Annotated in this window: 64 protein-coding genes and 1 pseudogene (1 of these 65 cut by a window edge); 19 read left to right on the top strand and 46 right to left on the bottom strand. The window is 41.5% G+C overall.

The annotated features are described in order from the left end of the window. The 15 genes from ABD006_RS13535 to ABD006_RS13465 form a co-directional block, all read right to left on the bottom strand. Positions 1-1,040: the 5' portion of an ABC transporter permease gene (locus ABD006_RS13535; protein ID WP_343842065.1), read on the bottom strand. The gene continues 40 nt to the left of window position 1, outside the view; 1,040 of the gene's 1,080 nt are visible here — the first part of the coding sequence; its start codon is at positions 1,038-1,040; its stop codon lies off the left edge, out of view. After that, positions 1,037-2,293, bottom strand: coding sequence for an ABC transporter permease (locus ABD006_RS13530; protein WP_343842062.1), 1,257 nt, complete (start codon positions 2,291-2,293; stop codon positions 1,037-1,039). The genes ABD006_RS13535 and ABD006_RS13530 overlap by 4 nt, the downstream gene beginning before the upstream one ends. Before the next feature lie 11 nt (positions 2,294-2,304). Then, on the bottom strand, positions 2,305-3,237 hold the full coding sequence (locus ABD006_RS13525) for an ABC transporter ATP-binding protein (RefSeq protein ID WP_343842060.1): 933 nt from the start codon (positions 3,235-3,237) through the stop codon (positions 2,305-2,307). 367 nt (positions 3,238-3,604) lie between these two features. Further along, positions 3,605-3,796, bottom strand: coding sequence for a hypothetical protein (locus ABD006_RS13520; RefSeq protein WP_343842058.1), 192 nt, complete (start codon positions 3,794-3,796; stop codon positions 3,605-3,607). A gap of 12 nt (positions 3,797-3,808) precedes the next feature. Continuing rightward, positions 3,809-4,189 (bottom strand): YbaN family protein, encoded by a 381-nt coding sequence (locus tag ABD006_RS13515; protein ID WP_343842055.1) that lies wholly within the window; start codon positions 4,187-4,189, stop codon positions 3,809-3,811. An 87-nt stretch (positions 4,190-4,276) separates the two neighbouring features. Continuing rightward, positions 4,277-4,912 (bottom strand): response regulator transcription factor, encoded by a 636-nt coding sequence (locus ABD006_RS13510; protein ID WP_343842052.1) that lies wholly within the window; start codon positions 4,910-4,912, stop codon positions 4,277-4,279. Then, positions 4,902-5,921, bottom strand: coding sequence for a sensor histidine kinase (locus tag ABD006_RS13505; protein WP_343842049.1), 1,020 nt, complete (start codon positions 5,919-5,921; stop codon positions 4,902-4,904). The genes ABD006_RS13510 and ABD006_RS13505 overlap by 11 nt, the downstream gene beginning before the upstream one ends. Before the next feature lie 409 nt (positions 5,922-6,330). After that, positions 6,331-6,960, bottom strand: coding sequence for a hypothetical protein (locus ABD006_RS13500; RefSeq protein ID WP_343842046.1), 630 nt, complete (start codon positions 6,958-6,960; stop codon positions 6,331-6,333). Continuing rightward, positions 6,957-7,544, bottom strand: a complete 588-nt coding sequence (locus ABD006_RS13495) for a PilN domain-containing protein (RefSeq protein WP_343842043.1) — start codon at positions 7,542-7,544, stop codon at positions 6,957-6,959. Before ABD006_RS13495 ends, ABD006_RS13500 begins: the two co-directional genes overlap by 4 nt. Beyond that, complete coding sequence (gene pilM / locus ABD006_RS13490; RefSeq protein WP_343842040.1) at positions 7,544-8,527, bottom strand: type IV pilus biogenesis protein PilM; 984 nt, start codon at positions 8,525-8,527, stop codon at positions 7,544-7,546. Before pilM ends, ABD006_RS13495 begins: the two co-directional genes overlap by 1 nt. Positions 8,528-8,548: 21 nt before the next feature. Next, positions 8,549-9,307 (bottom strand): prepilin peptidase, encoded by a 759-nt coding sequence (locus ABD006_RS13485; protein WP_343842037.1) that lies wholly within the window; start codon positions 9,305-9,307, stop codon positions 8,549-8,551. 69 nt (positions 9,308-9,376) lie between these two features. Continuing rightward, a complete protein-coding gene (locus tag ABD006_RS13480) occupies positions 9,377-9,826 on the bottom strand; it encodes a prepilin-type N-terminal cleavage/methylation domain-containing protein (protein ID WP_343842035.1) in 450 nt (149 codons plus the stop codon). A gap of 63 nt (positions 9,827-9,889) precedes the next feature. Then, positions 9,890-11,101 (bottom strand): type II secretion system F family protein, encoded by a 1,212-nt coding sequence (locus tag ABD006_RS13475; RefSeq protein ID WP_343842032.1) that lies wholly within the window; start codon positions 11,099-11,101, stop codon positions 9,890-9,892. Next, entirely contained in the window at positions 11,085-12,137 is a 1,053-nt protein-coding gene (locus ABD006_RS13470) for a type IV pilus twitching motility protein PilT (protein WP_343842030.1), read from the bottom strand. The genes ABD006_RS13475 and ABD006_RS13470 overlap by 17 nt, the downstream gene beginning before the upstream one ends. Positions 12,138-12,147: 10 nt before the next feature. Next, on the bottom strand, positions 12,148-13,785 hold the full coding sequence (locus tag ABD006_RS13465) for a GspE/PulE family protein (RefSeq protein ID WP_343842216.1): 1,638 nt from the start codon (positions 13,783-13,785) through the stop codon (positions 12,148-12,150). 546 nt (positions 13,786-14,331) lie between these two features. On the opposite strand from ABD006_RS13465, the gene ABD006_RS13460 reads away from it, so the two are divergent. From ABD006_RS13460 to ABD006_RS13415, 10 genes are all read left to right on the top strand, one after another. Then, on the top strand, positions 14,332-14,787 hold the full coding sequence (locus ABD006_RS13460; protein ID WP_343842027.1) for a type IV pilus modification PilV family protein: 456 nt from the start codon (positions 14,332-14,334) through the stop codon (positions 14,785-14,787). Then, the gene (locus tag ABD006_RS13455) at positions 14,784-15,272 is read left to right on the top strand and encodes a PulJ/GspJ family protein (RefSeq protein ID WP_343842025.1); all 489 of its coding nucleotides are present in this window, start codon (positions 14,784-14,786) and stop codon (positions 15,270-15,272) included. The genes ABD006_RS13460 and ABD006_RS13455 overlap by 4 nt, the downstream gene beginning before the upstream one ends. Next, positions 15,272-17,035, top strand: a complete 1,764-nt coding sequence (locus ABD006_RS13450; RefSeq protein ID WP_343842023.1) for a hypothetical protein — start codon at positions 15,272-15,274, stop codon at positions 17,033-17,035. The genes ABD006_RS13455 and ABD006_RS13450 overlap by 1 nt, the downstream gene beginning before the upstream one ends. A 142-nt stretch (positions 17,036-17,177) precedes the next feature. After that, on the top strand, positions 17,178-17,609 hold the full coding sequence (locus ABD006_RS13445; protein ID WP_343842022.1) for a type IV pilus modification PilV family protein: 432 nt from the start codon (positions 17,178-17,180) through the stop codon (positions 17,607-17,609). Continuing rightward, on the top strand, positions 17,610-18,041 hold the full coding sequence (locus tag ABD006_RS13440) for a prepilin-type N-terminal cleavage/methylation domain-containing protein (RefSeq protein ID WP_343842020.1): 432 nt from the start codon (positions 17,610-17,612) through the stop codon (positions 18,039-18,041). Between the two features lie 9 nt (positions 18,042-18,050). Next, positions 18,051-19,460 (top strand): DUF7305 domain-containing protein, encoded by a 1,410-nt coding sequence (locus tag ABD006_RS13435; protein WP_343842017.1) that lies wholly within the window; start codon positions 18,051-18,053, stop codon positions 19,458-19,460. Positions 19,461-19,600: 140 nt separating this feature from the next. Continuing rightward, positions 19,601-20,734, top strand: coding sequence for a zinc-dependent alcohol dehydrogenase (locus tag ABD006_RS13430; protein WP_343842014.1), 1,134 nt, complete (start codon positions 19,601-19,603; stop codon positions 20,732-20,734). A gap of 756 nt (positions 20,735-21,490) precedes the next feature. Continuing rightward, positions 21,491-21,754, top strand: coding sequence for a hypothetical protein (locus ABD006_RS13425; RefSeq protein ID WP_343842012.1), 264 nt, complete (start codon positions 21,491-21,493; stop codon positions 21,752-21,754). 68 nt (positions 21,755-21,822) lie between these two features. Then, complete coding sequence (locus ABD006_RS13420; RefSeq protein WP_343842009.1) at positions 21,823-22,296, top strand: hypothetical protein; 474 nt, start codon at positions 21,823-21,825, stop codon at positions 22,294-22,296. 185 nt (positions 22,297-22,481) lie between these two features. Continuing rightward, complete coding sequence (locus ABD006_RS13415; RefSeq protein ID WP_343842007.1) at positions 22,482-23,129, top strand: glycoside hydrolase domain-containing protein; 648 nt, start codon at positions 22,482-22,484, stop codon at positions 23,127-23,129. Positions 23,130-23,176: 47 nt separating this feature from the next. On the opposite strand, the gene pepV is transcribed toward ABD006_RS13415, so the two are convergent. From pepV to ABD006_RS13370, 9 genes and pseudogenes are all read right to left on the bottom strand, one after another. Continuing rightward, positions 23,177-24,580 carry a dipeptidase PepV gene (gene pepV, locus ABD006_RS13410; protein ID WP_343842005.1) on the bottom strand — a complete coding sequence of 468 codons (1,404 nt, stop codon included), beginning with the start codon at positions 24,578-24,580 and terminating at the stop codon, positions 23,177-23,179. A gap of 34 nt (positions 24,581-24,614) precedes the next feature. Further along, positions 24,615-25,427: a hypothetical protein gene (locus ABD006_RS13405; protein WP_343842002.1), complete on the bottom strand. Its 813-nt coding sequence runs from the start codon at positions 25,425-25,427 to the stop codon at positions 24,615-24,617. 150 nt (positions 25,428-25,577) lie between these two features. Next, positions 25,578-26,096, bottom strand: a complete 519-nt coding sequence (locus ABD006_RS13400; protein ID WP_343842000.1) for a TlpA family protein disulfide reductase — start codon at positions 26,094-26,096, stop codon at positions 25,578-25,580. 18 nt (positions 26,097-26,114) lie between these two features. After that, positions 26,115-26,852 (bottom strand): cytochrome c biogenesis CcdA family protein, encoded by a 738-nt coding sequence (locus ABD006_RS13395; protein ID WP_343841997.1) that lies wholly within the window; start codon positions 26,850-26,852, stop codon positions 26,115-26,117. After that, on the bottom strand, positions 26,849-27,499 hold the full coding sequence (locus ABD006_RS13390) for a hypothetical protein (protein WP_343841995.1): 651 nt from the start codon (positions 27,497-27,499) through the stop codon (positions 26,849-26,851). The genes ABD006_RS13395 and ABD006_RS13390 overlap by 4 nt, the downstream gene beginning before the upstream one ends. Positions 27,500-27,701: 202 nt before the next feature. After that, positions 27,702-28,055 (bottom strand): annotated as a pseudogene (locus tag ABD006_RS13385) (MMPL family transporter); the annotation flags it as partial. After that, positions 28,048-28,362: a hypothetical protein gene (locus tag ABD006_RS13380; RefSeq protein WP_343841993.1), complete on the bottom strand. Its 315-nt coding sequence runs from the start codon at positions 28,360-28,362 to the stop codon at positions 28,048-28,050. The gene ABD006_RS13380 and the pseudogene ABD006_RS13385, both read right to left, overlap by 8 nt. Before the next feature lie 59 nt (positions 28,363-28,421). Beyond that, a complete protein-coding gene (locus ABD006_RS13375) occupies positions 28,422-29,027 on the bottom strand; it encodes a transporter (protein ID WP_343841990.1) in 606 nt (201 codons plus the stop codon). Positions 29,028-29,082: 55 nt separating this feature from the next. Then, positions 29,083-30,201: an NAD(P)/FAD-dependent oxidoreductase gene (locus tag ABD006_RS13370; RefSeq protein ID WP_343841988.1), complete on the bottom strand. Its 1,119-nt coding sequence runs from the start codon at positions 30,199-30,201 to the stop codon at positions 29,083-29,085. A gap of 268 nt (positions 30,202-30,469) precedes the next feature. Here ABD006_RS13370 and ABD006_RS13365 point away from each other — a divergent pair, with 268 nt between their 5' ends. Beyond that, positions 30,470-30,832: a DoxX family protein gene (locus ABD006_RS13365; protein WP_343841985.1), complete on the top strand. Its 363-nt coding sequence runs from the start codon at positions 30,470-30,472 to the stop codon at positions 30,830-30,832. Positions 30,833-30,954: 122 nt separating this feature from the next. On the opposite strand, the gene ABD006_RS13360 is transcribed toward ABD006_RS13365, so the two are convergent. The 4 genes from ABD006_RS13360 to ABD006_RS13345 form a co-directional block, all read right to left on the bottom strand. Next, positions 30,955-31,104 carry a hypothetical protein gene (locus ABD006_RS13360; RefSeq protein ID WP_343841983.1) on the bottom strand — a complete coding sequence of 50 codons (150 nt, stop codon included), beginning with the start codon at positions 31,102-31,104 and terminating at the stop codon, positions 30,955-30,957. Next, positions 31,097-31,276 carry a hypothetical protein gene (locus ABD006_RS13355; RefSeq protein ID WP_343841980.1) on the bottom strand — a complete coding sequence of 60 codons (180 nt, stop codon included), beginning with the start codon at positions 31,274-31,276 and terminating at the stop codon, positions 31,097-31,099. Before ABD006_RS13355 ends, ABD006_RS13360 begins: the two co-directional genes overlap by 8 nt. Before the next feature lie 114 nt (positions 31,277-31,390). After that, on the bottom strand, positions 31,391-32,311 hold the full coding sequence (gene cyoE, locus ABD006_RS13350) for a heme o synthase (protein ID WP_343841977.1): 921 nt from the start codon (positions 32,309-32,311) through the stop codon (positions 31,391-31,393). Positions 32,312-32,324: 13 nt separating this feature from the next. Continuing rightward, positions 32,325-33,092, bottom strand: a complete 768-nt coding sequence (locus tag ABD006_RS13345; protein WP_343841974.1) for an SDR family NAD(P)-dependent oxidoreductase — start codon at positions 33,090-33,092, stop codon at positions 32,325-32,327. Positions 33,093-33,300: 208 nt separating this feature from the next. Between ABD006_RS13345 and ABD006_RS13340 the strand changes: the two genes are divergently transcribed. After that, the gene (locus ABD006_RS13340) at positions 33,301-34,194 is read left to right on the top strand and encodes a Cof-type HAD-IIB family hydrolase (protein ID WP_343841971.1); all 894 of its coding nucleotides are present in this window, start codon (positions 33,301-33,303) and stop codon (positions 34,192-34,194) included. A 111-nt stretch (positions 34,195-34,305) separates the two neighbouring features. Here the strand turns inward: ABD006_RS13340 and ABD006_RS13335 are convergent, their stop codons facing one another. From ABD006_RS13335 to ABD006_RS13305, 7 genes are all read right to left on the bottom strand, one after another. Continuing rightward, on the bottom strand, positions 34,306-35,211 hold the full coding sequence (locus ABD006_RS13335; RefSeq protein WP_343841968.1) for a ferritin family protein: 906 nt from the start codon (positions 35,209-35,211) through the stop codon (positions 34,306-34,308). A gap of 184 nt (positions 35,212-35,395) precedes the next feature. After that, entirely contained in the window at positions 35,396-36,151 is a 756-nt protein-coding gene (locus ABD006_RS13330) for a GNAT family N-acetyltransferase (protein ID WP_343841965.1), read from the bottom strand. Positions 36,152-36,222: 71 nt separating this feature from the next. After that, positions 36,223-37,092, bottom strand: coding sequence for a DNA-3-methyladenine glycosylase family protein (locus tag ABD006_RS13325; protein ID WP_343841962.1), 870 nt, complete (start codon positions 37,090-37,092; stop codon positions 36,223-36,225). A gap of 571 nt (positions 37,093-37,663) precedes the next feature. After that, positions 37,664-38,461 (bottom strand): delta-lactam-biosynthetic de-N-acetylase, encoded by a 798-nt coding sequence (pdaA, locus tag ABD006_RS13320; protein WP_238389606.1) that lies wholly within the window; start codon positions 38,459-38,461, stop codon positions 37,664-37,666. Positions 38,462-38,522: 61 nt separating this feature from the next. Beyond that, positions 38,523-39,791 carry a histidinol dehydrogenase gene (gene hisD, locus ABD006_RS13315; RefSeq protein WP_343841955.1) on the bottom strand — a complete coding sequence of 423 codons (1,269 nt, stop codon included), beginning with the start codon at positions 39,789-39,791 and terminating at the stop codon, positions 38,523-38,525. Positions 39,792-39,845: 54 nt separating this feature from the next. Then, the gene (locus ABD006_RS13310) at positions 39,846-41,150 is read right to left on the bottom strand and encodes a Na+/H+ antiporter family protein (RefSeq protein ID WP_343841952.1); all 1,305 of its coding nucleotides are present in this window, start codon (positions 41,148-41,150) and stop codon (positions 39,846-39,848) included. Positions 41,151-41,291: 141 nt separating this feature from the next. Further along, on the bottom strand, positions 41,292-41,444 hold the full coding sequence (locus tag ABD006_RS13305) for an SE1561 family protein (RefSeq protein ID WP_202925668.1): 153 nt from the start codon (positions 41,442-41,444) through the stop codon (positions 41,292-41,294). A gap of 90 nt (positions 41,445-41,534) precedes the next feature. Between ABD006_RS13305 and ABD006_RS13300 the strand changes: the two genes are divergently transcribed. After that, the gene (locus ABD006_RS13300; protein ID WP_343841948.1) at positions 41,535-42,395 is read left to right on the top strand and encodes a mechanosensitive ion channel family protein; all 861 of its coding nucleotides are present in this window, start codon (positions 41,535-41,537) and stop codon (positions 42,393-42,395) included. 40 nt (positions 42,396-42,435) lie between these two features. On the opposite strand, the gene ABD006_RS13295 is transcribed toward ABD006_RS13300, so the two are convergent. After that, positions 42,436-43,251: a YfkD family protein gene (locus tag ABD006_RS13295; protein ID WP_425542228.1), complete on the bottom strand. Its 816-nt coding sequence runs from the start codon at positions 43,249-43,251 to the stop codon at positions 42,436-42,438. A gap of 179 nt (positions 43,252-43,430) precedes the next feature. On the opposite strand from ABD006_RS13295, the gene ABD006_RS13290 reads away from it, so the two are divergent. Next, a complete protein-coding gene (locus ABD006_RS13290) occupies positions 43,431-44,621 on the top strand; it encodes an MFS transporter (protein ID WP_343841942.1) in 1,191 nt (396 codons plus the stop codon). 411 nt (positions 44,622-45,032) lie between these two features. Next, the gene (locus ABD006_RS13285) at positions 45,033-46,967 is read left to right on the top strand and encodes a heavy metal translocating P-type ATPase (protein WP_343841940.1); all 1,935 of its coding nucleotides are present in this window, start codon (positions 45,033-45,035) and stop codon (positions 46,965-46,967) included. 136 nt (positions 46,968-47,103) lie between these two features. Here the strand turns inward: ABD006_RS13285 and ABD006_RS13280 are convergent, their stop codons facing one another. From ABD006_RS13280 to ABD006_RS13270, 3 genes are all read right to left on the bottom strand, one after another. After that, a complete protein-coding gene (locus ABD006_RS13280) occupies positions 47,104-47,901 on the bottom strand; it encodes a YihY/virulence factor BrkB family protein (RefSeq protein ID WP_343841938.1) in 798 nt (265 codons plus the stop codon). Positions 47,902-47,970: 69 nt separating this feature from the next. Next, on the bottom strand, positions 47,971-48,237 hold the full coding sequence (locus ABD006_RS13275; RefSeq protein ID WP_343841936.1) for a YtxH domain-containing protein: 267 nt from the start codon (positions 48,235-48,237) through the stop codon (positions 47,971-47,973). A gap of 16 nt (positions 48,238-48,253) precedes the next feature. Next, entirely contained in the window at positions 48,254-48,727 is a 474-nt protein-coding gene (locus ABD006_RS13270) for a low molecular weight protein-tyrosine-phosphatase (RefSeq protein ID WP_343841934.1), read from the bottom strand. A 178-nt stretch (positions 48,728-48,905) separates the two neighbouring features. Between ABD006_RS13270 and ABD006_RS13265 the strand changes: the two genes are divergently transcribed. After that, positions 48,906-50,297 carry an alanine/glycine:cation symporter family protein gene (locus tag ABD006_RS13265; RefSeq protein ID WP_464758759.1) on the top strand — a complete coding sequence of 464 codons (1,392 nt, stop codon included), beginning with the start codon at positions 48,906-48,908 and terminating at the stop codon, positions 50,295-50,297. Between the two features lie 120 nt (positions 50,298-50,417). Here ABD006_RS13265 and ABD006_RS13260 read toward each other — a convergent pair whose 3' ends face one another. From ABD006_RS13260 to ABD006_RS13240, 5 genes are all read right to left on the bottom strand, one after another. After that, complete coding sequence (locus ABD006_RS13260; RefSeq protein WP_343841928.1) at positions 50,418-51,095, bottom strand: LiaF transmembrane domain-containing protein; 678 nt, start codon at positions 51,093-51,095, stop codon at positions 50,418-50,420. Then, positions 51,092-52,201, bottom strand: a complete 1,110-nt coding sequence (locus ABD006_RS13255) for a hypothetical protein (RefSeq protein WP_343841925.1) — start codon at positions 52,199-52,201, stop codon at positions 51,092-51,094. The genes ABD006_RS13260 and ABD006_RS13255 overlap by 4 nt, the downstream gene beginning before the upstream one ends. After that, on the bottom strand, positions 52,194-52,637 hold the full coding sequence (locus tag ABD006_RS13250; protein WP_343841922.1) for a hypothetical protein: 444 nt from the start codon (positions 52,635-52,637) through the stop codon (positions 52,194-52,196). Before ABD006_RS13250 ends, ABD006_RS13255 begins: the two co-directional genes overlap by 8 nt. Next, positions 52,634-53,152, bottom strand: coding sequence for an RNA polymerase sigma factor (locus ABD006_RS13245; RefSeq protein ID WP_343841920.1), 519 nt, complete (start codon positions 53,150-53,152; stop codon positions 52,634-52,636). The genes ABD006_RS13250 and ABD006_RS13245 overlap by 4 nt, the downstream gene beginning before the upstream one ends. A gap of 162 nt (positions 53,153-53,314) precedes the next feature. After that, positions 53,315-53,986 (bottom strand): SOS response-associated peptidase, encoded by a 672-nt coding sequence (locus tag ABD006_RS13240; protein ID WP_343841918.1) that lies wholly within the window; start codon positions 53,984-53,986, stop codon positions 53,315-53,317. A 95-nt stretch (positions 53,987-54,081) separates the two neighbouring features. Here ABD006_RS13240 and ABD006_RS13235 point away from each other — a divergent pair, with 95 nt between their 5' ends. Then, a complete protein-coding gene (locus tag ABD006_RS13235) occupies positions 54,082-54,909 on the top strand; it encodes an HAD family hydrolase (protein WP_343841915.1) in 828 nt (275 codons plus the stop codon). 162 nt (positions 54,910-55,071) lie between these two features. Here ABD006_RS13235 and ABD006_RS13230 read toward each other — a convergent pair whose 3' ends face one another. Next, a complete protein-coding gene (locus ABD006_RS13230) occupies positions 55,072-55,452 on the bottom strand; it encodes a DnaJ family domain-containing protein (RefSeq protein ID WP_343841912.1) in 381 nt (126 codons plus the stop codon). Positions 55,453-55,467: 15 nt separating this feature from the next. Continuing rightward, a complete protein-coding gene (locus ABD006_RS13225; protein ID WP_343841911.1) occupies positions 55,468-56,211 on the bottom strand; it encodes a YkgJ family cysteine cluster protein in 744 nt (247 codons plus the stop codon). A gap of 168 nt (positions 56,212-56,379) precedes the next feature. Between ABD006_RS13225 and ABD006_RS13220 the strand changes: the two genes are divergently transcribed. Beyond that, positions 56,380-56,511, top strand: coding sequence for a YflJ family protein (locus tag ABD006_RS13220; protein WP_044163932.1), 132 nt, complete (start codon positions 56,380-56,382; stop codon positions 56,509-56,511). Positions 56,512-56,639: 128 nt separating this feature from the next. Continuing rightward, positions 56,640-57,647 (top strand): rod-share determining protein MreBH, encoded by a 1,008-nt coding sequence (gene mreBH, locus ABD006_RS13215; protein WP_343841907.1) that lies wholly within the window; start codon positions 56,640-56,642, stop codon positions 57,645-57,647. Positions 57,648-57,671 lie beyond the last annotated feature (24 nt).

Raw genomic sequence — 57,671 nt, 5'->3', positions numbered from 1 at the left:
ATGACGGTCATCAGTAGGAGGATGCTTACCGGGAACATTGTCTCGCTCAGAGTCTGTCCGTAGATGGTAACGGATTTCAGGGCATCCATTATATATGTGACAGGATCGATATGAGACAGTGCCAGCATACCTTTGTTGCTTACAATTTCAATTGGCCAGTAGGATCCTCCAACCATTGCCATGCTAACCGCTGTCAGTGAGGTAATAGCGTTAAACGTTTGATAGTTTTTCGAGATGGCAGCAATCAATAACGATAAAGAGACAATGGCTAACACATAGGGAATCAGCAGAATCAGAGTCTCCGGAAAACTACCGTAAAAATTTACATCAAACCCGAATTTCATGATGCTAAATACCATTACAACCTGAATATAGCCAAGAATAAAGGCATAGCTTAAAATCCCTGCATACATCTCCCATTTCTTAACGGGCGACAAAATAAATCGGTCCCAAATCTTTTGTTGTTTTGCCACTAAAATTTGAATGACATTATAAGCTACTGTATATATAACAAAAAAGACGGTCATTCCGAATATCGCCTGGAGCTCGGCATCATATGCAAAGCTATCTTCATCCGCCAAAGTGCTCGTTTCAATAGAGAACATAGGTGCCTCAAGCTGCTCCATCACCTTTGTCTGGTTACCATCAGCCGAAGCAATCTTTTTATCCTGCAAGTAATATGCAAAAGCCTTCTGGATATTCTGTTCGAGGATGACCTTTGCAGGCGTTTCTGATGCAATGACAACTTCATAGTGATCTTCGTATAGATGTAATCCTGCTTCTGCATTTCCCTCACGAATGCTTTTATACAACTCCTCTTTTTCTACCATTTCAAAACTCTGAGTATCCGCTTCTTCAAGATGATTCATCACCAGCTCTGTATTTTCCTTAGACATATCACTATACACAGGCAGATTGGCTTGACCAAATGAGCTGAGACCAAAAAATAACGCAAATAATATACTTACCCCTGTCATTAAAAGAAATGTGGACGGTCTCCGTAATAGTAGTTTGAATTGTGCATACAGAATCCCCTTCATACCGCCTTCCCCCTTTTCGGAAAAATAACAACAGCCATTACGAGAGTCACAAGTGTAAGTCCGCCCAGATAAAACAAATAGCCGCTAATATCCTCCATTCCATACCCTTGAAATGCAGACAAAAAAGCTGTCAGCCCAGATCCATTTGGTGTTAACTTTCCGAGAGTATTTATCACATCTCCTCCTATAGGGAAAAAGCTCCCACCAAAAAAGGCAAATAACGTAACAATTGCGCTTCCAAAAATGGCAGATGCCTGATCTGAGTTAAGGCGATAATTGATAGAAGTTAAAAGTGACGCAATACCTCCAACCGAAAAGCTTAATAAAATTGATGTTGCCAAAAATGAGGGAAAGTTCGGTAAAGTAACATCAAAAATCGTAACGGAGACACTAAACAATATCATTAATTGAATAAACCCTGTAAATGAACTGGAGATGAATATACTTAAAAAGTAAACCCATCTAGAAACATTTGCTATGAGAATCCTATTAAATAAATGATCTCTTTTTTCCTCGTAAGCATATGCACCCATTGTAGAGGCAATATATAAAACAAACATCACACTCATACCCACTACATAATAGGTCGTATTCGTAATAGGATTCATCCCTGATATAGCCACTGTTTCCCCTTTCACATCCTGAGAGGTAATCCTTAATTCACCAAGTCCATTTTGCTCTAAAATCGTCGAAGTCTGTAATTGTTCCTGATAGGCTACCAGTAAATCTTCTATAACCTGACCTGCTAATTCTTCCTCCTGATTCACATATAATGACAATTCTGGTGGTTCTCCTTCACCTAAAAAAATAGATTTCACAAGTCTATAAGAAAAATTCTCCGGAACTTCAATAATAGCTGCGTATTGTTTGTTTACTTTTGCAGTATTCATTTCTTCCACACCGATTTCCTTAACATCCACCATTTCCTGATGCTTAGGACCACCCAGGACGTCTTGTTTTAATATCTGAATCGGTTGAAACTCAGTGATTCCTTGGACCATATCATTTCTGGCATCTTCAGGAATGGACATCTCATTTATTTCTTCTTTGATTTGATTTAATTGAGATTCCTCACTTGTATGCTCTACGATGGCTACTTTTGCATCAATCTCAGGTGTATCTTCCGTCATTAAATCGCCAATCGCAAAATTAATGATAAAAACAAGAATAATAGGCATTACGAGTAAAAGTGTGAAATTGGTCCTGTCCCTGATCATTAAAAGCAGCTGTTTTTTCATAAACGCAAACAACATATAAACCCCTCCTAATCCCGTAAGCCCTTTCCTGTTAGATGAAGAAATACATCTTCCAATGACGGGGGTTGAATTTGAACAGATTTTAAGATTGTCCCGTTTTCATTGGCTATATTTATAATGGTTTGAAAAAAATCAATCTCACGAGGAACAATCACACTGACTGATTTATCCTGATTATCGATTTGCCTCACAGAAGGATGGTCCTTCAACGTGTTTAAAAAGGTCTCCTCCATTGTTTCGACCTCAATCACAACCGTTTGCTCAGCTGACAGAATCCCTTTAATTTCGTTTTTATTTCCAGAGGCAATAATATGACCTTGATCCATAATATAAATCCGATCGCATAAGTACTCCGCTTCCTCCATATAGTGACTCGTATAAAGAATGGTTAGGTTCTGCTCCCGATTTAACCGTTTAACGGTATCTAAAATATATTTTCTTGATTGTGGATCAATCCCCACCGTTGGCTCATCCATAAAAATCAGCTTCGGTTCATGCAGCAAGGCCACACCAATATTTAATCGCCTTTTCATCCCACCAGAAAAAGTCTTCACAAGATCATGTTGTTTCTCCTGAAGTCCGATAATCTCCAGCACTTCCTTAATTTTTGTACTCATCACATCAGAAGAAAGACGATAAATTTTTCCGAAAAATTGCAGGTTTTCCATTGCAGTCAGATTTTCATATAATGCAATTTCCTGAGGAACAACCCCAAGATGTTTCCGTAAATACTGCGGCTGTTTAATAATACTTTCATTAAAAAAGCGAACATCCCCACTTGTTGGAGAAAGCAGCGAAGAGATGATCGAAATGGTGGTCGACTTGCCTGCCCCATTTGGACCAAGCAGCCCGACAATTTCGCCCTGTTCAATAAATAAATTCACACCATCTACAGCCTTGGTCTTCATAAACTGCTTTTTTAAATCTAAAGCTTCCAGCATAAAACTTCCCTCCTGATTTTAAAACGTTTAACCAGCCCTATTTATTCTTATCATATAGAACTTAAAAACCCTCCGCATCATCCTGCAGTCACTAATTGTGACCCTGAGATGTGACGGAGGTCATGTAGGCAAGTTATGTGGGAATCCCAACGTGAGAAGATAATCAAGGTGATGGTTCTGACAGTTAGTTGGATATATTATGAAAAATTGAATAGGAGAAGGACGACATTTGTCTGATTTTAGTGGCTTGAGATGAATAGAGGTTATTTATCTGTAACGGGGCGAACTTCATCTGTTCTCAAATTTAGTAAAGTGGACATAAGGAAGGCCTGGATATCATGCATCCAGGCCTATTTCTCTTCAGCCATTATTTTTTCTTATCATTCCTGAAAAAATTGGTCAGCAGTATGACAATAACACTTAGTATCATCACAGGTCTCGCGTAGGATGTATAAGGCTCCGGGGCACCTGTGATATTTTCGTGCATAGCTGCCCCAATTATGAAAATAACAATTCCAATCCAAAAGATGATATTTCCTGTTCTCGTATATTTGTGCAAGCTCTTTTCCTCCTAAAACTCTTTAACTCGTGTTTTAATATGTAATATAAACCAGGTGAAATAACCGGCAATGAGGACAAGTAATATTTTTACAGCGATTAAGGGCACCACAAAAATGACTGTATAACCAATTGAGATCCATATTAATGAAACACCCATGATTTTCGCCTTTAATGGAATTCCTTTTCCGGCACGATAATCCCGAATATATGGACCAAACCATTTATTATTTATCAGCCATAAGTAAAGCCTTTCCGAACTTCGGACATAACAGGCTGCTGCCAGTAATAGCAGAGGTGTGGTTGGTATTAATGGTAGCACAATCCCTATAACCCCTAAAGCAAGAGAAAGAGTCCCGCCAATAATGAGAAGCAGTTTCTTTAGACTACTCATGATCGTCACCTTACTTTAGTACTAATGCGTACACTTCTATTATAACACAGGGACTGTCCCCACATGCTTTAAAGCGGTAAAGCAATCCTAAGCCAAATCGTTCTTTACGGCGAAAATGGCGAGCTGCGTCCGGTCTCTCAGTTCGAGCTTATGAAGGGATTGGGTGATATGATTTTTAACCGTTCCGACCGATAAATAGAGTTCATTGGCAATTTCTTTATTTGTTTTGCCCTCCCCTACAAGGCGGGTAATGGCAAGTTCCCTCGGAGATAGGGGAAGTTCGCGGGGTTCAATTGTAGATTTTTTCAGCAGACGTGGCATCATTTTGGCTGCCACTTCATCATGGATAGTCATCCCGCCATTTAAACAGCTATGTATTGCCTGTAGTAATTTTTCTGGTTCAGCCGTTTTTAGCAAAAACCCGTCAGCTCCCTCCCTTAGAGACTGCTCTGCATATTCCTCATCATTGAAGGTCGTCAACATTAATACATAAACATTTGGATAGCGTTTTTTAATATGATGAGTTGCCTCAATTCCGTTCATCACTGGCAGACGAATATCCATAATCACTAAATCAATCATATGCTCATCCATTTTCCGAAGTGCTGCTTCCCCATTTTCAGCCTCGGCAGTTACTACCAGTGACTCGTCCTGTTCAATCATCATTTTCAACCCACTACGGACAATACTCTGATCTTCCACCAGCAATACGTTATAACGCATCCATGTTCTCCTCCCTCAACGGCAAAGTCCCAGCCACAACAAATTCGTTATCATTCTGGTAAACATGTAATTGACCGTCCAGTTCTTCCACTCGCTTTTTCATATTCTTTAAACCAAATCCCCATTCCCAAGGTTTATCTTCATGCACTCTATTTTTAACTGTGAAGGCCAAATCCTCTGCCGCATTTAATGCCAGCACAACCCGTATTTCACGTGAATACGCATGTCGCATAGCATTGGTTAATGACTCCTGTAAAACCCGATACAATGCAATATTCTGGTCATTTGTTAAATGTGCAGACAGAACTCCCTGTTTTAATGTGAAATCTAAGTGAATATGACTTTCTGCTTCCAATTTACGAATCAGCTGCAACACAGAAGAGATGCCCTCTGTCTCCTCGGCCTGGAGGGTCTTCACCGCATGTCTGGTTTCTTCCAAACTATCAGAAGCCAACTGCTTTAGTTCCTCGTATTCCGGTCTTCTTTCCTGCATCATAAGCACCTGCAGTCTCATGAGCAACGCCGTTAACTTATGACCAACTGAATCGTGGATATTCCGAGCAATTTTCGTTCGCTCCTCCAGCCTTGCCGCCCGCTCAGATTCATGAGTCTGCCTTTTTAATTTACGGTACTCACTGACCAGCTTTTCGTACATCTCCTGCTGTTCTGCCTTCTCTATCTGTATTTCATTCCACTTTAAGACAGGATAGCTTATGGCTATGGCTAATAGAATCCATGCTATATGAAACTGATTATGTAAATAAAATGACAGCATCGCCAATCCCAATTGAAAGAAAAAATAGATTCGAAATGACTTCAAAGACAAATCTATGATACTATTGATGACTAAAAAAAATCCATTGAGCATAAAATATGGATTTAAAACAGCACCATTTTGCCATCCTAAACCAACGATAAGAAATGACATGACCATATACATGATTAGTGGTTGTTTAACGAGAGGAATAAAAAAATAAACCAGGAAAAATAGACTATATATACCTAACATGAGGGCTGATAGACGATTTCCCTGATATTCATAAAAAAGTGCTAAGGCAGCAAATATGAGCAGAGGTAAAAACGAATACCAAAACCGGCGCAACGACAATCCCCACTTCCAATTATGGATTTCAATAACAGCAATGATGAAATCTCATCAGCCATTACCATTCATCTTCTTAATTAGCCGGAGCTGGAATCGATACTTCCGGCTGTTGATTTCTTAGACCATCTAATCCTTCATGATAATATGCATGTATCTTCAATTGAAATTCAATGTTCCCTTCAGAAGGCTGAGAAAAAGCAAATTGTTCCCAAAGGTTGGGACTGTCCCCACATGCTTTAAAGCACTAAAGCACACATTCCACGAAAAGACTGATTTTCAATGCTTCGTCTGGCATTAAAAATCAGTCTCATCCTTACTGTAAAGGATTTTGTTTAGCAGCACTTTCCGGAATATCGATTGATGGCTGAGTTCCACGGAGTCCATCGAGTCCTTCACGATAGAACGTATTTATGACCAGTTGATACTGGATTGCCTCATCCTGCTCCCCGGGACTGGAAAATGTAAATTGGTCAACAGATAAAATCCGTTCACTGTTTTCCAGAAAGTCGATAAACCCAATCATATCATCATAGGATGGGGACTGAACTTCAAGATGAAAGGTAATGCCCTGCAGGTTTTCACCCGCACCTTCAACCGGGAGTTCTGCCGTACCATTGGAGCTGATATCATAGCTTGACACCACGCTGCCTGTTTCTGACTGGGCATCATAAATAATCGAAAATACCTGCTCATAAAAGGGTTTTAAGGGTAGCTGACGCTGTAATTCAACAGAGTCAGCGGTAAGATCCATATTCTCTACCTCTTCAAGCCGGCTCTCCAGTGTTTCCATCAGCCTCGTCTCATGTTCAAGGGAGTCCTGCGTCTCTCTCTGCTCTCCCTGTAATGGACGAATTTGGAAAAGGTATGCCCACACCACTCCAATAAGGAAAATCCCGATTAATAGAATGGCGACAAGTCTTTTCGTTCTTGATAATGAACTCATTCGCTCCCCTCCCTTAAAGAATCCCGTTTGAGGACAATGTCATATTGAGCTAAATAAGAGGGTGGCTGGTCAAGGCCGTTAGCTGCAGTTCCGCCGCCTCCGTCCAGCTGGGCCTCATCACTGCTTACGATTGAAAGACTTGCGGAGGTGATCCAATCCTGTTGATTTAAATGATAGAGGTAATGGGATGCATCCACATCCTCCTGAACCAGTACCTGTAATACCACACGGTCACCCGTATACTCATAGGAATCAAAATATCCGTTTTCAGGCAACAGCTCACTGAGTTGTGTAATGATTAAATCACTATCAATGGGATAACTGCTCAAACTCGTAACCGAAGACTCAAGTGATTGTAAATCCTGATAACCAGAGTTACTCATTTCCCCCTGCAGATCTGCCCGAATGGTTTTCATTTCACTTAGAGCAGATTCGGTACGTTCAATATCGTTTTTTATAAGAGTCGTTAAAAGAAAAACAACAGCAATTAAAAGAACAATAAGGCCTATCATACTGATGACAAACCACTGAAATCCTTTGCTTTTTTGTTCACGTTTTTGGAGTAAATTGATTTCGACTAACATCACATACCCTCTTTCAAAGCCAGACCTATAACATTATAAAACGAACTGCCCATCTTCATATCTTTGGATCCCTGAACATCCTCCGGCGATAAAATATCAATCGGAATATTTAGCCTGTCCTTCACCTCATGGAACAAATCTTCCAAGTACGGATGATCACCTGTCAGTAAGATACGGGTAACCTCCTGATCCCCGTTATGCAGGGAATATTGATAAAATCGCCGCAAGCGTTCCATTTCGGTATAGATTTCCTCAAATGCGGCGTGAACCTTTTCGGAATCAAAATGCTCCCGGGTTAACGGCTCGTCCTGATTCACAGGTGTAACCTTCCATGTATCCTCAGGGTAGGAAACATCCACTTCCTGCATAAACACCGGCTTATGCTGTTCAAAAATACTGTTCGTGACAGACTTTACATTAAACTGAGCCAGCATGAAAATATCCTCTTCATTCGTTTTCTTAAAATGATGGAAAAGCCTATATTGACAAAGGGAGGAAACATCAGCAACAACCGGATCTGTGTTTTCATCCTTGAAATAATCATAGTACATATCCACTGTCTCCTCCGATGAAGCAACAATCAGAACCTTTTTGACTCCCTCCTGAACGCCGAGCGATACGGCTTCAACAATCGGATTATCAAAGGGCAAATGAATGCTGTGTCCCAGTTCAAAATATATGTGACCCGTAAGTTCATCATCGGCAATCTCAGGGGATACATCTACGGTGCGGATAATAACCGAGGAATCAGGCACTATAAACCGGATTTGTTTGTTCTTCAACTGCCATTTTTCCATACATTGCTTCAGAACCTTCGCAAATGCTTCATCATTAATAATCTGACCATTCTCAATGACACCACTTGGAATATAATGCTCTTTACACTGGGTGAGCACAAGGGGGTTGCTGCTTTTGATCTCAGCATAGCGAATGACGTAATCCTGAATCTCAATATTCGCGATTTTTTTGTTTTTGCCTAACACCATATCCTTCACCTAATTCTATTAATATTGTAGAAAGAAACAGAAGTACCAATCGATAAGACGACTGCCATAAAAATAGGCAATCAGGCTTCCTGCCATAATGAAGGGCCCAAAAGGAACGGGCTTTTTCCGTTGCACCTTTCCTGCCGCTATTCCAATCAGCCCGACTACAGCCCCTATTAATGAAGAAAGAAAGATAGCCACAAGCAGATTTGAGAATCCAAGGGCGACACCTAAAACGGCAAATAATTTAATATCTCCTCCACCCATTCCGCCTTTACTTACCAGAGCGATCAACAGCAGAAGCACAAACCCTGTAAGAAAACCGAGCAAGGGATCGTACCATGTATGTAAATGAATGAATGCTCGTTCAATTCCTAGAAGAATAATAAAAATGATAAGTACTTTATTGGGAATAAGCATGTATGCCAAATCGCTGACGGTGATGATTAATAAAAGTGAAATGAGTGTAAAAGCTACGATAATTTCCGGATCAAATCCAAAGATATAAAAAGAAAAAGCCAATAATCCCCCACTAAGAAGTTCTATGGCCGGGTAAATGGGTGAGATTTTTTGTGAACAGCTTGAGCATTTCCCCTTCTGCCACACATAGGACAGGACAGGGATTAATTCCTTCCAGGTTAATGTGTGATGGCAATGGGGACAGGCTGATCTCGGTCTTACTATCGATTGCTTTTCGGGTACACGTAAACCGACTACATTAAAGAATGAGCCTAAAATGAGTCCGAGAATAAATAGGTACAGGTAGATTAGCCACAATGTTTTCAGTCCTCTGGTTTAGATTTGGGGAAGTGCAGCTTATAAAAATAAGCCACACTATAAAATAATTTATCCATTAGTATTATTCGGAATTGTTGTAGCATCGTCCCCACTTTCATCGTCATTAATCTCCTGTTTTGTAGCACCGTCAAAACTTAGTGTAGTATTTCCAGCCTGAACATCAACTGTTATTGTGATAGGTTGAGCTGATAAATTAACTTCTGCATCATTAAAATCATCATTACTTAGTTCAAGGTAGCCTTGTGTTTCTAACTCTGAAGCCTTAACCGTTGTATCAGTTCCATCATCTGCTGAGGCAGGATTAACTTCCATCTTATACAACTGTGCTGCCTCTAATATTTGTAACGCATCAGACTTCACACCATCTTCCCTTGAATTCTGAATAATATTCCCAATCGCCGGTATCGCAATTGCTGCAATAATCGCAATAATCACAATAACCGCCAATAGCTCAATCAGCGTAAAACCTTTTTCCTTCTTCAACGTCTTTTTTAACATACAGGTATTTCCCCCTTATTTTTATTTAATCTGTGAGCGTGTGGACTCACAATCGTAACCGAATTAGTTAACGTTTTGAAACATCTCGAACATCGGTACCATAATGGACAATACAATAAAACCGACCACTCCTGCGAGCAATATAATCATCAGTGGTTCAATTAATGACTTCATCTGGTCGGTTGCGGTTTCAACTTCTGATTCGTAAAAGTCGGCGATGCGGCCAAGCATCTGGTCTAACGATCCGGTTTGTTCGCCGACGGTAATCATTTGGGTTACAAGCGGCGGGAATGCCCAGTGGTCTGCCATCGGGTCCGATAACGACCTGCCCCGCTCCAGGGTTGTCCTGGATTCCCGCAGTACTTTAGCTATGACCTGGTTCTCGATGACTTTTTCCGTTAAGCGCATGGCTTCGAGAATAGGAACTGAGTTTTTCAGCAGTGAGCTTAACGTTCTCGACATGCGCGCCAGGATAGATTTTCTCATCAACTTCCCAAATATCGGCAGCTTTAACAGAATAGAATCCAGGTAAATTTTCGTTTCCTTATTTTGTCTAATCAATAATATGGATACGATAAAAGCTAATAATAGCAAAACAAGAATGTACCAGTATTGAACCATCCAGTCACTTGTCGCGATAACAAACTGAGTAATGGCCGGTACCTCTCCCCCGAATTGATCGAACATATTAACGAATGTTGGAACAATGCTTATTAATAGAAAAATGACAACACCTGTAGCCAGCAAACCGACAACGATCGGATAGGATAATGCCGATTTCACTTTTTCCTTCGTCTTATGCTGTTTCTCAAAGTAATCTGCCATTTCTTCCAGCGTTTCTTCCAGGGAGCCACTTACCTCTCCCGCGTGAATCATATTGGTAAACAAAGCGGAAAAAACTTTCGTGTGCTTCTGAAATGATGCAGATAAGGAGTTCCCTTCCCTTAAATCATTTTCAACCTGGGCCAGTGTTTTCCTTAACACCTTGCTTTCGGTCTGTTCAATTAAAATTCTGACCGAATCCACAATGGTGACCCCTGCTTTGATTAAGGTGGCAAATTGCCGTAAGAAGATGACAAAATCAGAGAGCTTAACAGGATTGCCAATGTAAATATCGGTATTCCATATGGTCTGTTTTTTCTCCTGAACCTCTAAAGCCCGTAATCCACGCTCCCGCAAAATGGAGCGAACGGATTGCTTCGTTTCTGCCTGTATAACACCTGATTTTTTGTTCCCCTGCCGATCACGAGCCACATAACTAAATTGTTGAGCCATAGCGATTCTCCCCTAGATAACCTTGTACGCTTTCATAAGCGACAAGCTGTCTTTTTAACAAGGATTGAATGTTCATCTCTAAGGTGTGCATGCCTGCATCTCGTGATGTCTGCATAATATTGGGCAACTGATGAATCTTTTGATTGCGAATCAGACTGCTGACCGCTGAATTCTGAACCATAATTTCTGTTGCAGCAATTCGACCATTCCCGGATTTTAATGGGAACAAACGCTGGGAAATGATAGCCTTCAGCACAGATGAAAGCTGATAGCGAATCTGGCCCTGCTGAGCTGCGGGAAAAACATCGACGATCCGTTCAATTGTACTGGGCGCACTATTTGTATGCAATGTACCCAGGACTAAATGTCCGGTTTCCGCCGCTGTAATTGCAGTCGAAATGGTTTCTAAATCCCGCATTTCTCCAACGAAGATGACATCCGGATCCTGCCGCAGCGAAGCACGCAATCCTGTTGCAAAGTTTTGAGTATCCTGCCCAATTTGCCGCTGATCCACAATCGATTTTTTATGATAATGAATATACTCGATGGGATCCTCCAGCGTAATGATATGCTTCTGTGCGTGCTGATTAATGGAATCAATCATAGATGCCAGTGTTGTTGTTTTCCCACTGCCTGTTGGACCGGTCACTAGGATGAGTCCCTGAGGCTTGGACACAATTTTTTCTAAAATGGATGGTAAACGTAATTCCTCAATAGTGGGAATTTTGCCGGGTATCAGACGAATGGCAATGGAAATCCCTTCCCGCTGCTTGTACGCATTCACTCTGCACCTCAGTACTCCCTCTACTTCATAGGAAAAATCAACCTCCCCATCCTGCTGAAACTGCCTCTTAAGGGAGTCGGTAAACATGGATTGGGTAACGACCGCTAAATCCTGTGCTGTATAAGGCCGTTCTTCTGTGATTTTCAACTTCCCATGTACACGAAATACAGGTGGAAGGCCAACAGTCAGATGCACATCTGATGCAAATTCCTGATTTGCCTTTTGCAGTAAATCATCTAGGCTGTAACTCACGGTAGACCTCCTAATCCAGAGCTACCCGGAGAATTTCTTCTGTAGTAGTAACTCCATTTTTCACTTTTTCCAAACCATCTTCCACTAAAAACTTTAAGCCATTTTTGACGGCTATTTCTCTGATTTTCATAGATGATTCATCATTTAAAAGCGCCTGCTTGATCTCATCATCAATTTCAAGCACTTCATGAATGGCTGTACGTCCTTTATAGCCTGTCATATTACAGGTCGAACAGCCTTTGCCATAATACACCTTGTCCATGGAATAGCCATACTTTGAAAAAATCTGCTGTTCCCGGACGGTTGCCTCTCTTTCCATGGAACAGTCCCGGCAGATCTTGCGGACAAGCCTTTGAGAGACAACTCCATTTAAGGAGGAGGCAAGTAAAAATACTTCAACCCCCATGTCCTTCAGGCGGTTGATCGTACCGAGGGAATCATTGGTATGCAGTGTACTGAATACCAGGTGACCGGTAATCGAAGCACGAACAGCCATATCTGCGGTTTCCCGGTCCCGAATTTCCCCAATCATGATAATATTAGGGTCCTGGCGTAAAATGGCTCGCAGTCCTCTGGCAAAGGTCAGGCCTACATTCGGATTGACTTGAATCTGGTTAATCCCTTCTACCTGATACTCTACAGGGTCTTCAATGGTAATGATGTTGATTTCTTCATCATTTAATTGGCTAAGTGCCGAATACATAGTCGATGATTTACCCGAACCGGTCGGACCTGTTAACAGAACAATCCCGTGAGGCTGCTGGATCAGCTTTTTAAACTTATCAAGATTTTCCTCTTCAAACCCGATTTGGCTGATATCATTCTGTGCCATGCTTAAATCCAGCAGACGAATAACAACTTTCTCCCCATATACCGTCGGAAGGGTACTAATCCGCAAGTCCATTTCACGGTGATCAAGACTGAGCTTGGTTCTTCCATCCTGAGGAACGCGGTGCTCCGTAATATCAAGGTTTGCCATAATTTTAATTCTTGTAATTAAGGAGCCTTGAACATGTTTAGGAAGACTTCTTTCGGTGCGGAGTGCACCATCCACCCGAAAACGTACCAGTACTTTGGTTTCCATACAGTCAATATGTATATCACTGGCCCGCTGCACGGCTGCCTGTTGCAGAATCTGATTCACAAAATGGACGATAGGTGAATCTTCGTCCTCTATATCCTCCTGGTCCTCAGGCTCTGTCTCCAACTGTGCCGGAATTCCGGTTAGATCATCCACATCATAATACTTACTGATGTTACGGATAATCTCATCCTTTGTCGCTATTAATGGCTCAATACTGAATCCTGTTGAAAGGCGTAAATCATTAATGACAAAGTAGTCCATTGGATCAGCCATGGCAACATACAGCTTATTTCCTTCTTTTTTCAAAGGCATAACTAGATGACGTTTGGCAAATTCCTTGGAAACCATTCTGAACAGGGATGTGTCAAAGGGGTAATTGTAAAGGGTTACTCTTGGTATCCCTAATTGAAACTCCAGAACTTCAATCAGCTGAAGTTCCGTTACATAGCCCTTTTGTACCAGGATATCTCCCAGCTTCTGATTTTGTGTTTTTTCCTCCAGTGCCTGATCAAGCTGTTCCTGTGTAATAATTTCACTTTCAACTAACAGATCACCTAAACGCATATTTCTTTTAATGGCCACATGCATACCTCCAAACACCATCTAAAGTCCTATACATGTTCAAATACTTAATGATAATTACCGACTTCATAATACATTATACAGTAAAGTTCTTGTACAAATTAGGGAAATTCTTTGAAGAATGTTTAATTTTTCTAGTTTGTGGTAGATATAAACTAGTGATTTACTCTTGCAGAATGAGGTTGGATTAGTAGTTTTTTAGGAAGTTTTTACATAATTTATATTTTTTAACTATTATAGTACTATTGTTCAGCTTAAAAAACAACCTTTCCCCACTATTTTTTAATTTTTATTGCAGAATATTCAAAAATTTTTGAATATATGGTAACATCATATCAAGAATTGTAATATTTATCCTTAAATAGTCTATTTCTGTTATCCATTTCCGAAACAAACGAACTCCTGATTTACTCCTAATCTCGTTTTCAGACAAGATTTTTTGTTCCATCATGTTCATCTAAGAAAACACAGACTGAATAGAGAAAACCTGTGTTGAATAAATGCACATACGAATGGAGCTGAATACCTATGCCACTGAAAGAAGAAAAGGGCTTAACATTAGTAGAAGTTTTAGCCGGCATTGTCATCCTTTCTATCATCCTTCTATCTGTCGGAAGTTTTTTCATTAATGGGACAAAGTACTCCAACGCTTCCGAGCAGAAACTATCGAACGCCTACATAGCTAATAACATTCTCAACGAGTATAAACAATTAAGCTTTAAGGAACTTCATAACTGTCTTGGAGAGGACCACCTTGTCGATATCAAAGCCATCCTGAATATCCCGTCGGAAGAACAACCAGCCCTAAATGGGTTAGAAGCATCACTGACCATCTCTGAACATTCCTTAAAAAATCGCGTCGTTATTTTATCTGTTGAAATAGAAAATCGAAACAGTGATATTAATGATCACTATGAGATGAAAAGATATGTTAAAAGTGAAGGAGCCGTCTCCCCCAGTGAAGGTGGTGCATGCTCGATATGAGGAATGAACGAGGAGTTACGCTGGTGGAAGTCCTGGCTGTGTTAGCTCTTTCCAGTATCGTTCTTATAGGGGTTTACAGTTTTACCTCTTCTATGCTTAAAGCCGATGAAAGAACCAGTACAGCTACCGATATCCGTAACGAAGTCATCCTGATTACCGAACAGTTAAATCAGTTCTTTGTAAATACGGATAGTGTGAATATTTCAAGCGATAAGCCACTGCAATTTAAAGTCTTAAAACAAAAGTCCACAATTGATGAATCAGGTAAGGTAAAGCAAACAAACGCTGAGGCAGAATTTAAATATCAAAACGAAAATATTTATATCGATGGCAAACGTATCAATTCTGAATCCTACCAAATCACTGAGCCAGAGCTTATCAATCAAAATAAAAATTCTCATCTTCGTTTTACCGTTCAGCATCAAGAAAAAACGCACGTTACAAAGGACGTTAACCTGATTTACTCCACAGGAGGGGAAAATTGATGTTGAATAAGGGGAATCGTGAAAGCGGATATGTTCTGGTGTCTGTCCTGATGATTTTTTTATTTTTAACCTTACTTTCCACTGTTTTAATGGCTAAAGTCTTACAATCAAATAAATTTGTTGCCGTTGCGGAAAACAATATAGAAGAAAAGGTTGCCGCTGAAAATATTATCAAGGAAGCAACAGCATGGTTAGAGAAAGAGATACAGGGATTAAATGATTCCTCTGTTCACAGGTCAAGCGTAGTACAGGAAATTGAAGACACATTAAATGAACTGAAAACCAAATATCCAGTGGAAGTAAACGATAATATGATAAGCAATGATCTGAGTGGTTCAGGCAATGCAGTTATGAATGTGACCATTACTGCATCTGAAGGAGACACAAAATACACAACTGAATATACAATATCAACTTTGGCAGAGGTATTTAAGTATGCATCCGTTACACCAGGCAATCTATCCCTTAATGGTGCATCTTATATCAAAGGGGATTTATATGTAGGCGATGAGTTTCACTCTTCTAATAAAAGTAATTTCATAAGATCCAGTGACGATTACGCTGCGGAAACAAGCTATCCGACTATAGACGGAACCCTGACCATACCTAATGCTTTTAAGTACACGAAAGAGAATACTCAGCACACCCTCACTAATCCTATTACACAGGAAGGAATTGCACCTTATTTTTACAAGGAGGTACCCCAGTTAGTAGAAAGGGAACTGGATGATGAGCCGTTTGATGTTGAACAACTGGTAACGGAGGCTAAATCCCGTTTTGACAATGAGTTCTTAGATGGGGATTATGACACAGAGGTTCTGGAAATTGGTGGTGCCATTATAAATCAGCATATCGTAAAAGAGGGAGACACGCTTTATGATACTTTACAAATCAACTCAGGCAGTTCAGTAACGGTAAAAGGAGATTTATTCGTAAATAACGATTTAATCATGAAAAGTGGATCTGAATTGACTGTCCACGGCGATATTTATGTAAACAACTATGCAGATCCATGCATTGTTCTTCCTCTTATCGGCCAGGTATGCGGAGATGCTGATGATTCTGATGATGAGGGACTTATCAGTCGCACAGAACTAAGTGGTGATTTAACCGTTAACTCCACTATATTTATAAACGGTGCATTTGAAATGAAGAATTTGAATCTCGATGGTGTGGTTTACTCAAATGGGGAAGCCACCATTTCCGAGAGTATTACCATGGCAGGAAATGGATCAACTGTAATTACAAATGATAAAGCAACAGTTGAAGATTTAGACAACAGCAGTGGTGGAACGCTCGTCTTAATGACTGAAGGAGAGCTCAAAGTTCAAAACAATAACTCGTTTCAGGACAACCCAAGAGAAATGAATGCTTTCTTTTATACAAATTCTGACTTGGAAATTTACGGTGTATGGTCCAACATGAAAATCAACGGTGGTTTATACGGACAAAATATTACCTTAAATGCTGTCAAAGGAAAGGTTAAAGGCGTTAAAAAAGATGAAGGCGGAGGGACTTATAACCAGAGTGATTATGATCGTTATGCCTATGATGGTTTATTTGACGAAGGATTTTTAGATACAGTCGACTTTTTAGATCTTTTTAAAGATGTGGTTTACGTCGAAAAGAACCAGGACAGCATCGACTACACAAAATCCCGCCTCCAGATCGACTACAACGAACAATTGATGCTGAGTCCTCCAAAAGGCATCCCAATGGTCAACAACATTAGCCTGAAGAAAATTGACGAAAGATTCGAATAAAATTTGTTTGATTTTGTCGAAATATGTTTTATGATATAGAGAGTTATTCCTAGGGATAACTCTCTTTTTTGTTAGATTTTACGGTTCGTATCTATATCACAAAGGACTGTGACCGAATATGAATACACGCTTTAAGAACAAGATGATAAACGAGCAGGGCGTTACCCTCGTAGAAGTGCTTGTATCCTTTGTCATTTTGTCAATTATACTGGTTTCCCTATTATCTTTTTTCTCCCAGTCAGCCAGGACCAATCAAACGTCAGAGGAAATTCTCGATGCAACCTATATGGCCCAGACACAAATGGAAAAGCTCTATCAATTAAGTAAGGATCATTCTATTGCGCAAGGGATTACCCAATTGAAAGATCACAATTTCGCAAACACGATAGCAAGTGATGGACAAAACTCCTTTCATTTGGAGAAGCAAACCAGCCATTTTTGGATTACAGTTGAGATCAATCAGACCGAAAAAGATATGGATGATTTATATAATGTATTGGTTAAAGTCTATGACCAGGATAAAAAACGACTTGAGGCACAAATGGAAACCATTCTCGCATGGAGGAATGAATAGGTGAACTCCACAAAACATAATGAACAGGGCATGACCCTGGTTGAATTACTTGCCGTCCTCGCCATTATTTCCATCATTTTATTACTTATTGGCGCTGTCCATTTATTTGGGGTGAATCAATATCAGACTCAGTCCGAAGAAGTCAGGACACAGTCAGATATAAGATATGCGGCCAAGGATATAACAAAGGAGATTCGAAGCACAAATCCCGATCAGGTGGTCATCGCCAATAATCAAATTCATATCGGTCACGAAACCACGTACAGACTTGATGGCCAGATCCTAAAAAAGAACAACCGTAAGCTGGCAACGAATATCCGGGAGTTTACGGTTAAACAAAATGGAAGTGAAATTGAACTGCGTTTGATCAGCGTTCCCAATCCACATGGAAATTCCGTATCCATTTCTACTGTGATTTATCTCAGGGAGTAGGTGAAGCCAATGAACGTTTATGACAAAAAACAAACCATCCACAACGAAACAGGTGCTGCTCTCGTCAGTGTGTTAATGGTATTTGTTGTGTTCTTAATATTAGGGGTCAGCCTCTTAGGAACGGTAGCAGGCAATCTTCAGCGAACATCAGGTGAACGCAGCAGCCAAGCCACGTATTACATTGCTGAGGCGGGCATGAATTATAAACTAAAACAATTAAAGCTGAATATTCAGGACGCCTATGAAGATTCCACCTCCTCACCAATATTTTTTAATAAGGTTGAAAAAATCCTGGATGATAAAATATCCGGTGAATTGAAGACATTTGAGCCTTCTTTTGGGGAGCAGCCTGTTGCAACGGTAAAAATTGAAGATTTGGCCAGGGAAGAAAACCATTCTGAACGTAAATATAAAATTTCTTCTACAGGTACAATTGGCAACCAATCAAGAACAGTAGCAACGGTGTTCACGTTAAACTGGCAGGAGAAAAATGAAAGTACGTTTTACATACCAGAGGAAATGGCCTTATTCACAGTGGAACCCTTTACTTTAACGGGAGATGCGTTTATAGAAGGAGATATTGGCACACTTGCCACAGTCGATATAAAAAAAGAAAGCAACCATAAAGGGGAAGTCTTTGAAGATATTCAGCTTGACGAAGATGTAAGTCTTGAAATGCCGCCCTTTCCTTCTGTCCAGGACTATAAAGAACGGGAATTTGATCGTAACCAATCAGAGCTTGCCCTTGATCAGAATTACTCATTCTCTAAAATCAATCTAAAAAGTGACCTTGATATCAATACCCTGAACTCAGATAAACAATTGGTCGTGGAACAGCTGGATTTAAACGGTCATGATATCGAAATTTCAGGTACAGGGAAACTGGACATTTTTATCACTGACGATTTGAATCTCGTTCGTGGCAGACACCATGGATCCGATCGGGGTTCCATCAATACAAATGGAACTACTGAATCGTTAAACATCTACCTTAAAGGTTCTGATAAGAAAATAACCCTTAAAGGAGACCAGGTGATTAATGGTTCTCTATTTGCAGAGGATGCCGATATTAATTTGGAACCCGGAGCCCGGAAAAATAACAGAAACGGGATTCTGGGACACATCTTCAGCGGTGGAGATTCTTTTAATCTGAACGGAAACGCTTCGACTGACTCTAAAATCATTTATATGCCAAATGCCCATTTTGATTTAAGAGGTGGTGGCGGCACTGAGCCCAATATCAAAGGGTCCATTGTTGCAAAATCCATCGGTAAGAGTAAAAATAAATTATCAGGAAACATCCATATTCAATATGGCCTTGATAAAGATGTCCCCCTTCCAGTTGAAACAGGTTCACCCAATGAAGAACCGGACATAAAACAACTATTTAAACGAGAGCCGATACGCGAAGTAAATTAGAATTAGCTTGTTCTCTTATTTAAAGATAGGAGCATTGGACCAAATCCTTTTATGATTTGGTCTTTTTTATGCCTTTATTCAACTGCATATCCCTTCTTTTTCAACAAATACTAGGATTAAAACGATTGGAGGGATAAGCAATGAAAGCCGTAACCTATCAGGGAAGATACAAAGTAGACGTTACAAAAGAACCTGATCCGGAAATCCAGAAGAATGATGATATTATCGTCCGCATTACCTCCACCGCCATTTGCGGTTCGGATCTGCACTTATATCAGGAAAACATGCCCATGCCAGAAGGATATATTATCGGACACGAGCCTATGGGAATTATAGAGGAAATTGGCCCGGATGTTACTGAGGTAAAAAAAGGGGATCGTGTTGTCATCCCTTTTACTGTCGCATGCGGACACTGCCAATACTGCAATGATGGCCTTGTTGCCCAATGTGATCACTCCAATCCCCACTATGACAGTGGCGGTTATTTCGGATACTCCGAAAAGTTCGGGAATTACCCGGGAGGTCAGGCTGAATACTTACGCGTCCCTTTTGGAAACTTCACCCCTTTTGTCATTCCGGAAGAAAATGAAATGGAGGATGAATCCCTGCTCTTTTTATCCGATGTCCTCCCCACCGCTTACTGGAGTGTAGAAAATTCAGGAATGAAGCCAGGAGATACTGCTATTGTCCTGGGATGCGGTCCCATCGGTTTAATGGCACAGAAATTTGCCTGGCAGAAAGGGGCAGAACGGGTCATAGCCGTGGATTATCTCCCCTACCGATTAGATCACGCGAAAAAAATCAACAATGTGGAAACCTTTAACTTTGCCGAGGATAAAGATACCGGGGAAACGCTGAAAGAAATGACCAAGGGTGGCGCTGATGTCGTAATTGACTGTGTCGGCATGGATGGAAAAAAATCCCCGATTGAGTTCATTGAACAAAAGCTCAAGCTTCAGGGCGGAACTCTTGGACCAATCCAAATAGCCACCAAAGCAGTCAAGAAAACCGGAACCGTCCAGCTCACCGGTGTTTACGGCGGATTATATAACATGTTTCCGCTTGGACCGTTTTTCACACGAAATGTGACCATTAAAACCGGACAGGCCCATGCCCGGACCTATATGCCGGAGCTCTATAAACAAATCGTCAATGAAGAGTTTGACCCAACAGAAATTATTACCCATAAACTGCCGCTGGATGACGCCGCCCATGGTTATAATATTTTTAACGGGAAGGATGACGACTGTATTAAGGTTGTGCTGAAGCCCTAGTTCCGGATAATCGCGGTGTTTGGACGGATTTTCGGTATTATGGCAGCCATTCATCATAAAAATTGATTCTTTTACCCCGTGGAATCAATTAAGTTTAGTCATTTAACCATCAGTTTGGATGGAATATCCGTCTCCAGGCGGTGAGTATCAGTCTAATGGGGACGGGTTTCCGTAATGGTTATTGAGGGCTGGGCTGCTGATGCCGGGTATCAATCGGATCGGGATGGGTATCCGCCGATTTGATTGAGGAATCGGTCTATTTGAGGCAGATTCCCGTCGATTGACTGATTCAATCCGTCAATTCTTTGCCGGTATCCGTCACACACCCGGGTATCCGCCAAAAATTCCTGGATTCACGTCTGTTCTCCGGTTTAATCAGTCCGTTTGAGACGTTTATCCACCAATTCACGTGAGAAGTCAATCAAAACCCAGCTAATATCCGTCAACTGCACTGCATCCAGTCTATTGATGCCGGAATCAAGCCGATTCCGGCCATATATCAACTGATTCGATTATTTTATCCGTCTAATTAACCAATATATCAGTTAAATCAGCCAAAGAATCAGTATCGAAGTGTCCACGGCACCGGTATCCAGCACCCCCATTCCAGGTCCCAGCCAACAATATGCATCACACAACCATTATTTCCCCTTCAGAAACCACATAAGCAACTCTTTCATATACATATAAAGACGGCTGCAAAAGCTGCTCTTTATAAAAATTCATCTTTTATAATTTTGAAGGGGGCTCATCTGCATGAATGAGGATTTGTTTCAAAGCTATGAGATCAAAGAGCGGAATGGAAAGCTGGTGATTATCCTCGAGCTCAATCCACAGATGGAGGAGTTTGCCGCTGAGCCTGGTCTGGTCACTCATCATCAAATCGGATCCCTGGAAGATGAGGCTCGTCAGTATATTGAAGAGAAATTTCCGATGATTGAAGATGCAGTCGTATCAGTTGTTGCAGAGGACATTCCGCTGCTGACCTTTCCCCTGCATGAAGTTCATCAAAATTCCTGAAATGGACATAATTTCTGTTGTACTGCCCAAACTAAGAAATAATCGTTTTATACTTAGGAGGCCGTATGTTGAAAAAAATAATTGCAGTGTGGATGAGTTTCTTAATGATATTCGCTGGTTCTGCAACTATACTGGCAGAAGAAAAATCTTATAAATATTTTGGTGTGGGAGATGCCGAAATCAGTGAAATAGCTGAGCATACTTATCATGTAAATACACAAGGGGCCAAACAGGATGAAGGATTTGTGTTTACCCCGAAAGAAATTAATGGAGGAAAGCAGATTACCTTTCAGCTTGAGCTTAAAGGTAAAGGAGAAATGCTGATACGTATTTCGGAAACGGATGTCGCGGGAAAATTCATTAAGGAAACCATCAGTGACCCGATCAAATTGACGGACAACTGGAAAAAGGCCCAGCGTAACCTAATGCTTTCACCCAATACAGCTGAAGTTGATATCATGGTCCTGACGAATCGCAAACAGCAGGCCGCCTTTCAATTTAAAAATGTAGTGGTCAATGAACATGATAAACCTACCTTATAGTATTGCCGAAAAGAAAGCCCCTCAGGTTCACAGGTAATGCCTGTATCCTGAGGGGACTTTTTGTGTCTTCCTTTCCATCGATTTGTCTCCAAATCCAGGATAAAACCATATACATAGGAATGAAACCAAATGTGCTAACCCCTGCCCTTTTATAAGGAAAAATTTATCAAGTGAGGAGTGAAACCATGAGCTATCTGTGGGGAGTGGATTCCTCCACGAATGTGACCGAAGATTTATATCGTTGTGTTTTAAATAATTACGGTAAACCAGACTATTGGGGCCGTTACCTGACCACCGTACCTAATGCTTCGGAAGGTTTAACACAGGAAGAAATTGAGCTGCTCCTTAACAGCGGTACAAAGGTCATGCCGATTTATAATAAGTTCCGTGAAGCAAGAGGGAATCGGCAGGGACGTGTCATTGCTCAAAATGCCGCCTTTCATGCCAGACGATTGGGCGTCCCTAAAGGTACTGTGCTCTTTGCCAATGTGGAGCGATTTTTTGAGGTTGATGAAGCATGGATCAGAGGATACGTAGATGCCATGCGTCCGACGGGATATCGCCCCGGCTTTTATCATGACCCTGAGACAGGCAATTTCAGCAATGCTTTTTGCTCAGCTAAAACCAGCAATTCCGAGGTATCCAATCAGTCTGTATTATGGAGTGCTGAACCAGAAGCAGGCGCTACGGGGCGGACAGAAGCTCCCGCCTTTAATCCCGCAAAGCCGCCCTGTGATGCCAACGTATGGGCCTGGCAATATGGACGGGACGCTTCTGCATGTCCCATTGATACGAACTTAATTGATGAACGAGTGTTTCAGATGCTTTGGTAAACATAAGACCAGACTCCGCACCAGAGTTAAGAGCAGAGCCTGGTCTGTTATTTTGCCAGCTCATAGATGGCCCGTGCGTATATAGCTGTAGCCTTTAGTAAATCTTCTATCTCAATATATTCATCTGTCTGATGGGCTGTCATTTCCTTTCCAGGGAAAGAAGCTCCATAAGCTACCCCTTCTTCCATGAAACGGGCATAGGTGCCACCCCCCGTTGTAAGAAGTACTGGATTTCCCCCTGTTTCCTCCTGATAAGCCTTTTGCAGAGCTTTAATCATTGGGTTATCCTCAGGTACATGATGAGGGCTGGATTCTCTGTAATCCTGCATCACCATTCCTTTTTGATAAAGTGCCATATTTAAGTCCTGCTGGATGGACTCATATTCTGCAGTCACCGGACAGCGGATGTTTAAATGGACAAAATTCTGGTTTGAATCAAAAGAAATCAGGCCAGGATTAACAGTAAGCGGACCTGTAATTTTATCTTTAAAAGCAATCCTCAGCCCTTCTCCTTCAAAATCCTTATGCAAATCCGCAACAAAATTCAAGAAGGTTCGTGCATCGGCCTGCATATTCATCGATGTTAAGAACGCAGCCAATGTCGTTCCTGCATTCACCCCAGTCTGCGGTGCCATACCATGAGCAGATATGCCATATAGGATCAGTTTCAACTGATCGCCTTCTTCGCTGTATTCATACGCAAGTCCCTGTTTCCGGGAGAATGTGAAAAAGTCTTTTTTTATCTGCCCATATGACCCTTTGAGTACCGCTGTAGCCTTTCCAGGAACCATATTAGCACGATCCCCGGCCTTAAAGGAGACAAGCTGAATATCGGACTGATCACTTCCTGAGTCACGATTATCTGCGACGGACACTCGCACATTCATCTGACCCTTTTCAGCATGGATAATTGGAAAATCTGCATCTGGAGCAAAACCGATTTTTGGCATATCTTCATGTTCTTTATAATATTTCATACAGCTCATACCGCTTTCTTCATCCGTACCAAAAATGATACGTACGTTTTTACGTAGGGGAAGACCAAGTTCCTTCACAATTTTCAAACCATAAAAAGCAGCCATTGTAGGTCCCTTATCGTCAATGGCTCCTCGTGCATAAAGCCTGCCATCCCTGATTTCCGGTTCAAACGGAGGACTTGTCCAATCCCCTGTTGCCGGCACTACATCGACGTGGCACAGAATCCCAATCGTGTCAGCATCCACATCTCCCAGCTGTCCATGACCTGCATAGCCGTCAAGATTTTTGGTAATAAGACCAGCCTCATCAGATAAATCCAAAACGTAATGCAGTGCCTCGCCCACATTTGTACCCATAGGCTGATCGTCTGTTTTAGTTTCCAGGTCTTTGACACTTTCAATTCTTAATAAGCCTTTCAGATCCTCCAGTAACTGAGCTTTTCTTTTATGTACTTCTTCATACCATTTTGTCATGTTTGTCACCTCTTGTTATGATATTATGCCTGCCTTATTCTCCCCGCTCAGCCTTCAACTCAAAATAAACCAGACTATAAGCCACAAAAAAGATTAGTGATACCAATAGACTTGTAATATCCAGCATGAAAATTGGCAGTATTCCATTTCCAAATAGAAAACCGGCAATAAACTCAACAAACAGATTGATGAGCAGTGTGATTAGAAAAACTACAATGTACAAGCCCATAAGCGGCCACACACGTCCCTCTGTAAAGTCCCAGCTCTTGGAAAAACCAGGTGCGGTGTCTCCAAATACCACCTTAATCAGATAAAAACTCCATCTGGTAAGCCAGTACCCCAGTAAGATGGCAAAACCTATAAAGGCCAGAATTGCAATTATGACGCCAAGAACGCCAAACATCATGATAGGAAGCAAGAAGACAATCACTAATCCTGTGAACATCAGAATAAATAATAAATGGCTGCCAAAAATCGGCCAAAAGCGATTGAGTGCCTGTTTGATGACAGCAGAAACCGTAAAGGACTCGCCATTTCGAATGTGATTCACAGCAAAAATAACAGCACCATAAGCAATCGGTAACAGAACCATTGTACTTACCAGACCTGTAACGGTAAGCCAGGCATTACCTTCCTCAAGTGGCGCTGGTGTACTTGTCGAAAGAAGGGATTCATACCAGGTTGTATTTAGCGATTCCCCGCCTGTAAACGACACCCCTATGGAACCCATAATGATAGCATCGATAACGTACATAGGTGCTACTAAAATAAGATAAATTCCAAACAGTTTCGGGAAGTTATCTTTAATCATTGCAAAAGTATTCTTCAAAATATTTACATCATTCACAAAAAATCCTCCCATGTAATTTCCAATAATTTCTTAACCCTTATTCTATCACTATATCCATATATTTTAAAAACCACCTAATAAAAAAATATGCTGAACATCATGACTCCATGACGTCCAGCATCAGTTCCTGTTATCAACTCTTGTCCATTATTTCATTTTCTCAAACTGCTGCATAATCTGTTCCTCATTTAATGGTCCGGTATGCTTATAGGAGATAATCCCTTCCGAATCAATGAAGAAAGAAGTTGGGATCGATCCAATCTGATAGGCTGAGCCGGTTTCTCCTTCCACATCTAATAGAACCGGGAATGTTAATTGAAACTCATCCACAAAGTCCGGAATATCCTGTCTCTTTGTTTCCTGGGTCGTTAAGTTAACGGCTAATATATTGACATCATTCTTTTCATACATGTTCTGCATGGCCGGCATCTCACTTCGGCAGGGTCCGCACCAGGATGCCCAGAAGTTTACCATGACAGGCTCTCCCCGATAGTCTGAAAGTTTTTCTGTCTTTCCTGTTAAAGTCGTTAGTTCAAAATCCGGAGCCTGGTCATCCACGTTTGTTCCGACGTCCGCTTCAGCCTCCTGATTGGACTGGATGACAAAATCGTACACCGCCCAGAAAAACAGTCCGGCAACCACAACCAAAATGATGGCTTTTCTCATTGCTAAACCCCTCCATTCCTAACCTAAGTTTGAAAACCACGTTCCTTCAACCAGTTTGAGTAAATAAGCAGAAATACGGGACATTTGACCGGTGAAAAGGAGCAATCCCATGGCAACCATAATGGCTCCCCCTGCCTTCATAATCCGTTCACTGTACCGTACCAGCCATCTTGCTGAACCGATGAAAAAGGTTAATACTAAAAACGGAATCGCAAAGCCAATTACATAAAAGAGGGTGTAAAAAGCTCCCTGCGCAGGATTGCTGGCAGCTACGACTAAAATCGAAGCGAAAATCGGTCCGATACAGGGGGTCCAGCCTGCCGCAAAGCCCACTCCTACAAAAACCGTCCCTAAATATCCGACCCGCTTTTTCGAAAACTGCATCCGCTTTTCCTTCATGAGATTTTTAATGGTCAGCCAGCCGCCGACAAACAATCCCATGATAATAATAAATATCCCTGCGATACGCTGAATAAACAGCCCTGTTTCACCTGTCAGCATTCCCTGGATCCATTGTCCAAGGAAGGAAACGCCAATCCCCAGTCCGATAAAAACAAGCGACACACCAAATAAGAAAAATACAGAATGAATCAGTAATTTTGAACGGATTTTGGCTGTTTTTTGTCCCTCTAACTCCTTTATACTTATTCCGGTAATGTAGGATAAATACATCGGGAAAATCGGAAGTGTACAAGGAGAAAGGAAGGAAAGTGCCCCTGCTCCAAGGGCAAGCCACAGTGTAACATCTCCTGTCATGATTTCACCCTCTCCCTTCTATTAATGACTGCAACAAAAAGCATGGCAATAGCTATCAGCAGAAAGAACCACCAGTCAATGGAATAACCGAAAACCGTGGTAAATGGCCGATTTATCGCAAATAAAAGCTGCCCCATGCTCCATATAAAAACGATTATTGGCATAAGCCGCATCGACGGCATTCGATCATGCAGAGCGACCATTCCTGATAATAAAACAAATAGCAGCGGTAAGTAGGGCCAGGAATAGGTATCTTCATTCCAGGTCAATTGCAAGAATTCATACACGAATGATGCGCTGAAAAAGGTATAGAAAAAGACCTCCATAACCTTAAATGGATCCAATTGCCCTCTTTTTGTCTGAACGAAAATGTGAATCAGTATAAACACAACAGCTAAATAAAAGGCCTGTGAATTACCTGGAATGGCCAGGATGGCAATAGGATCTTTGAAGAAAATATCCATATGTACGATGATTTTTCCCACCCAGATGTAAATGACAAAATCAATAAGCAGTGAGGTCAGCACTGAAATCTGGTTCTTCTTTTCAGTCTTTTCCTGACTGCTGATGAAATAAAAGAAGATAAAGCCTGCGAGAAAGCTCATAATCATCATCGCTATCGATTCCATAACGGCTGTTGCTGCCATTTCCTTTCCTCCTATCAGTGTACAAGACATCTACAGTTATTCTATTTGATTCGTGTGAAAGTTTGATGAAAGTTGCTTAACAATTTTTGAATATATGTGAACCTTTTTTGAACAAATCACCGGACTATATCTATATTTTCCCCGAAAAAAAGGAAGGCTTAACCATTCACCAGTTAGATACGTGACGGTTAAGCCCCTTGATTTATTCTGCCCGGGATTCTGTCTGTCCCTTTTTATCTTTTTCAATTAATACAATTAAAGCCGGCATGAGTACTCCCCGGATAATAAAGGTGTCCAATAATATGCCCATGGCGACGATAAAGCCAAAAACAAATAATATCTGAATCGGCTGGGTCATTAAGACGGCAAAGGTAGCAGCAAGGATAATCCCGGCTGATGAAATCACTCCGCCTGTATTTTCCACAGCGATCGTCACGGCCTTCTTAACCGGGTGCCTGCGTCGCTCCTCTAAAAACCGGGAAATTAATATGATATTATAATCAATTCCCAGCGCCACTAAGAATACAAAGGAATACAACGGAACCTGGTTACTGACCCACATTTTCCGGTGTGATGTCCCCAAATAAATCAATCAGTGTTTCTGGTGCAAGCTCGTCTTCAGATTGAAAGACGAGCATGGCTGGAATAGTATCGCCGCCTTCAAAATATTCATCTACCTTATTTTGTGCGATGACGGATTGAGCATCCTCCGGGAGGGAATCAACACTTGAGACGACATAATCCCGTGCACTTGGAGCAAAAACCGCTAACAGGAGAGTCAGCAGCAGCCATGTAGAAAGGGTCACCCACATCCCCTTCTTCGTCGTAACAAAATCCGTCACAGATCTTAACAGATTCTTCATTCCTCCTCACCTCATCTACAGAGTCACGTTCTTCTATGTACAATTCATGTTTCGCTATATCATTGCTTTTTGTTTCGCTTGTAAAATCCTTCCGCTTTGGAAAAAAACCATTGCAGAGCCAACCCCTGAATAACAATCCCTACAACGGAAGTAGCCGTAAGCGTCCATATAGCATAAACATTTTCAATTTGAAAGATTCGATGACCAAAAAACAGCAAATGACTAAAGACTACATACAGACCATTAAAAAAGCTGGTTACCGTGGTTTCAAGATTCCAGATCCACAGGGCTTCCATGAACAGCAATCCTACTATCACCATTATAATGACGACCTTTGCCCGATAGGTTAGTTTATCAATATGCGGGGTAATATAGTATTTAGTGATCGTCTTTATTCTGAACAGGTAAAAAACACGAACGATGCGTGCCACCTGAAAAAACTGATCCAGCGGAATAATGGCAATGAGGAGAAAGGGATTTTGCTTAATAAATGTCCAGCGATCCAGGGTAAAGATGAGACGAATCACAAAGTCAATAAAGAATATCGCCCATACTACCCAATTAATCGTGGAATTGTAGGTGTTCTCTGTCCATAGCGTTATGATTGTCATCATAACCAGAATGATCATGATTGTTTCATACATGGATTTCATGACCTTTTGCATCGTTTTCCCCTCTCCCCTGATTCATCTTCTATTTTAAATGCAAAACAATTATGCCTTAAGATTGGATGGCTCCTTTTACATCATATAAGCTTATATCAATTTCGGTTTGCTTATTAAACACCAGCTTAGCAAGTTCTCTTCCTAGGTATGGTCCACTGGTAAGTCCGGATGCACCGAGTCCATTGGCAAGATAGATGCCTTCAAAGCCCGGCAGAGGACCAATGACCGGCAGAAACCCAGGTGTGTAAGGGCGGAATCCTGTTCTTGTATCAATGATTGTGCTCTCTGACAAGCCAGGGGCCACATCCAGAGCTTTCCCGAGAACCTCACTGACGCCTCCAGCTGTCACTCGCACGTCCAGTCCAGTATCATTTTCATGGGTGGCGCCAATCACTATTCTGCCACTTTCAAAGGCCAGAATGTGCTGATCATTAGGGGGCATAATGACAGGCCATTGATGAGTATCCACCCCCGGGATTTCCAGATGAACGACCTGCCCCTTCTGATACGTAATGTCCAGGTCCATTCCCAGTGGCTTTATCATGTCTTTTGACCATGCTCCGGCCGTTACGATGACTTCATCCGCCTCAAAGGTTTCGTCATTCACTTGAACGCCTGTCACACGGTTCCCGTCAAAGGTAAGAGTGGCATCTCCTTCCACAAAAACAGCCCCATGCTTCGAAGCTCCGCGAATAAGCGCCTTACGCATGGCACGTCCGTCTACACGTGCACCGCCACTGACCAGAACCCCATGATAACCTTCCTTTAATGGCGGGAAGTATTTTTGGGTTTCTTCAGGACTGAGAGTGGTAATTTCACCAATTTCGGGTGCATCCTCCCGTCTTTTTTCCGCCATCTTTATCTTCTTTTCCAATTTTTCTTTATCTGAATGAACGAAAAGAGTCCCTGAACGATAATATCCGGTATTCTCCTCTCCATCCTCTGCCAATTGCTGAACTAGATCAGGAAAATAGCGGGCACCGCCTTTGGCTAACTGGTACCACGCCTTATTTCGGCGCTGGGACAGCCACGGGCAGATCATGCCTGCTGCTGAGTCTGTCGCCTGCCCCTCATCGAATCGATCCACAATGGTTACTTCTGCTCCGTCCTTCGCTAAGTGATAGGCTGTTGAAGCACCTAAAATACCCGCACCTGCTACAATGACTTTTTTCATGTTAAAACACCTTTTCTATACAAATTTCTATTTCCATTATAATGCCAAACCTCAAACAGTGGTAGATTCATCCCTTTTTCAGGAAAGTCAACTTCGCCGGAGCCGGACATGTCCTCCCCTGATTTCTTAGCCACAAACCCGATATTTTATAATTTCCTGCAACAAAAGTGAAACTTCCATCTGTGGGTGTATTACGGCCAGTTATGCGTGATAAAAAATATGACTGTTTGTCCTCATCCCTGCATAAAGTGAATGAGGGAGGGATTTCATGTACAGACTGTCACCGTTAAAAGTGATGAGCTATGTTACGGCCTTTGTTTTTCTCACATCCGGAATCATGAAATTAATAAATGAGGATTTTGGCCAGCACTTTGTTCATATGGGACTTCCTTATCCCCTGATTATGGTCAAGGTTATTGCGGTCATTGAAGTGATAGGAGCTCTCTGCTTTATCGCGCAAAAGTGGGTTAAGCTCGCTTCTATCCCTTTGATTTTCATTATGTTTGGTGCCATATTCCTGACCAAAATCCCTATTTTGGAAACAGGATTTATGTCCTTTTTATTTGAGGCCCGCCTTGATATCGTTATGCTTGCTTTGCTGTGGTTTTTATATAATAGTTATCCTCAATAGCCAGAGTGGCTGTTAAGGAGGCAGTTGTAAAGCCGGAGTGGCCTTCTTTGAATGATTCGTCACAAATCAAGGGTGCAAACCAATTAAAGGGAGGCAGTTTATTCTGCCTCCCTTGATTCTTTCTAGAGACCGCCGCAGCCCTTTTTCCTCTGCCTTTTCATTTGGCGTTTGATGACCTCGTCTCTAATACGCCCATCAGCAAGCTCTTCAGCAAATTCATGGTGATGATCCTTTTGCCTTGTGTCCTCTTTTTGGCTCTGCTGTTTAGCCATAAATATTCCCTTCACTCCCACCTGAAATATAGCCATTTTCACCAGGAGCAAAGTTTACATCCTGCATATTCACTTCACTTTGATCAGGATGGGACGTATGATGCTTAATTTCTTCCGTATCAACCTTCTCAATTTCGGGCTTCACCTGGTCTTTTTTACGTTTTTTATCCACATCATACACCTTCCCTCTTTGAAAATAACAGCAAGGAAGCCGGGCAGCCCAGCCTCCTTACAAATTAGTTTTTCTAATCGGGCGCTTCTTTACTATTGTGCATTTTTGCCAGCCTCAGAAAACGGCAGTTACGATAATCATGGCAACATAAAAAATGACCAGATAGTTCAGGGAGTACAGGAAAATCATCCGTGCCCATTTCAGATGGTCTTCCATGAAAAAGCCACGGACAGCAAAGATGAACCAGCCAATATTAAGCAGTGTGGCGAGTAAAACAAAAGCAACACCCAACTCTGCTAATAAAAAGGGGAGTGGAAATAAACAGGCAATATATACCGTGGTCTGCCGCTTCGTAATGTCGATTCCATGAACAACCGGGAGCATGGCCACTCCAGCTGCTTTATACTCATCATGTTTTCGTATAGCTACAGCAAATGTATGAGGCACCTGCCAAATAAACATCACTAAAAAAAGCACAATGGGTATGAAATGAAAGGTCGAGGAAACAGCTGCCCAGCCAATCAGGGGAGTGACCGCTCCGGAAACACTCCCAATCAGCGTATTTAAAGTATATCTGCGTTTGGACCACATCGTATATAACCATACATATGTAAACCAGCCGACAAAAGCCCAAAACGCCGCTTCAGCACTGGTAAACCATAATAAAATCATTCCTGTAACACTTAAAAGAATTCCGAGCCATAATACCGTTTTTAAGGACATGTGCCCGGTAACTGTTGGCCGCTTTTGCGTCCGTCTCATAACGGTATCTATATCCACATCATACCAGTTATTTATAATAAGAGCTCCTGCCATCACACATGTACTGCCGATAATCGTCAGCAGCAACAAAGAAAGATGATCGGAAAACGACAGCCCTGTTAACCTGATCGCTAACCAAAAGCCCGTAAAAACAGGGAGTACGTTCGCCATTAAAACGCCTGCTTTAAAAAGCTCTCTTAAATCGGCAAGCAAGGATGGCTTTACCTGCTCATCTTCCACCTGATTGACGGAGAAGGTTACTTCTTTTGCCAAGTTCGTTCACCTCCTAAAAATTCATTTTCGACTGGCCTCCATCGACGTTTATGCTTGTCCCTACAACCCAGGATGCCTTTTCTGAAGCAAGAAACACAGCCACATTTGCAATTTCTTCAGGCGTACCAAATCGGCCACCCGGGATCTCCCTTTTCACAAACTGCTTCATGCCTTCCGGGTCTGCTTCAATCCGTTTTTGCCAGTTTCCGGTTTCATGCAGAATACTTCCCGGTGCAATGCTGTTCACTCGAACTCCATCAGCTACCACTTCATCCGCCAGAGCTTTTGTAAAACTGATTAAAGCCGATTTAGCATTGTTATAGGTGGGCTTGCCTCCACTCTCCCGTCCATAAATAGAGGTAATATTAATAATCGAGCCGCTGTTGCTGTTGTTCTTTCTCATATGCTCTGTAGCCAGCTTACTTAAATGAACAGCCGAAAAATAATTCAGTTCCAATGTATCATAAAATAAATCCATTTCTGTGTCTGTGATATTTGCCCCTTTGCTTCCCCCGGCATTATTAATCAGAACATCAATTGAACCGTGCTCGTTCACAAAGGATTGCATGAGTTTCTCACGCTCATCTGCATTCGTTATATCGGTTTGATAAATGGAGATGCCTTGCCCTAATTCTTCTTTTGTTTTCTCAAGATCATTCAGGTTTCGGGCCGCAATCGATACACGGGCACCTTCCTCTAGAAACTCTTTGGCAATCGCCTTTCCAATACCTTTTGAACCACCCGTTACGAGCACATGTTTTCCTTGCAGCTGTAAATCCATCTTTTATTCACCTTCCATTTTTGCATTTCAATCTTGACACTTCTATGTTTAAATTAGAGGATAGACAAAAGTTTTTCAAGTAAACCCCTTCTCTATATTGATTGGATAACAATGTCCGGTGTTGATGTAAATCAACAAAGACTCTGACTCATCCATCTATATAGCAAAAAAACAGGACGAAAACATTACAATAAGGCAGGCGTTATAGATGAAGTTCATTGCATCAGATTTTGACGGAACCCTTTTAAATGAAAAAGGGATGATTAGTGAAAGAAATATCAAAGCGATAAATAAAGCACAATCGAAGGGGATACAGTTTGCGGCTGCAACCGGAAGATCCTATGATGCAGCCATTAAGCCTCTTAAGCATGCAGGTATAAACTGTCCGATTATTGCCTTAAACGGGGCGACTATTTATGATGAGAACCACCATTTGATTGACAGTATCCCAATGGACCGGGAAACGTGCAAAAAAATCCTTGCTGTCAGTCAGGATGCCCATTTATATATTGAATTTTTCACGAGTGATGGGATTTATTCTTCAAGCCGGGAGCAGTTTGCGGAAGTTCTTGAGGACATTATGAAATCGGCCAATCCGGATGTGACAAGAGAAGAAGTTGAGACACAGGTGAATCAGCGCTTTCAGAATGAAAAAATACAGTTTATCGATGATTATCGTAAATTAATCAATCATAACGATATTCAGATCTTTAAAATGCTTTGTTCATCTTTGAATCCAGACAACCTGGAAATGGTTTATGAGCAGCTGAAAAATGAATCGGATATCGCCATTACGTCATCCGGTCACATTAACCTTGAATTTAATCACCCGAATGCACAAAAAGGAATGGCCCTCGAGCGACTAGCTAAACAAATGAACATTTCCATGGAGGATGTTATGGCTATGGGTGATAATTTAAATGATAAAAGCATGCTGGAACGAGCAGGACGTGGCGTGGCCATGGAAAATGCAGCCGAGGAGATTTTATCCCTCTGCAACTATAAAACGAAAACGAATGAAGAAGATGGAGTCGCTTATGCGATTGAAGAAATGCTTGAGGAAATGAAGCAGGGAAATGAACCTGCACCTGAAAAATTTTAATATACGAAAAAGATCAGGTGGTTCCTTTAGGAGGACCACCTTTTTCTTTCAACTTACAGGGAGATTGGTCAACAATCTTTTATTCGCAAAATATAAGTGAGTGTATATACCCTATGCTCTGGCAAGCCCTCTTTCAAACGCTGCCAAATGATTGACAGAAGCATTCCGGACCTGCTGAAAAACAGTCCTCACATCAAAAGGAAGATTATAGGCCAGGAACCGATCATACATTGAAATATTTTCTATCTCACCCTGAACGCCAGCCTGATATGCGGCTTTAATACTATCCGGTGTGCTGACAAAACTCTGGGCGATATTTTGAGGAAGCGGCACCTGATACCGTTCAAAAAGTGGCAAAAGCGCCTGGATATGTCGCCTTTCTGCTTCTTTTATTTGAGTGAACGTTCTGATATCCCCAAAGGTTGCCAAAACATTTTCATATCTCGCTTGGGCCAGATATTCATCCTGAAGGGCATACGTTAACATTTGAGGGAGAGTCAGTGCAGCTGCACCCAACGCCCCTTTTGCACCAAAATTCTCGATTTGACGATGCTCGATATCACGATTTCTTAACTTTGAGATAAAAAACATAAACCAGACGGCATGATTCTGTTCATCGGCAGCCGCACGACGGAACCTGTCTTTAATATATGGGTCATCAGCCCGATCGGCTATATCCAAATAAAAGTCAACGGTTTCCTGTTCATCTTTAAATGCAAATTCAATCCCTGCTCTATAGTTTTCCGGACATTCCTCAGTAATGGTATAATCCGGGCTTTGTCCTGACAGGTTTGTATAAATATGACTGAACTCCTCAAAATGCCGTTTTTCATCCTGTCGTATCTCAACTATTTTTTCCTTCACATCCTTTGCAGGTGCCATCTCAGCTAAGCTCGCATAACAGGCAATGGCACTATACTCTCCATGAATGGCTTTCTGAATATCTGCTAACAGATGAGTATCCGTTTGCACAAGATTATATGCATTATACTGTGTACCATTAAGATAAGAATACATGATTGTCCTCCTTCACATTTGATCCCCTCATATTTATTTATGCTGTATGTATGGGTGTTTGTGAAGGATACAATTTATCTGTTATGAAGGAGTGAAGGATTGAATCGATATGTAACAAAAAGGACTGTCAGATGACAGCCCCTTTTGTTACATAAATAAGGTAAATCGTTGTACAATGTCATTCTTATTTCTCAATTTTTAACGCCTCATACTTAAATCCCTGATACTGATAACCCTGTTTCTGGTACATTTCTCTCGGTGTATCCTCTCCATCAGCAACCAGAATGATTGTGCTTTCCGGGAAGCGATCCATCACAAAACGCTGAAGTCTGGAGCCGATTCCCTTACGTTGATGTTCTTCAAGCACAGCCAGATCATCAATTTCTACTGTCTGCTCCGACAAAATTACATTCATTGTACCTGCTGGCTTACCTTTATAGTAAGCGACAACCTTCATATACTGGTCATTCTTATGCTGACGCTCATTTAATTGTATTTTTCCCTTGGCAAATTCCTCACCATTTTCAATATCCTGTTTATACTGAAGTTTGATAAAGTCATTGAAAAGCTCATCCGTTACTTCTTTCACTTCAATATCTGGATGATTTTCTACACGGGGGAATTGATCAGGCTCAATTGAGTACAATTCCAGGAAGCCTACATCATACTTGTTCTCTTTTAAATAGTTCATTACATCAAAAACAGGCTTCTGATTATCGGGAAACTCAAATTTAAGATGCCTCTGGTTATACTGCCGATGAAATTCACGCATATTCTGCTCCAGCTCTTTTAACTGCACCAACGTTGGCATCTGCTTAAATTCTATAAAATTACTATCATAACGGATCAGCATTTCCGGATAGTGATACTGTCTGTAAAAATCATTATCCTCTGTAATATGTCCAATAGTTTCAATATGGTTAAACGTCCATTTCGCCATTTTTCCTCTTCCCCTTTTTCGTAAAGTCTCTATCTATTGCAGCGCCCGGAAGTTATCCTGAAAATGATCCATTATCCTTCAATGCTTCTCCACAACGTAAGAGAGGCATAACTTCGATAAGGGCTCCACTCTTCACCCATTTGATAAATGTCGTCTTTGTGCGGTTTCTTATCTTTCCCAAGGAATTTTTTAAGTGCATTCTGTATACCGATATCAGCCGCGGGCAGCAAATTTTCCCTGCCTAAGCCAAACATGAGCCAATTTTCCACGGTCCATGGGCCAACCCCTCGTACCTTGGTCAAAATGTTAAGTACATCCTCATCGGGTAATCGTGATAACTTCTGCAAATCAAGCTTTCCATCTGCAATTTTTCGTGCTGTATCAATTACATATTCTGCTTTGCGCTGACTGAACTGAAGCTCTCTCAAGGCATCATAATCCAGACTGGCCACTTTTTCCGGCGTGGGCTGAAACCATACCCCATTGATTTCTTCCCCAAAGTTTTGTATGTATCTAGTAGTCAATGTGTAAGCAAATGTCATGTTTAACTGCTGATGAATAATGGTTTTCATTAAGCAATCAAATGGATGAAAGTCTTTGACAATTGGAGTACCCGGGTATTGTTCAAAGAGCGGTGCCAGTTTTGTTTTTTGAAAAAACTGCTGAATGGGCCTTAGGTCACGATCCCAAAGGAAAATATCGTTAATGAAAGCCATCAGCTTGTCCTTCTTGGCCTCGTCATTTCCCTGTATCTCAAAAAACGGTTCATATGGAGTACCGATGGCCCGTACCTTTACGATGTGCTTTTCTGTGCCAAGGCGCAGGGGAATTCGAACCCAACGCTCTTCACGATTCAGGTCAACTAATGGGTCAAAGGAAAAACGAAGCAAGGTATAGTCAAAGTCGAACATTCCATTTACCTTTATTTCTTTCGTCCACATAAGAATTCTCCTCTATAATCGGTGTTAGACGTATTTTACCATAAAAATGCGTTATTTTATGAAGGGAGTTGTCTTGCTTTTTCATCATATGTCCAGGTGTCCAGGGGTTGGGGTACCAGGATTCTTAGGGGCCAAGGTTCGAGGTCAGGGTGCAGTGCAGGAGTCATTCTCAGGGAGTAAAATTCTACCTCTGGAGTGCAGAATTCATCCTGGAGTTGCCGTATTCATCACAAATTGTAATAATTAAGCATGAATTTTCTTTTTCACTCCAAAATATAGCGGTTTAAACCTATTTTCAAATTTTTTAATCCATTTTTTAAAATAATTAAACCTGCTTTCATAAAGATTGAGCTTAAATTCTTATAATCCGTCCAACTATATGCGAATGAAATATATACATTCTTTTATTCATCTTTTTTGAGAATAATCAAGCTGGAGTTGTCAGCTTTCATTGAATCACGCCTTCATTCAGCCTGAATCCCTTAATTTAAGCCAGAAGTAATTAGAAGTAAATAACTCTCCCAAATACAAATAAAAAGCTGCCCCCATTGGAGACAGCTTTCAAACATCGTTAACGAAATTGGTATGGAAGGTCAACCTCTTCTTTCCAGAGCAGGTATTCCAAGCTCTTAAATTTATACCCTCTCTTGCGTAATTCAGGGATTAAATGTTCAAGAGCAAGCGCATTTTCCTTCGATGTGGCATGTAACAGAACAATGGCGCCTGGATGTATATGATCAATAATATTTTTATAGGCCGTGTTCCATCCTTTTTGTGAGCCCCAGTCCACCAGTGCGGAAGACCAGAAAATGCTGGTATAACCTAATTCTTCAGTTATCGCAAGGGTTCGCTCACTGAAATCCCCCCGTGGCGGCCTGACAAATTGTGTATGACGAATCCCAATAGCATCGTTAAGCTCTTTATTAATCTTGTCTAATTCTTCTTTTATTTTTTCTTCACTAAGGGTGGTGAAGTCACGGTGATTGTACGAATGATTGCCAATCACATGCCCTTCTTCATGCATTCTTTTGACTAGATCAGTGGCACTGGTAATGTAATGTCCGGCCAGAAAAAAAGCAGCAGGTACATTTTCCTTTTTCAGGATATCTAATATCATATCCGTATAACCTGCTTCATAGCCAAGATCAAAGGTAAGATATACAACTTTTTCACCGGACTTATCAACATAATAACTGTTATATTCATCAAGCATTTTTCCATATTTCCCTGCATCAGGCGGGTTATGCTCCGTATTCTTTTTATACCCCCAGCCAAAAGCCGTCTGATCATAAGCAAACGCTTCTGACCATGGACTAATCATGACACAAAGCATTGTCAGGATAATCACCGGAATTTTCCATGCACGCAATCCTCATCACCTGCTTTTCTCTCTTTGCCTATAGCATTTGCAGGTAGCGCATTTTCATGCATCAGGATCGTTGTTTTCGGAAAATGACGGCATTTGCATGGCCTTGTAATTGTTCAAACTGAGCCAATGTTGCGATGGATTCAGCATTTTTATCCAGATCTGCTTTGCTGTAGGAAATCAGGCTGGATTTTTTTATAAAGTCATCCACACCTAAAGGCGAGGAAAATTTGGCTGTTCCACCCGTTGGCAGTATGTGATTAGGACCGGCGAAATAATCCCCTATCGCTTCTGTGCTATTTTCACCGACGAAAATGGCTCCAGCATTTTTTATTTTGCCTATCAGTTCAAACGGTTCTTTTACAAGTAACTCCAGATGCTCCGGTGCATAATCATTTGTCATTTGAACCGCTGTATCCAAGTCCGGAACCACATAAATGGCTCCATTGTTTTCGATGGATGCTTCTGCAATCTCTCGCCTTGGAAGGTTCTGAAGCTGTCGGGTGACCTCTGTACGAACCTGTTTAGCTATTTGATCAGAAGTTGTAATCATAGTTGCCGTAGAAAGGGGGTCATGCTCTGCTTGTGAAATCAAATCCGCTGCTGCCAGCTGTGGATTCGCCGTTTCATCTGCAATCACAAGGATTTCGCTTGGTCCTGCTACAGAATCAATATCCACCAATCCGTACACTTCTTTTTTGGCCAGGGCTACATAAATATTCCCAGGACCCGTGATTTTATCCACTTTTGGTATGGTCTCTGTACCATAGGCCAGCGCACCTACTGCCTGTGCTCCCCCGATTTTATAGATCTGTTTGATACCAAGTTCATTAGCTGCAATCAATACGCCAGGGTTAACCATTCCGTGTTTATCCGGAGGGGTGACCATAACGATTTGCTCAACACCTGCGACCAGTGCGGGGATCCCGTTCATCAATACTGAAGAAGGATACGCAGCCCTTCCTCCCGGCACATAAATACCCGCTTTGGATATCGGGCGAACCAGCTGGCCTAAAATGGTGCCATTGGGTGACGTATCCATCCAGCTTTGCCGTTTCTGCTTTTCATGAAAGGAGCGTATATTTGCGGTAGCTTGCTTAATGGCATTGACAAAGCTGTTTTCCACAGTCCCATATGCTTCAATAATTTCTGATTTGGATACTAATAAGTCAGGGAGTTTTACACCATCCAGCCGCTCCGTTAATGCATAGAGTGCTCGATCACCGTTGTCTTTCACCTGTTTTAATATCCCTTTGACTGCATCATACTGCTCGTCATGCTCATCTAATATCGTCCGTTCCAAATTCACCTGAGAATCCCTAATGATCTTCACCAGAAAAACCACCTTTCCTTTAGCGCTTTAAAGCATGTGGGGACAGTCCCGAAATTATAGGACGACAGCCGCAATCAGTCCGAATATGACAAGTGGGATGTTATAGTGTGTAAAGGTTGGCACACAGGTATCCCAAATGTGATTGTGCTTTCCATCGGCATTTAGACCAGATGTTGGGCCTAATGTACTGTCGGATGCTGGAGAACCGGCGTCACCTAATGCACCTGCTGTTCCAATAAGAGCTGCAATAGCCATAGCTGAAAAGCCTGCTTCACTTGCAATAGGCACATATAATGCCGCGAGAATCGGAATCGTACCAAATGAAGTTCCAATTCCGATGGTAACGACTAAACCTACCAGAAGCAGAATGAAGGCAATAATGAGCTTGTTATCACCAAGAATTCCGGACGTTTGTTCAACTAAAGCTGTTACGGAGCCTGTTTCCTGCAATATGTTTGCGAATCCATTCGAAACAAGCATGATGAAAGCAATCATCCCCATCATTTTGATTCCTTCTGTCATGATGTTTTCCCCTTCTCTGAACGGAACAACGACAAATAGGAACATAAGAATCAAACCAGCCAATGCACCAATCACTAAATCTTTTGTTATTGCCTGAATAGTAATCGTTGCAACAATAACCATTAAGGTAAGAAAGTGTTTGGTTTCAAATTTCACATTACTTAAACTCTCTAGATCTACATCCTGCGTATCACCACTAGTTTCATAGTTTCTGTCTTTACGGTAAGTAAAGAATATAGCGATGAGTAAACCAACAACCATCCCTGCAACAGGAATAATCATGGACAGGGTAATATCAGTTTTTGATACCGATAATCCACTTTCACCCATGCTTTCTTTAATCGTCTTCTGGAAAATAAGCCCAAATCCAAAAGGAATCACCATGTATGGAGCTTTTAGTCCAAAAGTTAGCGCAGCCGCCACTCCACGTCGGTCGATTTTCATCTTGTCAAACAATATTAGTAAAGGTGGAATAAGAATCGGAATAAAAGCAATATGCACTGGAATTAAGTTTTGGGAAAAAGATGCCACAATGGCTAAAGTAAGAAGCATGATACTTCTTTTCCCTCTAATAACCCTGATGAGGGATTTCACAAGAATACTCGTGATTCCTGTATAACTTACAGCCGCTGCAAAGGCCCCTAATAGAATATAGCTCAATGCTGTGTTTCCACCGTCTGACATTCCATTTACAAGAAGAGTAACAGTTTCTGTCAGGCTATTTCCTGTCATCACTCCTGCCACAAGGGCTGATATGAGAATGGAAACCATAACATTCACACGTAATAAACTTAAAATAACCATAATAAGTACTGAGAAAATAACTGCTGATGCCATCATTTCTTCTCCAATCTATGAATTTAATATTTTATCACTCTAACTCTCTAATGTTTTAATATGATAAAGGATTAACGCAAAAAAATCAACCCTTTGAGTAAAATCCTTTAGTGCTTTAGAGAAAGTGGGGACAGTCCCCACTTATCTGCATTTTTCCTCAAGCTGATCGAGCATATCGATGAATTGATCAATATCGTCGACCGTCATCTGGTCGGGGGAGACTCCTTCAATTCGTTCCATCACCTGCTCCAGGCGCTGTCTGAGTTCTGTAATTTTTTCCTGTTGTTCATTCATGATCTTCACCCTCTTTCTATGATTCCATTCGCGCTTCCTTCTTTTTTTCTGTATAATATTCGTTGATGATACAGCAAGGAGGAATAAGCCATGGATGCTTGGAATACAGTTCAAGGCTATTGGAGTGATTTTGCCGATTTACGAATTACAAAGCTTATCATTGGCGCGATTATCACCGTTGTCATCGTAAAATTTATTACACGAGTCGTACGGACCTTTTTTAAAAAAACAAACTTTATCGAGGAACGGGAAGAAAAAACGCTGGAAGCCATGATTCGTTCCATTGTCCGCTACACTGCTACGTTCGGTTATGTGCTATTTGCGCTCTCGGTTTTCGATGTTCCTGTGACAAACCTGCTGGCTGGTGCCGGGGTTGCCGGTATCGTCATCGGTCTGGGCGCCCAAAGCGTCATTAGTGACTTCCTGTCCGGTGTTTTCCTTTTATATGAGAAGCAATTGCACAAAGGCGATTTTATCACAGTCAACGATCAGTTTACAGGAACAGTTGAGGATATTGGCCTTCGTTTTCTCCGTATTCGTGAATGGAGCGGGAAACTCATCACGATGAGTAACGGGCAGGTGAACTCCATACAAAATTATAATATTGACCATATGCGTGTCATTGAGAATATCACCACAAGTTTTCAGGAAAATCCAACCCGGGTTTATCAGGTTTTGGAGGAAGCCTGTGAACGTTTAAATGAGGAACTAAGCCATTATCTGAAAAAAGATCAGCATAACCAGCCTATAGAAAAGTTTCAGGTTTACGGTATGTCCTCTCTCAACGAAAGCTTTCGGGGATACAAGTTTACCATTATTGGAGTAACCAGTGATATCTTTTACTTCACCGCCGCTAAACAGGCGAGAATGATTATTGCGGAAACTTTATATAATCATAATATTGAAATGGCGATGCAGCATGTTGATGTAAAGTCCGCTTCCCATGAATAGGGATGGCGGACTTTTTTTGATCATTGTTTGAAATCGCGAGTTAATTCGACTTTAGCTGGAAGGAAAACGATACATGGTCCTGTATTGGAATCCAGGCTCCAATTCCCTGCTTTGTTACATTTCTGATTTCCAGTCGTTTTTTTGAGCCCTTTAAAATTAAATAAACCTCACCATACGTAACGACACCCTTCTCATTTAACGCAGGTGCAAAGGCATGTAAATAACCTACTTTTTTGGATGGCACTCCATATGTCTGATCCTTCTTTGTACCTGTTCCCACTACTGTCTCAAAGGACAATGGCAGATCTGTGCTGGATTGCGCCTTCATTTGAATCATTTTTTTCACATCGTTTGCACGCTCTGTTTTAGAGGTTAAGCCGCCTTTAATTCTCTTTTCTTTCTCCTGCACATAGTTTAAGGATTTCTTTTCATCGCCACCGAGATTATTCAGGACATTCACATTAATTTCCTGGTACTCCCAGTTCATACTTGATTCATCGGATTTATAATTCAGAGGCCAATGACCAAGATAAATTTCCCCGCGATAACCAAAAGCAAGCTTGGAAGGGTTTAAAGACGATTCATTTAACATTTTGATAAACTCAGGATTCTCCACTTTGACTTCGGAACTGTCTATCAACTCTTTAGCCAGATCATTCGGCTCTAAATAGGTTTGATCTTTCTTTGTATTTGGATAAGTATTTTCCTTAGATATATTCAATACATGATTCGGGATGGAATTATTGGTTGAATCCTCTTTATCCTCTGTCTTCTCATCTTTAGCCAGCAAGACACCAGGAAACATGATTGTTGCTATGAAGACAATCGTCAGGAACATGAAAAAGCTCTTTTTCATACGTTTCATCACAGCCTTTCCTAAATTTTTCTCTTATTTTTATCTTGTGCCATTAAATCTATGCAGATGAGTATAAGTCTTAACCATCACCCGATGCTTTGTGATGGATTTTGATTGACATAGCCGTTATTTACGTTACGATACAAGAGGCTGAAATTAGAGAAAAAGGAGGAATAAGGATGGTATCGAAACGAACCCGCTTCTATATACTGGTTTCACTTGTAGGGATATCCGGTTTTTCACAAGGAATGCTCCTTCCTTTGATTGCCATTATTTTAGAACAGAATGGCGTTTCATCTTCTATTAATGGCCTTCATGCAACCGGACTTTATATAGGGGTATTAATTGCTTCCCCATTTATGGAAAAGCCACTGCGCAAAATCGGTTTTAAACCTATGATTCTCATCGGTGGAGCTCTGGTATTCACCTCCTTATTCTTCTTCACGTTATGGGAGGCACTCTGGTTCTGGTTTATTTTGCGCTTAGTCATCGGCATTGGTGATCAAATGCTGAATTTCAGTACACAGACCTGGATTACATCAACGAGTGCACCTGAGAAACGAGGCCGGGATATAGCATTATATGGGCTGTCATTTGGAACAGGGTTTACGCTTGGACCCCTGATGACTCAGCTTATTTACCTTCATCAATCCTTACCGTTTATCCTTAGTTCCATACTTTGTATCCTTGTGTGGTCATTGATGTTCTGGGTACGTAATGAATTTCCGTCTGCAGAAGATGAAGAAGTCGATTTCCGTTCCAACCGAAGCTCCTTCAAACGATTTTATCAGGCAGCAAAAATTGCCTGGGTAGCCTTTTTACCGCCATTTGCATATGGTTTGCTTGAAGCGTCGCTGCACGGAAATTTCCCTGTCTACGGAATGAGAATCGGTCACGATGTGGATATGCTGTCTTATATTCTTCCCTGTTTCGCAGGCGGCAGTATCATCACTCAGCTTCCTCTGGGTGCTCTCAGTGATAAAATCGGGAGACGAAAAGTGCTGCTATCCGTTATAGCTGGCGGCATGATCATCTTTATCATGGCGTCTGTGGTTGAACAATCCATTATCGGACTGTTTATCAGCTTTATTCTGGCAGGGATGTGCGTGGGCTCGGTCTTTTCTCTAGGTGTGTCCTACATGACTGATTTATTACCCAAGAATCTGCTTCCTGCAGGGAATATCCTATGCGGAATCTTCTTCAGCTTCGGCAGCATTATCGGACCTTTCTTAGGCGGTCTGTTTATTGACTATTTCCCTGGCCTGTCCTTTTTCCATATGATTACCCTTTCATTATTTCTCATCTGGCTTGCGATTTTCACCAGGAAGGAAAAACTCCACGTATCATCATCATCCAATCAGACAGTATAAAGTGAAACTTCCATCAGTGTGGGGTTTCTCCATCCCCCACTGATGGTTAGTTGAACTTATCAGGAATTTACTGGCCGTTTATCCCTACTTAGTCTTGCTGGGTTACCCACAAGACTTGAAGTGGGGGTATTACGGCCAGTTCATGCGTGATAATCGCAGGATCATGACTGATAAAAGGGATCTGACATTCCCTTTTATCAGTCTTTTTTTGTTTAGAAAAACGTCATGAATTCCTCAACTTTTACATTGAATTTCACTTGATATGTGTTATGATAATAATAGTTAAATAATAATTATTATAATCTATAAATCGAATGATAATTATTATCATTCACCAGTTAAATCTGAAGTTAAAAGGATCTAGTAAACGAAAATCATTATCAATTAGATGAAGGGAGTTGAGAATACGGGATGGAATTATCTTATTCTGTAAATGAAAAGACAGCTCAACCCAAGCGCCATCCATTTTTTAATTGGATAACAAAGATAAAGGAGCACCTTGAGCTTATTGCAGCCCTGTTCAGCGGCGTACTTATATTATTTGCATGGGCGACTGAATCCTATTTTCCCCATTCCATTACGGTCACTTTATATTTATCTGCCTTTGTGATCGGCGGATTTGCCAAGGCAAAGGAAGGTATTGAAGAAACCATAGATAATAAGGATTTGAATGTCGAGCTGCTCATGATTATTGCCGCGATCGGTTCTGCTGTTATCGGTTACTGGATGGAAGGAGCTATTCTGATTTTCATCTTTGCTCTTAGCGGGGCACTCGAAACGTATACAATGAATAAAAGTGAGAAAGAACTCTCCTCCCTTATGAAGCTTCAGCCAGAGGAAGCCGTTCGTATTCATGGTGATAAAGAGGAGGTTGTGCCTGTTTCTGCTTTACAGCTTGGGGACAATATTTTCGTAAAAGCCGGAGAAAGAATTCCTGCAGACGGAAAAATTACCCGCGGTCGAACAGCCATCGATGAATCCGCCATCACTGGTGAATCCATGCCGGTGGAAAAGCAATTGGAGGATGAGGTTTTTGCCGGAACAGTGAATTTAAATGGAAGTCTTGAGATTGAACTGACCAAATCTCCTAATGAGAGTGTATTCCAGAAAATTATCCATCTCGTTCAGTCAGCGAAAAGCGAACGCTCACCTTCCCAGCTCTTTATTGAACGCTTTGAAGGAACCTATGTGAAGATCGTACTTATTGGTGCAGCCTTAATGATGTTCCTGCCCCATTATTTGCTTGGCTGGTCCTGGCAGGATACCTTCTACCGCGCGATGATTTTCCTGGTTGTTGCCTCTCCATGTGCTCTTGTTGCCTCCATTATGCCGGCCACCCTTTCAGGCATATCAAACGGCGCCCGTCATGGGATTCTGTTTAAAGGTGGCGTACATTTAGAGAATCTTTCCCATATTAAAGCAATTGCCCTGGATAAAACCGGCACGTTAACGAATGGGGAGCCTGAAGTAACTGACTTCTATGCAGCTGACAATGAAAATAAAGATGTCATACTGAATATAGCTGGTTCCATGGAAAAGGAATCTACCCATCCACTCGCCAAGGCTGTTATTCAGTATGCTCTAAAGCAGAATATTGCTTTAACCGCTGAGGTGGATGACATGATTAACACGGCTGGTAACGGAATATCGGCCAGCATTTCAGGGTCCAATTGGAAAATCGGAAAAGCAGAATTTATCGGCACTGAGCAGGCAACTGCCTTTTACAACGGTATCCATGAAAAGCTGGCTGGACAGGGAAAAACGATTGTATTTGTTTCCCTTGATGATCAGGTGAAAGCCTTATTTGCTCTGAAGGATACCGTTCGGGAAGATGCAATAAAAGCAATCCGCACACTAAATCATGAAGGCATTCAAACCGTTATGATTACGGGGGATAATGAAACAACAGCCAAGGCGATTGCTGAAGAATGCGGGATTACCGAGTATTATGCAAATTGTCTTCCGGAAGAAAAGGTAGAAAAACTGAAGGCATTACAAACCGAATATCAATCGGTAGCCATGACCGGAGATGGCATTAATGATGCACCAGCCTTGGCAACCTCAAACCTCGGAATCGCCATGGGAGAAGGAACCGATGTTGCACTGGAGACTGCAGATATGGTGCTGATGAAAAATGATTTACCGAAAATCGCTTATTCCGTATCCTTATCCAAAAAGATGAATCGTATCGTTAAACAAAATGTCATCTTTTCCATTTCTGTCATTGCGATTTTACTGCTATCCAACTTTTTGCAGAGCCTGAACCTTCCATTAGGGGTTGTCGGTCATGAAGGAAGTACAATTCTGGTGATTCTGAATGGATTGCGGATGCTGAAGGAAGCGTAAAGGCCATTACGAAACCGAATTTGTTATAGAAAGAATAAAAGTCGGGATTATCCTTTTCAGGTAGCTCCCGACTTTTTTTGCATTCCCATTATAATAAAGCAATAATACACATATGATCCCCATTAGCAACAGACGTTTATCCCCGCCTGTGCTTTTTCATTTTATATAAGGTAGCATTCATTTCTCCGCCCAGGATAATAATCAGCGCCGATAAATACAGCCAGATCATCAATACAATCATGGCCCCCAGACTGCCATACCTTGCATCATAATGGCCAAAGTTTTCAACATAAAAGGCAAAAATAAAGGATACAAGCTGCCATCCGAAAGTGGCAAAAATGGCTCCGGGTAAAGCCTCGGTTAACGTCACACGTTTTTCAGGAGAAATTTTATACAGGAAGATAAAAATAAAGAGCATAACAATGGCCGAAATGACCCAGCGCATGGCTTCCCATACCCGAAGAAATTCATCCCCTGCGCCAAAAAAGGAAAAAACATAAATACCGAGCACTTCACCAAATACCGGCAATAACAAGGCCGTAATGATGACCAGATACATCGCTACGGTCAGCACCATTGAGATCAGTCTCGCTGAAATAAACGAACGCTTAGGGTGTATTTCATAGGTTAAATTGATGACGCGAATTAATGCATTGATTCCGTTTGACGCGATAAATAAGGTACTGATAAGACCAATGGATAATAATTGTCCATTCTTGTTATCCATCAACTGACCTATATTTTGTTCAATAAAGTTCATCGTATCCCCCGGAACATAGCTGCCCACCAGGGACATCATCTGTTCAACGGTAACAGGAATATAAGCCATTAAGGTTAACAGAAAGATAATAAACGGAAACAAGGAAAGCAGAAAAAAATAGGCAAGCTGTGCGGCTCGCCCTCCAACATCGTCATCCACATATCGATCAAACATTCTTTTAAAAAAACGGCGGATTTTTGGGATCATAAGATTCACCCTGAAAAGTAATTTTATCGCATGTTATTAATTTTGTTTAGGTCTCTTTTCAAGCATCTGATCAGCATCATCCAGCTGTTTAATAATGGAGTCTGCATAATACTCAATACCTTCAACGGTTGTTCTTAAATCCTCAAAGGCTTTAGAAGGATCCTCCCGATAATTTTTGAATTGATCCATTACATCCCTGCCAAATGCTATGGCACCTTCTCTTGTTTCCCGATGAAACAAAGAACTAAGCGCCCCAACTGCAGCGCCGATAAGTATACCACGTTTCCATCGATTTTGCTTCACGTTTTCTTCCTCCTTATTATAAATTCCACTTCTTCTTAATATCCTTTAATAAATACCTGCATCCTTCCTCAACTAATTCAAAAACGTAATCAAAGTTACCAGTAAAATACGGGTCAGGGACGTCTCTTTCTTTCGGATGAGGTACATAGTCCATTAAACGTTTCACTTCCACCTGATCCGATGTATTCCTGAGCGCCTGTAAATCTCTTATATTTTGCGCATCCATACCTACAATATATTCAAACTTGTCCCAATCAGACGTATCAATTTGTCTGGCTTTCATTCCTTCAACAGGTACTGACTTTTCGGATAAAAGTTCCTGTGTACCCTTGTGCGGGGGTTGACCTATGTGCCAATGTCCGATTCCGGCAGAGTCCGTCTCCACCTTGCCAGAAAGCCCTTCCTTTTCAACCATTTGCCGAAAAATGGCCTCGGCCATTGGTGATCTGCATATATTTCCAAGACAAACAAATAAAACATTGATCTTCATTGTGTCACCTTCTTTACCAGCAATTTTTTCACCTTTAATATATCAAATTTTTAATAAAAATAGAAAAAGTATATCTTTTTTCCTAAATAACCTTGACATTTTATGCGAATTTTTAGAATATTTACTATATGGACGACACTTATATTTAAATTGAGGGGGGAAACCATTGGATAGTCTTATTGCTGGCTTACAAACATTCAACGAGAAGGGCGCTGAAATTTTAGGCAATATCAGTAGTGTGATCTGGGGGCCACCCTTACTCATTCTACTCGTTGGCACAGGGTTATTTTTAACCTTCAGACTGTTATTTTTACAATTTCGAACCCTGCCTTATGCTTTAAAATTAGTTTTTAGCAAGCAGGATAAAAAGTCTGAAGGAGATATCACCCATTACCAGGCTTTAACAACCGCACTGGCCGCTACGATTGGTACAGGTAACATTGCCGGGGTTGCCACAGCAGTTGTAGCGGGTGGGCCCGGAGCTGTATTCTGGATGTGGATTACCGCACTTGTCGGTATGGCCACAAAGTATGCAGAGGCTCTATTAGCGGTAAAATACCGTACCAAAAATGAGCAGGGTCTTATGGCTGGTGGGCCCATGTATTACTTGGAAAAGGGCCTGAATAACAAAACAGGAAGAGCATTAGGTGTGGCTTTTGCTGTTTTCGCTTCCTTAGCTGCATTTGGAATCGGGAATATGACCCAGTCCAACACAGCCGCTTTATCCTTGGAAGATACTTTTAATGTGCCTCCATTTGTTACTGGAATCATATTTACTGTTTTAGCTGGTCTTGTTATCGTCGGGGGAATTAAAGTCATCGGTAAAGTTACCGCATTCTTTGTTCCGATCATGGCGGCCTTTTACATTACCGGCGGGCTTATCTTAATCGTCATGAATTTTGATCTGGTCGGTCAGGCCTTTGGGTTAATTTTTTCAGAAGCCTTTAGTCTTGAGGCCGGTTTTGGTGGTCTGCTTGGGGCTGCTATTCGTTACGGGGTTGCCCGTGGTCTGTTCTCGAACGAAGCAGGTCTCGGTTCTGCACCAATTGCAGCGGCCGCAGCCAAAACGGATTATCCGGCGCGCCAGGCTTTAGTTTCCATGACTCAGGTATTTATCGATACCATTGTGGTCTGTACCATCACAGGGCTTACCATTGTTATGGCTGGTCAGTATGATGGTGGAATGGACAGTTCCGTGTTAACCAGTGCATCCTTCGCTCAGTTCCTGGGAGACGCCGGAATGTACATTGTTACACTCGGTGTTCTATTCTTCACGTTCTCGACAATCCTTGGCTGGTCCTATTATGGGGAAAGAGCGATTGGATATCTGACTGGTGAAGGTGGCGTTCGAATTTACCGATATGTTTTCGTCGTCTTCATTTTCATTGGATCGATTACAACCGTAGATGTCGTATTTAAATTTTCCGATGTCATGAACGGATTAATGGCCTTTCCTAACCTAGTCGGCCTTCTTGCCCTATCCGGGGTTGTCGTTGCTGAAACGAATCGGTTCAGGAAGGTTGCCCAAAAGGAGAAAGAGGAAAAGAAGTCGGGGAGTGTTTCCGTATAGAATTGTGAAGGGGCAATACTCCATGAACGAAGCCGTTCCGGTACGGGGGCAGTGAGGAAAATTCAGCAATAATCAGAAAGACCAGGTCATATTAATATGATCTGGTCTTTTCCTCTTTTCTCAGGCCGCACCAGCTTGGACTTCCTTTTCCAGAGGAGTGCCTTTTCTATTATGTGCCCATTCTATATCCACCGTTTCAGGAACAGATAGCTTAGGCTGAATCCGATTTCTTTTGTCAATCAGACCCGTCTGATAATCTCCCTGGAAAAACTGAACATATAATGTATTTCCAACTTCCACTACCTGCGCAATATCATTTGGCTCCATCGTAACGTTAGACATCGTTGTTTCATAGGTCCCAAAAATAACCAGATTCTGATTATTATGCGTCAAAATCTCCGGCTGTGCGGCATCTGTGAAAATAACGATTTTTTCAATGTGATCCGGCACCTCTTCCTCAATCATCGGAAGGGCACCAGCGTCTACCTCCTGATGAACAGCTGCTTCCATCTCCTCTGTAATGCCCAATGATGCGGCCAAATAAAAACCTGCTCCGGCAAAACCAATAAATCCTATAAATACAATCGATAGAAAATCAAATTTTAAGAAGGGAGTTTTCTCCTTTGATGAAAATAGATAGAGTAAAATCTCCAATCCTATGATGACAAGTATAATCGGCCACCAGGCTATAGCTACCTGAACAATGTCAGGATTCCCAAAATTGGCAACAAGCAGAGTCACTCCTAATAGAATTAAGAGCAGACCCATGGAAAACGTTCCGATCCTCCATTGTCTCATTGATCCTCTCCCCCTTTATCCTTTGCCTTCGAACCCATAAGAAGACGTATACCGCCGCCGATGAGAAGCAGACAAACGATGACGAGCTGTAAATATCTCTGATAATAATACCGTATATCCAATTGAAAGGCTTCCATCATGTATCGGCCAAAAGCCGGCATGAGTATTGAATCCACAATGAAGAACAAGCCTAATAGAATTAAGCCGATCCCCAGCCAGCGCTGATGGTTGGCAAAATAACCAATAATCGGGATATCTTTCGCCTCCCCTACCTCATGTCGGGATTGCTGTTGTAAAGCGTCAAAAAAGCTGAAGAACCAGATGACAGGTACTAAAAAGAGAAACAGCGAAATCCTTAGTACATCAAGAATATAAATGGATAATAAAAATCCTATCATGAGCTGCAATCCCCGTTTTTGCAATCCTAAATACATATGACCTGCACCTGGAAATATCGAGAGAACGGTTGTGGTTGCTTTGCTCTTCCTGCCGCTTGCTCGTTGCTGTTCAAAATCCTCCATAATTGAGCGATCTACAAGTTCCTCTCCATTCTGCTGTTTATTCAACAGCTGGATCGTATCAAAAAGGCTGTAAATCCAGATGATTGGCAGACCAAGCGCAAAAATCAGAAAGCCTGGCTGTCCGGTTAGAATCGTCACAAATAAAATCATCGTACCAAGGCCAAAAAAGCCAGCTAAAAATGTTAAACCACGATAATTCAGACCTAAGTGAAAATGACCAACCCCTGGAATAAAGGAAAGAATGATGGTCAGAAAACGTTCCTGTTTATCCCCATCCATTTTTTGTGGTTGAACGCTATTTCCATCTGTACCGGAAACAGTATGGCTGTCCGCCGGAATAGCTGCCCCGCTTAATAATGTAATCACCATATCTAACATATTGATGATCCAAATTCCAAAGGCGAATAATAAGGCCACCAGAAAGTCATACCCATAAGGAGACATCACCGCAATAATAAAGGCCAGACCCAGTGTACCTGCAAATCCAAGTCCGTAGAGCACTCCTCTGATTTTTCGCTGTAAATAAATATGACCAAAGCCGGGGATGAAAGCTAACAAAAATGCAAATAACCTGGATTTATTCATTTCCTTGCTCCTCCTTTCCATTTCCTGTGTTCAAATAATTGGCTTCCAAGATTTTTTCGGATATTGGTGGATCATCAGCTTCGATTTGGTCATCCAGGCTAAACAGCATGTCAAAAACCCCTGAAAACATAAGTAAGACCGTTAAGCCGGCTGCCAGGAAATAATGAGCAAGCGTTTTTCGATGTACATCTCTGGAAGAAGCATTCGCTTTGTTTTTCATTTGATTAGGCTGAACGATCGCCAGCTTTTCCATCGTCTCATCCGTAAATGAATCAGAAACGGAAAAGGGAACGGACCATTCATCAATCACGTCCATATACTGATGAAAGCAAACGTCACAATCACTGAGGTGATCTTCAATTTTTAGCTGTTGCTCTTCTGGCAGCTGCTCTTTCACATACTGCTGCAGGACTTCCCATTCAACGTGATTACTCATGAAAAATCATCCTCCTTCCAATTTTGGCGCATCCATTTTCTTGCCCGATACAGCCGCATTTCCACCGTTTTCTCCGCTATATTTAAGTCAAAGGCAATTTCAGCATAAGACTTCTCCTGAATGTAGTAGCGAAACACCACATCCCGAAAATTTACCGGCATTGACTCAATCGCCTCACGAATCTTTTCCTTCTGTGAATTCTTAAGCATCTCAGCCTCAGCACTACTTCCCTGTTCCACTTGGAAAATCGGCTCATCAAAGGAGGTTAAATCCTCCTGCCTTCGCTTTTTCTTACGATAGGAGTCAATCGCCGTATGATAAGCAATTCGACTTAACCAGGTTTTAAAGCCCTGCGCCTGATAGGAGGGGAGCGCATCAACCATCTTGATGAAGGTTTCCTGTGTTAAGTCTTCAGCTTCCTGTTGATTTTTGGCTACACTGTAGGTCACCTTGAACACATGGTGCTTATACTTTTCAATCAACATACGCAGAGCCTGCTGGTGACCCGCTTTCACTCTTTCAATTAATGGTTCATCGTGAATCCTGCTCCCCTCCCTTCTCTACTTACTCACATCTTTTAGACGATTCTTTAACAATGGTACCCTACAAAAATTGAGCAAAAAATATACTGACTAATAAACTTAGTCAGTAGTATTGGCATAAGGCCATAAGTCCTATTAATCGGCCAGTGGAGCGATGCACGTTTCTCCCTCATTTTTCGCACTGTTTACATACGTACTAACCTCATAGGCAGTCAGATCTTCATTGGGCAGGTCCAATAAAAAGTTCTGCATTTCCATTGGATCACGTGACTCTTTTTTTATCCAGTCCTCTTCCTTTTCTTTCGGCAGGATGACAGGCATGCGGTTATGAATCTCTGACATAAATTCGTTGGGACTTTTCGTCATAATGGTGCATGTAACCATTTCCTTATCTCCCTGCTTCCAACGATCCCACAGTCCGGCAAAGGCAAATAGCTTACGGTCCTGCAGCGAAATTCTCAACGGCTGCTTAGTCTTTTGATCAAGTTTTTTCCATTCATAAAAGCTGTCAGCTACAATTAAACAGCGTCTCCGCTCCATCAAGCGTTTAAAGCTGGGCTTCCCGGCTGCCGTTTCAGTGCGTGCATTTATCATTTTATAACCAATGGACGGATCCTTGGCCCAGGATGGTACAAGCCCCCACTTCAAATATCCCGCCCGTTTTTTCCCTCCGTCATGGACAATCGCGAGCACAGATTGTCCCGGAGCTATGTTATAACGCGGCTCGTAGTTTTCAATTTCATGAGCTACACCAAAAGCCTCCAGAATTTCCAGTTCCTCCGCAAGCAACGTAAAACGTCCACACATTTTAATCACCCTTTATTTCAATGTAAAATTAAGATAATTCTGTTATCATGTATTGTACATGGTTTTACGAAAAGAATGAAGAAAGGAACTAGGTTATGTTAAATTCGTTTATTGAGAAAACAGATGTCATTATTTTTGACCTGGACGGGACTTTATATGAGGGGGACCAGCATTTTGCCTTAATGGTCGAAAACCTGAAACAGCGTCTCCCTGAAAAGCACCATAAGGCCTTTGATGAGCTTTATCAGAAGTCATTAGCAGGCGATCACGCTTTGACGATTGGTAAAGTCTATGACGTTCAGGAGGATGTGATCTGGACCTGGGACCCGTTCACAACAGAGTTAACGAATGCCCAAAATTGGGACAATGAACAGGTACATATTTACGATGCACCGACAAAGCTGTCTGTATCCGAATTTGATTATCAGCGCTTTGTTCCCATTGGTGATGGCTGGTGGCCGCCATACTCCATTGCACGTCATTTCGGACTGACGGTTGAAGATACCCAATGGGCTTATCGACGCACAAAGGAACAAATGGCAAATCTTGATGGTATGCTTGAACCCACCCCAGGGCTGCAGCAATATTTAGAGGAACTGTCAAAAGCGAAAAAGCTTGTGTTGATAACCAACAGTGAAATTGATGATGTACATCGTTTACTTAAATTTTTAGGCCTGGACCATATTTTTTCCGATATTGTCCCAAGTGCTTTAAAGCCAATGAATACAAACAAGCATTTTAAGGAAGTTTTAACTCGATACGATGTGAAGCCTGAACAGGTGCTTTCCATCGGGGATAACTTTATGAATGAAGTCGCCCCGGCCCTTCAGCTCGGTATGTATGGAATATGGTTAACGACTTCAAACGAGGTCCCGCTTAAAAACGACAAATTTGCAAAAATACGGACGCTTGCGACGGAATAAGGCCATTCCATGTTATCCTTATTGGGACGAATGAAAAACCAATAAATCGTGAAATTCCTGTTAAAAGTCCTTCAGCCTGTGCTGAAGGACTTTTTTCATAGATTAGCCATGCAAATGGACCTTCATCCTTTTTTACAAAAAAATAAACCAGAGCGAATCGCCCTAGTATCGAATTCCAAACCTCTTCTGAATTTTTCCTCTGTACTTGGGATAGGCCGGTGAGGAGGAGAGTCTTCGTTTATCCATTAAAGACTGATAATGAAGGTGCTTTTCCGTAAGCTTTTCTTTATATTCCTCCTGCAGCTTCTCATCCTGGGTCTGATTCATTAATTCTTCAAGAGTTACCATTTCCTTTTTAATTTTCATTTCCTCTGGCAGGACACCGGCATTTTTCATCATCCGGTAGCTTGTACGTAAATCCTCAGATACGCCGGCCAGATCATCCTCAGGCAACGGCTTCCCCTTCCCCGGCAGGTCATCCAGCTCTCCCTTATCAATGGAAGTCTTGATTTTTTCTTCAGCAAGAATATACCCAATATCCATTCATACACCTCCACACTATATAGACTTCTCCTCACTCCAGGCTTTTAGCCAATTCGGCAAATAATCATAGGAAAACAGATCATCCGGATAGTCAATAAAGGCCGTATGCTCTTCTTCGTATAAAAACTGAACAAATTCATTCAGTGCTCCCATATATTCATTATACAAAAATTCAAAACTAATCGTTTCTTCTGGCATTTCGTTCTCTGCACAAATTTTCGGGTCTGTATAGTTCACATATGTCCGACACGGAATCGGTCTGATTTCATATGCCATGCACATGTTTGTTTCCGTATTTAAAAGAGGGCAGGGCACGTGACTGCGAATATATTTCCGTTTGAAATCAGAATCCTCTTCGTAGTCAAGGGAAGTAACGGTCTTCAGTGTTTCTCCGTACTTTTCAAAATAGGCTGTTAAATGGGATGTAATGGCTTCCTTACGATCATGGGGGAAGCACTCAATCGCCTTTGTCATGAGCTTAGCTTCCATCTTTGAAATAATAATCGGAAAATAGCAGCAGAAGGCACATCCCATTTGACAGGTAGGTTTCATCCCCATCGTTTCATCCATCTGTTCCATTTCACCACTAACAACCTGAAGGAGTTCCTGAAAGCTTGCCAGCAATTTCTGTTCTACATCCATGTCTTTATTCGCCCAAGCTTCCACTACCTTGTAAAACTTCTCTTCATCGATTTCATAGGAATTTTGCAGGTGTTTCATTCGCTCCGTAATTTCTTCCACTGATAAATATGTCTTCATTCATAATAAATCCCTTCATTCATTCTATTAAAAATTATAGACGATATTTACCAGAATTCATACGGGTATTTTCTGGTGTTTTCTCTTTCATAGATTCATGGATGAATGTTAGAATAACCTAGACTCTGAAAATACTTCAGTGTGATTATGGATGAAAGGATGAGTCACATGCATATCGGAAGTAAAGGCTGGTACGTTAACGAACTAAAGAAAATCGGTGTTAATCGTTATGAAGAACGTAAAATCGAAAGCTATAAGAAACACGTACTTGCCAATTTATTGGAAAGCAAGCAACAATAACCAGTTTTATTACAGGGACTATGCTCCCTGTTATTTTTTTGTTATAGATATTTAATTTTTATATATAATTAAAAAGTGGTAAACTAACTAAGTATACATGGAATCTAGAACTAATGGAGGAAAAGGATATGTTCTCATCAGCAGAAATTGGCATTGATCTCGGTACAGCTAATTTACTTATTTATACCAAAAATAAAGGCATTGTATATAATGAACCCGCTGTGGTTGCGATTGATACAACTACCCAAAACGTACTTGCTGTAGGTGAAGAAGCAAAGCAAATGATTGGAAAAACACCTCAAAACATTGTACCTGTTCGTCCGATGAAGGATGGCGTCATTGCTGATTATGAAGTGACTTCTCAGATGCTTAAAGAAATGCTGAAAAAGGTAAGCAAAAAGTTAGGTCATTCGTTACGCAAGCCTTCTGTTGTCGTTTGTGTTCCAACAGGTGCAACCTCAGTAGAACGCCGCGCCATTCATAATGCAATAAAGGAATACGGAGCTAAGTATGTTCATTTAATTGAAGAGCCTATTGCCGCTGCAATTGGTGCAGGTCTGCCAGTGGACGAGCCTGTTTCCAACATGGTCGTTGATATTGGTGGAGGTACGAGTGAAGTTGCCATTATCTCCTTTGGCGGAATTGTCTCCTCACAGTCAACCCGGGTTGGCGGGGACAAAATCGATCAGGCCATCATTCAGCATGTACGGAAAAAATACAATGTCTTAATTGGGGAACGGACCGCTGAACAAGTCAAAATCCAAATTGGCTACGCATTAATTGACCATCCGGAAGAAACCATGGAGGTTCGCGGACGTGATATGGTATCCGGATTACCTAAGACCATTGCGTTAACTTCAACAGAGATTCAAAAAGCGTTACAGGAGTCTCTTGAACAAATTCTTGAGGCTATTCAGACCACCCTTGAAAGCTGCCCTCCTGAATTAAGTGGTGACATTGTTGATCAGGGAATTACTCTGACTGGTGGTGGTGCACTGCTTAAAGGCATGCAGGAATGGCTGTCCAATGAAATCGATGTACCTGTTCATATTGCACCAGAACCACTGGAGTGTGTAGCCATTGGAACAGGTAAATCCCTTAAAATGATCACAAAGCTTCAGAAGGCTACAAAATAACATCCCGTATATTTTATGAAATAC

The organism is Salinibacillus aidingensis (genome assembly GCF_039522525.1).
Classification (GTDB): Bacteria; Bacillota; Bacilli; order Bacillales; family Alkalibacillaceae; genus Salinibacillus; species Salinibacillus aidingensis.
Note: the sequence above shows the minus strand (reverse complement) of the source record. Positions and strands in the feature narration are given on the sequence as shown.

What these genes read in the sequence shown, in the direction of transcription:
- ABD006_RS13530 (WP_343842062.1), bottom strand. Translation starts at nt 2,293, where the DNA reads ATGTTGTTTGCGTTTATGAAAAAACAGCTGCTTTTAATGATCAGGGAC.
- ABD006_RS13525 (WP_343842060.1), bottom strand. Translation starts at nt 3,237, where the DNA reads ATGCTGGAAGCTTTAGATTTAAAAAAGCAGTTTATGAAGACCAAGGCT.
- ABD006_RS13515 (WP_343842055.1), bottom strand. Translation starts at nt 4,189, where the DNA reads ATGAGTAGTCTAAAGAAACTGCTTCTCATTATTGGCGGGACTCTTTCT.
- ABD006_RS13510 (WP_343842052.1), bottom strand. Translation starts at nt 4,912, where the DNA reads ATGCGTTATAACGTATTGCTGGTGGAAGATCAGAGTATTGTCCGTAGT.
- ABD006_RS13505 (WP_343842049.1), bottom strand. Translation starts at nt 5,921, where the DNA reads ATGTTAGGTATATATAGTCTATTTTTCCTGGTTTATTTTTTTATTCCT.
- ABD006_RS13500 (WP_343842046.1), bottom strand. Translation starts at nt 6,960, where the DNA reads ATGAGTTCATTATCAAGAACGAAAAGACTTGTCGCCATTCTATTAATC.
- ABD006_RS13495 (WP_343842043.1), bottom strand. Translation starts at nt 7,544, where the DNA reads ATGTTAGTCGAAATCAATTTACTCCAAAAACGTGAACAAAAAAGCAAA.
- ABD006_RS13480 (WP_343842035.1), bottom strand. Translation starts at nt 9,826, where the DNA reads ATGTTAAAAAAGACGTTGAAGAAGGAAAAAGGTTTTACGCTGATTGAG.
- ABD006_RS13475 (WP_343842032.1), bottom strand. Translation starts at nt 11,101, where the DNA reads ATGGCTCAACAATTTAGTTATGTGGCTCGTGATCGGCAGGGGAACAAA.
- ABD006_RS13465 (WP_343842216.1), bottom strand. Translation starts at nt 13,785, where the DNA reads ATGCGTTTAGGTGATCTGTTAGTTGAAAGTGAAATTATTACACAGGAA.
- ABD006_RS13460 (WP_343842027.1), top strand. Translation starts at nt 14,332, where the DNA reads ATGCCACTGAAAGAAGAAAAGGGCTTAACATTAGTAGAAGTTTTAGCC.
- ABD006_RS13455 (WP_343842025.1), top strand. Translation starts at nt 14,784, where the DNA reads ATGAGGAATGAACGAGGAGTTACGCTGGTGGAAGTCCTGGCTGTGTTA.
- ABD006_RS13450 (WP_343842023.1), top strand. Translation starts at nt 15,272, where the DNA reads ATGTTGAATAAGGGGAATCGTGAAAGCGGATATGTTCTGGTGTCTGTC.
- ABD006_RS13445 (WP_343842022.1), top strand. Translation starts at nt 17,178, where the DNA reads ATGATAAACGAGCAGGGCGTTACCCTCGTAGAAGTGCTTGTATCCTTT.
- ABD006_RS13435 (WP_343842017.1), top strand. Translation starts at nt 18,051, where the DNA reads ATGAACGTTTATGACAAAAAACAAACCATCCACAACGAAACAGGTGCT.
- ABD006_RS13430 (WP_343842014.1), top strand. Translation starts at nt 19,601, where the DNA reads ATGAAAGCCGTAACCTATCAGGGAAGATACAAAGTAGACGTTACAAAA.
- ABD006_RS13425 (WP_343842012.1), top strand. Translation starts at nt 21,491, where the DNA reads ATGAATGAGGATTTGTTTCAAAGCTATGAGATCAAAGAGCGGAATGGA.
- ABD006_RS13415 (WP_343842007.1), top strand. Translation starts at nt 22,482, where the DNA reads ATGAGCTATCTGTGGGGAGTGGATTCCTCCACGAATGTGACCGAAGAT.
- pepV (WP_343842005.1), bottom strand. Translation starts at nt 24,580, where the DNA reads ATGACAAAATGGTATGAAGAAGTACATAAAAGAAAAGCTCAGTTACTG.
- ABD006_RS13400 (WP_343842000.1), bottom strand. Translation starts at nt 26,096, where the DNA reads ATGAGAAAAGCCATCATTTTGGTTGTGGTTGCCGGACTGTTTTTCTGG.
- ABD006_RS13395 (WP_343841997.1), bottom strand. Translation starts at nt 26,852, where the DNA reads ATGACAGGAGATGTTACACTGTGGCTTGCCCTTGGAGCAGGGGCACTT.
- ABD006_RS13390 (WP_343841995.1), bottom strand. Translation starts at nt 27,499, where the DNA reads ATGGCAGCAACAGCCGTTATGGAATCGATAGCGATGATGATTATGAGC.
- ABD006_RS13380 (WP_343841993.1), bottom strand. Translation starts at nt 28,362, where the DNA reads ATGAAGAATCTGTTAAGATCTGTGACGGATTTTGTTACGACGAAGAAG.
- ABD006_RS13375 (WP_343841990.1), bottom strand. Translation starts at nt 29,027, where the DNA reads ATGCAAAAGGTCATGAAATCCATGTATGAAACAATCATGATCATTCTG.
- ABD006_RS13370 (WP_343841988.1), bottom strand. Translation starts at nt 30,201, where the DNA reads ATGAAAAAAGTCATTGTAGCAGGTGCGGGTATTTTAGGTGCTTCAACA.
- ABD006_RS13365 (WP_343841985.1), top strand. Translation starts at nt 30,470, where the DNA reads ATGTACAGACTGTCACCGTTAAAAGTGATGAGCTATGTTACGGCCTTT.
- ABD006_RS13360 (WP_343841983.1), bottom strand. Translation starts at nt 31,104, where the DNA reads ATGGCTAAACAGCAGAGCCAAAAAGAGGACACAAGGCAAAAGGATCAT.
- ABD006_RS13345 (WP_343841974.1), bottom strand. Translation starts at nt 33,092, where the DNA reads ATGGATTTACAGCTGCAAGGAAAACATGTGCTCGTAACGGGTGGTTCA.
- ABD006_RS13340 (WP_343841971.1), top strand. Translation starts at nt 33,301, where the DNA reads ATGAAGTTCATTGCATCAGATTTTGACGGAACCCTTTTAAATGAAAAA.
- ABD006_RS13335 (WP_343841968.1), bottom strand. Translation starts at nt 35,211, where the DNA reads ATGTATTCTTATCTTAATGGTACACAGTATAATGCATATAATCTTGTG.
- ABD006_RS13330 (WP_343841965.1), bottom strand. Translation starts at nt 36,151, where the DNA reads ATGGCGAAATGGACGTTTAACCATATTGAAACTATTGGACATATTACA.
- ABD006_RS13325 (WP_343841962.1), bottom strand. Translation starts at nt 37,092, where the DNA reads ATGTGGACGAAAGAAATAAAGGTAAATGGAATGTTCGACTTTGACTAT.
- ABD006_RS13310 (WP_343841952.1), bottom strand. Translation starts at nt 41,150, where the DNA reads ATGGCATCAGCAGTTATTTTCTCAGTACTTATTATGGTTATTTTAAGT.
- ABD006_RS13305 (WP_202925668.1), bottom strand. Translation starts at nt 41,444, where the DNA reads ATGAATGAACAACAGGAAAAAATTACAGAACTCAGACAGCGCCTGGAG.
- ABD006_RS13300 (WP_343841948.1), top strand. Translation starts at nt 41,535, where the DNA reads ATGGATGCTTGGAATACAGTTCAAGGCTATTGGAGTGATTTTGCCGAT.
- ABD006_RS13295 (WP_425542228.1), bottom strand. Translation starts at nt 43,251, where the DNA reads ATGAAAAAGAGCTTTTTCATGTTCCTGACGATTGTCTTCATAGCAACA.
- ABD006_RS13290 (WP_343841942.1), top strand. Translation starts at nt 43,431, where the DNA reads ATGGTATCGAAACGAACCCGCTTCTATATACTGGTTTCACTTGTAGGG.
- ABD006_RS13285 (WP_343841940.1), top strand. Translation starts at nt 45,033, where the DNA reads ATGGAATTATCTTATTCTGTAAATGAAAAGACAGCTCAACCCAAGCGC.
- ABD006_RS13280 (WP_343841938.1), bottom strand. Translation starts at nt 47,901, where the DNA reads ATGTTTGATCGATATGTGGATGACGATGTTGGAGGGCGAGCCGCACAG.
- ABD006_RS13270 (WP_343841934.1), bottom strand. Translation starts at nt 48,727, where the DNA reads ATGAAGATCAATGTTTTATTTGTTTGTCTTGGAAATATATGCAGATCA.
- ABD006_RS13260 (WP_343841928.1), bottom strand. Translation starts at nt 51,095, where the DNA reads ATGAGACAATGGAGGATCGGAACGTTTTCCATGGGTCTGCTCTTAATT.
- ABD006_RS13255 (WP_343841925.1), bottom strand. Translation starts at nt 52,201, where the DNA reads ATGAATAAATCCAGGTTATTTGCATTTTTGTTAGCTTTCATCCCCGGC.
- ABD006_RS13250 (WP_343841922.1), bottom strand. Translation starts at nt 52,637, where the DNA reads ATGAGTAATCACGTTGAATGGGAAGTCCTGCAGCAGTATGTGAAAGAG.
- ABD006_RS13240 (WP_343841918.1), bottom strand. Translation starts at nt 53,986, where the DNA reads ATGTGTGGACGTTTTACGTTGCTTGCGGAGGAACTGGAAATTCTGGAG.
- ABD006_RS13235 (WP_343841915.1), top strand. Translation starts at nt 54,082, where the DNA reads ATGTTAAATTCGTTTATTGAGAAAACAGATGTCATTATTTTTGACCTG.
- ABD006_RS13230 (WP_343841912.1), bottom strand. Translation starts at nt 55,452, where the DNA reads ATGGATATTGGGTATATTCTTGCTGAAGAAAAAATCAAGACTTCCATT.
- ABD006_RS13225 (WP_343841911.1), bottom strand. Translation starts at nt 56,211, where the DNA reads ATGAAGACATATTTATCAGTGGAAGAAATTACGGAGCGAATGAAACAC.
- ABD006_RS13220 (WP_044163932.1), top strand. Translation starts at nt 56,380, where the DNA reads ATGCATATCGGAAGTAAAGGCTGGTACGTTAACGAACTAAAGAAAATC.
- mreBH (WP_343841907.1), top strand. Translation starts at nt 56,640, where the DNA reads ATGTTCTCATCAGCAGAAATTGGCATTGATCTCGGTACAGCTAATTTA.